The following is a 48321-nucleotide window of genomic DNA, read 5'->3' as shown; positions in this document are numbered from 1 at the left end:
CGGTGGAGCTGCATGACAAAGTCATCGGGCATTATCTGAACATAAAACACTATCAATAAGTTGGAGTCATTACCAACTGACTCATCGGGCAAATAAACAAACAGTTGCTGAACACCTTGCTGATGCAATGCATTCACTGCGGCATTACGGTCAGCATCGCTGGTGATCGCCTGTCCCCATAAAATTTCCAGCTCCGGTAAAGTGGGTTTCAGGGTGTGAATATGCGCCAGCCAGTGTTTGATTTTGCCCGCTTTGAATTCTGAAACGGTATCGACAAACACCGGGATTTCATCAGCGAGGGTAAAGACCCATTCCAGCGCCTCGGCTGTCAGGTTGCAATCAGCCAGTACCACGCCCGCATGACGAAGTAAATCGCGCGACCCGTTCAGTAGTTGCGGTGTCAACTGTTCCAGCAGATGGGTATCGTTAATCGCCAGCACGGTTTGATCGTCTCGATTGGCAATTGCCAGATACGTCGATGTGCTTTGACCATGCAAACGAACGCAGCCGGAGACATTCACGCCGGCACGGCGCGTTTCTTCCAGGAGCATTTCGCCATAAAAGTCATCGCCAATCACTGAAAGCAAATGGACGTCACGGCCTAACAGCGCCAGATTGTGGGCGATGTTGCGTCCCACGCCGCCCGCCGAGCAATGAATTGTACCGGGATGAGAAGCCGCTTGCGGGTAACGGATATCCGCCATCCCGCGAATATCCATATTGATTGTCCCCACCACTACGCAGTATTCCTGCTCGGTGAGAATGTAACCTTTGCCTTTAATCCGCCCTTTGCGCATTAAATCCATAATATGCGCCGCAACGCGCGAACGACTGATTTGCAGCATGTCCGCAATTTCGTTCTGCTGAATCAGCGGGTTACGCCGTAAAATTGCAAGGATCTCCTTTTCCCGGTTATTCATCTTCAGGCTACCGCTTTTTCAGTTTGTTGCGCTTTCAGCCAGGCGATCTCTTCTGCCCAGATATCCGGGTTGATGGTTTCAAGGATCAGCGGAATGCCGTCGAAACGGTCGTCCTGCATGATCCAGCGGAACGCATCATGACCGATATTGCCTTCACCGAGGCTATGATGGCGGTCAACGCGGCTGCCAAAGGTGCTTTTCGCATCGTTAAGGTGCATCCCGCGCAGATACTTAAAGCCAACAATACGGGCAAAATCCGCGAACGTTTTCTCGCATTCGGCTGGAGTACGCAAATCATACCCGGCAGCGAAAGCATGGCAGGTATCAATGCAGACGCCGACACGGGATTTATCTTCCACGCCGTCGATAATCGCCGCGAGATGTTCGAATTTAAACCCTAAGTTACTGCCCTGACCGGCGGTGTTTTCAATCACCGCTGTTACACCTTGAGTTTTATCCAGCGCAATGTTGATGGATTCGGCAATACGCGCAAGGCAATCCTCTTCTGAAATCTGCATCAGATGGCTGCCAGGGTGGAAGTTGAGCAAAGAAAGCCCCAGTTGTTCGCAACGCTGCATTTCATCTATAAAGGCATCGCGCGATTTTTCCAGAGCTTCAGTGACCGGATGTCCGAGGTTAATCAGATAGCTGTCGTGGGGAAGAATTTGCGCCGATGTGTAGTGATATTTTTCACAGGCCGCTTTGAATTCATCGATGGTTTGCGTCGTGAGCGGTGCGGCACGCCACTGACGTTGGTTTTTGGTGAACAAGGCAAACGCGGTTGCGTCGATTTCGGCGGCGCGAATTGCGGCATTTGCCAGACCGCCAGCAGCACTAACGTGCGCTCCAATGTATTTCATGCGAGGACTCCTGTTAAACCCGCTGGAGGAAAACGGTAATGATAGCGGGTTAACAGGAGCAAGATGTAGTGGTTTATGCGATGACGCTTTGAATCACATAGTTAATCGCACCACCACCAACAATCAGCCAGGCAAACAGTACCAGTGCCATCAGCAGAGGTTTCGCCCCGGCTTTTTTCAGCGCGCTGACGTGAGTGGTCAGACCCAGCGCCGCCATCGCCATTGCCAGCAGGAAGGTATCCAGCGTTACCAGCATGTTCACCACGCTCTGCGGTAACAGGTGGAACGAGTTAAAGATGGCAACGACGATGAACAAGATGGCAAACCACGGAATAGTGATTTTGCTTTTCTCGCCGCTGTTCGCCCCAGACAGCTGTTTAACACGCGCCGCCAGCAGGATGAGGAACGGAGCCAGCATCATCACGCGCAGCATTTTGGAAATAACTGCTGCGTTTTCCGCATCCGGGCTGATAGCATGACCTGCCGCCACCACCTGCGCCACTTCGTGCACAGTAGAACCAATGTAGATACCGAAAGTTTCCGGACTAAACCATTGAGACATCAGCGGATATATCGCCGGGTAGAGGAAAATCGCGACGGTCCCGAAGATAACAACGGTTGCAACAGCCACGGTTACTTTACTGGCTTCCGCTTTCACTACCGGCTCAGTCGCCAGTACCGCGGCAGCACCACAGATACTGCTACCGGCACCGATCAACCAGCTGGTGTGCTTATCCAGACCAAACACTTTCTGCCCCAGGAAGCAAGCCAGCAGGAAGGTACTGGACAGCGTCAACACGTCAATGATGATCCCACTGATACCGACATCGGCAATTTGCGAGAACGTCAGACGGAAGCCATAAAGAATGATACCCAGACGTAATAAATATTGCTTGGCAAACAGCACACCACCGTCACAGCTTTTCCAGATGTGCGGATAGATGGTGTTGCCTAAAACCATCCCCAACAAGATTGCGAGGGTGAGGGCACTAAACCCGGCACCCGCAACCGCGGGAATGGAACCACCCCACAGGGCGACCCCGGTGATAACTGCACTCAGGGCTAACCCCGGAATAAAATGCCACAGTGTACGATGTTGTTTCTGTAAGGTGATATTCGTCATAACCCTCTCCTTTAACCGGGCATAAGGTTACGACTAACTGGTTTAAAAATAAAATTGATTATATATTTATAATTAATCTTTATAAGTGGTAAGCGACTATGCACATCACCCTCCGGCAGTTGGAAGTTTTTGCAGAAGTATTGAAAAGTGGATCAACCACCCAGGCGTCGGTGATGCTGGCGTTGTCGCAATCAGCAGTGAGCGCAGCCTTGACCGACCTGGAAGGGCAGCTTGGCGTGCAACTGTTTGATCGCGTGGGGAAAAGACTGGTTGTTAATGAACACGGGCGGCTGCTCTATCCGCGTGCGTTGGCATTGCTTGAACAGGCGGTTGAAATCGAACAACTGTTTCGCGAAGACAACGGCGCGATTCGTATCTATGCCAGTAGTACCATCGGTAACTACATTCTGCCTGCAGTTATCGCCCGTTATCGCCATGATTATCCGCAGTTGCCGATTGAACTTAGCGTTGGGAATAGCCAGGACGTGATGCAAGCGGTGCTGGATTTCCGCGTTGATATTGGCTTTATTGAAGGACCGTGCCACAGCACTGAAATCATTTCTGAACCGTGGCTGGAAGACGAGCTGGTGGTTTTCGCCGCGCCGACTTCGCCGTTGGCCCGTGGTCCGGTCACCTTAGAACAGCTGGCCGCTGCGCCGTGGATCCTGCGTGAACGCGGTTCCGGCACGCGGGAGATTGTCGATTATCTGTTGCTGTCACATTTACCGAAGTTTGAGATGGCGATGGAATTAGGTAACTCCGAGGCAATCAAACATGCGGTGCGTCATGGGTTGGGAATTAGTTGCCTGTCGCGACGTGTGATTGAAGATCAATTGCAGGCAGGCACATTAAGTGAAGTTGCGGTCCCTCTGCCGCGCCTGATGCGTACGTTGTGGCGTATACATCATCGGCAAAAACACCTTTCCAACGCGCTACGGCGCTTTCTGGACTATTGCGATCCCGCAAATGTGCCGCGTTAAGTTGCTGTACAAGAACATGCTGGTGCTGTGTCGATTTCGTGACGCAGCGCCTTCAGCATGCATTCGCCAGAAAAGAGATTGGCTGCTTTACTTATAATCCCTGGGCGATCATGAAGGTGTCTTATAACCGTGTATTTCTGCCGGAAGGATTGCCAATCGTCTGCTACAATCGCGCCTCATTTTTAAGATGGATAGCATTTTTGTATGGTTTCCGAAACTAAAACCACAGAAGCGCCGGGCTTACGCCGTGAATTAAAGGCGCGTCACCTGACGATGATTGCCATTGGCGGTTCCATCGGTACAGGTCTTTTTGTTGCCTCTGGCGCAACGATTTCTCAGGCAGGTCCGGGCGGGGCATTGCTCTCGTATATGCTGATTGGCCTGATGGTTTACTTCCTGATGACCAGTCTCGGTGAACTGGCTGCATATATGCCGGTTTCCGGTTCGTTTGCCACTTACGGTCAGAACTATGTTGAAGAAGGCTTTGGCTTCGCGCTGGGCTGGAACTACTGGTACAACTGGGCGGTGACTATCGCCGTTGACCTGGTTGCAGCTCAGCTGGTCATGAGCTGGTGGTTCCCGGATACACCGGGCTGGATCTGGAGTGCGTTGTTCCTCGGCGTTATCTTCCTGCTGAACTACATCTCAGTTCGTGGCTTTGGTGAAGCGGAATACTGGTTCTCACTGATCAAAGTCACGACAGTTATTGTCTTTATCATCGTTGGCGTGCTGATGATTATCGGTATCTTCAAAGGCGCGCAGCCTGCGGGCTGGAGCAACTGGACAATCGGCGAAGCGCCGTTTGCTGGTGGTTTTGCGGCGATGATCGGCGTAGCTATGATTGTCGGCTTCTCTTTCCAGGGAACCGAGCTGATCGGTATTGCTGCAGGCGAGTCCGAAGATCCGGCGAAAAACATTCCACGCGCGGTACGTCAGGTGTTCTGGCGAATCCTGTTGTTCTATGTGTTCGCGATCCTGATTATCAGCCTGATTATTCCGTACACCGATCCGAGCCTGCTGCGTAACGATGTTAAAGACATCAGCGTTAGTCCGTTCACCCTGGTGTTCCAGCACGCGGGTCTGCTCTCTGCGGCGGCGGTGATGAACGCAGTTATTCTGACGGCGGTGCTGTCAGCGGGTAACTCCGGTATGTATGCGTCTACTCGTATGCTGTACACCCTGGCGTGTGACGGTAAAGCGCCGCGCATTTTCGCTAAACTGTCGCGTGGTGGCGTGCCGCGTAATGCGCTGTATGCGACGACGGTGATTGCCGGTCTGTGCTTCCTGACCTCCATGTTTGGCAACCAGACGGTATACCTGTGGCTGCTGAACACCTCCGGGATGACGGGTTTTATCGCCTGGCTGGGGATTGCCATTAGCCACTATCGCTTCCGTCGCGGTTACGTATTGCAGGGACACGACATTAACGATCTGCCGTACCGTTCAGGTTTCTTCCCACTGGGGCCGATCTTCGCATTCATTCTGTGTCTGATTATCACTTTGGGCCAGAACTACGAAGCGTTCCTGAAAGATACTATTGACTGGGGCGGCGTAGCGGCAACGTATATTGGTATCCCGCTGTTCCTGATTATTTGGTTCGGCTACAAGCTGATTAAAGGAACTCACTTCGTACGCTACAGCGAAATGAAGTTCCCGCAGAACGATAAGAAATAAGTTTCCTCCCTTCCTTGCTAAGCCCTCTCAACCGAGAGGGCTTTTTCAATTCCATTTCCCTGACAAATCATGCGGATATAAAATTTAACATTTAGATTGATAATTGTTATCGTTTGCATTATCGTTACGCCGCAATCAAAAAAGGCTGACAAATCAGAGGCTGTTCCGGCTTTCTGGGATGATCACCTGCATAAAAAATAAGTCCACCGCGATGCTGCCGTACGCAAGGGGACGTGAAGAAGATGTGAGCGATAACCCATTTTATTTTCGTAGTTACCTCATGGAGATATGGAATGTTTAGGTTGAACCCTTTCGTACGGGTCGGGCTGTGTTTGTCCGCTATTTCTTGTGCATGGCCTGTGTTAGCGGTCGATGATGATGGCGAAACGATGGTTGTCACTGCATCTTCCGTGGAACAAAATCTTAAAGATGCACCTGCCAGTATCAGCGTCATTACCCAGGAAGACCTGCAGCGAAAACCGGTACAGAATCTGAAGGATGTCCTCAAAGAAGTGCCTGGCGTACAACTGACGAACGAAGGGGATAACCGTAAGGGCGTTAGTATTCGTGGTCTGGACAGCAGCTATACCCTGATTCTCGTCGACGGTAAACGCGTGAACTCCCGCAATGCCGTCTTCCGCCACAATGATTTCGATCTGAACTGGATCCCGGTCGATTCCATCGAACGTATTGAAGTGGTCCGTGGCCCGATGTCGTCGCTGTACGGTTCCGATGCGCTCGGCGGTGTAGTGAATATCATCACCAAAAAAATCGGTCAGAAATGGTCGGGTACCGTTACCGTCGATACCACCATTCAGGAACATCGCGATCGCGGTGACACCTATAACGGTCAGTTCTTTACCAGTGGACCATTAATTGATGGTGTGCTGGGAATGAAAGCTTACGGCAGCCTGGCAAAACGTGAAAAGGATGACCCGCAAAACTCAACGACCACCGATACCGGAGAAACGCCGCGTATTGAAGGATTCTCCAGCCGCGACGGCAATGTCGAATTTGCCTGGACACCGAATCAAAATCACGATTTTACTGCCGGATACGGTTTCGACCGTCAGGATCGTGATTCCGACTCGCTGGACAAAAACCGCCTGGAACGCCAGAACTACTCCGTCAGCCATAATGGGCGTTGGGATTACGGCACCAGCGAACTGAAATACTACGGTGAGAAAGTCGAGAACAAAAACCCTGGCAACAGCAGCCCGATAACTTCCGAAAGCAATACGGTCGACGGCAAATACACGTTGCCGCTGACGGCGATTAATCAGTTTCTCACGGTTGGCGGTGAATGGCGTCACGACAAACTTAGCGATGCGGTGAACCTGACCGGGGGAACCAGCTCCAAAACGTCTGCCAGCCAGTACGCGCTGTTTGTGGAAGATGAATGGCGGATCTTCGAGCCGCTGGCGCTGACGACCGGCGTGCGTATGGACGATCACGAAACCTACGGTGAACACTGGAGTCCGCGTGCCTACCTGGTTTATAACGCCACCGACACCGTAACGGTGAAAGGGGGCTGGGCGACGGCATTTAAAGCACCTTCTCTGTTGCAACTTAGCCCTGACTGGACGAGCAATTCCTGCCGTGGCGCATGTAAGATTGTGGGTAGCCCGGATCTGAAACCAGAAACCAGCGAAAGTTGGGAGCTGGGGCTTTACTACATGGGTGAAGAAGGCTGGCTGGAAGGGGTTGAATCCAGCGTTACCGTTTTCCGTAACGATGTGAAAGATCGTATCAGCATCAGCCGTACGTCTGACGTCAACGCTGCACCGGGCTACCAAAACTTTGTTGGTTTTGAGACGGGCGCTAACGGACGGCGCATACCGGTATTTAGCTACTACAACGTTAACAAAGCTCGTATTCAGGGCGTGGAAACCGAACTGAAAATTCCGTTCAACGATGAATGGAAACTGTCGATCAACTACACCTACAACGATGGTCGTGATGTCAGCAACGGCGAAAACAAACCGCTATCCGATCTGCCGTTCCATACTGCTAACGGTACGCTGGACTGGAAACCGCTGGCGCTGGAAGACTGGTCATTCTATGTTTCTGGGCACTATACCGGGCAGAAACGCGCCGACAGCGCGACGGCTAAAACACCGGGCGGTTATACCATCTGGAATACCGGCGCGGCCTGGCAGGTGACTAAAGACGTCAAACTGCGCGCAGGCGTGCTGAACCTTGGCGACAAGGATCTCAGTCGTGACGACTACAGCTATAACGAAGACGGACGTCGTTACTTTATGGCAGTGGATTATCGCTTCTGATGAGAAGATGCCCGGCGAACCGGGCGGACTTTCACTTCAGTAAATACTGCGCATGGAAGCGCAGGTGATCCTCTATAAAAGAGGCGATGAAGTAGTAACTGTGATCATATCCCGGCTGAATACGCAGCGTCATCGGCCACGCTTTCTGGCGCGCGGCTTCTGCCAGTACCGCAGGTTGCAACTGGTCGGCAAGAAACTGATCATTATCGCCCTGATCGATAAGCGTCGGGATCGCATCCTGCGCGTTACTGGCATACATCAGTGCGCAACTGTCCCATTCCAGCCATGCATTTTTGTCCTCACCTAAATAGCTGCTAAACGCTTTGATTCCCCACGGGACGCTGCACGGATTCACAATTGGCGCAAAGGCCGAAACGCTGGTGTATTTACCCGGATTTTTCAGCGCCATAATCAGCGCACCGTGACCACCCATTGAGTGACCGCTAATGGCGCAGCGGTCGCTGACATTAAATTGCGACTGAACCAGCGCCGGTAATTCATCGCGCAGATAATCATACATCCGGTAATGCGTCGCCCACGGCGGTTGCGTGGCATTAAGATAAAAGCCTGCGCCCTGGCCTAAATCGTAGCCATCGTCGTTGGCAACCTTTTCGCCGCGCGGGCTGGTGTCTGGCATCACCAGTACAATCCCCAGTTCCGCCGCTACCCGCTGGGCACCCGCCTTGGTGGTGAAGTTCTCGTCATTGCAGGTTAATCCGGAAAGCCAGTACAGCACTGGTGGCGGAGTGTGATCACGAGGTGGAGGGAGAAAGATACTGAACGTCATCGGGCAGTTTAAGGTACTGGAGTCGTGTCGCCAGCGTTGCTGCCAGCCTTCAAAACAGCGGTGCTCTTCGAGCATTTCCATGCGTGGCTCCTTGTTGTGTTGTTTGCAATTTCTTCATCATACCGTTTATTCAATGTGCTGTGAGTAACTTTCACTTCCGTATTTGCATAACGATGTTTTAACATCTGCTGATGAAAGGCAGCGGCAATTACAATAATTATCGCTGTGAATACTGGATTATGTGCGCCGCCTCACGCACAATAATCAGGCTGTAAATCAGCTTAATAACTTTGCCCCCACGCAGGGCGGAGGCGTCACACCTGCAGGAGAAATCATAAATGCCATCACTCAGTAAAGAAGCGGCCCTGGTTCATGAAGCGTTAGTTGCGCGAGGACTGGAAACACCGCTGCGCCCGCCCGTGCATGAAATGGATAACGAAACGCGCAAAAGCCTTATTGCTGGTCATATGACCGAAATCATGCAGCTGCTGAATCTCGACCTGGCTGATGACAGTTTGATGGAAACGCCGCATCGCATCGCTAAAATGTATGTCGATGAAATTTTCTCCGGTCTGGATTACGCCAACTTCCCGAAAATCACCCTCATTGAAAACAAAATGAAGGTCGATGAAATGGTCACCGTGCGCGATATCACTCTGACCAGTACCTGTGAACACCATTTTGTTACCATCGATGGCAAAGCGACGGTGGCTTATATCCCGAAAGATTCGGTGATCGGTCTGTCAAAAATTAACCGTATCGTGCAGTTCTTTGCCCAGCGTCCGCAGGTGCAGGAACGTCTGACGCAGCAAATTCTTATTGCGCTACAAACGCTGCTGGGCACCAATAACGTGGCTGTCTCGATCGACGCGGTGCATTACTGCGTGAAGGCGCGTGGCATCCGCGATGCAACCAGTGCCACGACAACGACCTCTCTTGGTGGATTGTTCAAATCCAGTCAGAATACGCGCCACGAGTTTCTGCGCGCTGTGCGTCATCACAACTGATTAAAAGGCAGGAACCATGGAGCGCAACGTCACGCTCGATTTTGTTCGCGGCGTCGCCATTCTGGGGATCCTGCTATTAAACATCAGCGCCTTTGGGCTACCAAAGGCGGCTTATCTTAATCCCGCCTGGTACGGCGCTATTACGCCGCAGGATGCATGGACCTGGGCATTTCTTGATCTCGTCGGCCAGGTGAAATTCCTCACGCTTTTTGCGCTGCTGTTTGGTGCGGGCCTGCAAATGTTGCTGCCCCGTGGCAGACGCTGGATCCAGTCGCGGTTAACGCTGTTAGTCTTGTTGGGCTTTATTCACGGTTTACTGTTCTGGGACGGCGATATTCTGCTGGCTTACGGGCTGGTGGGCTTAATCTGCTGGCGGCTGGTGCGCGATGCGCCATCGGTAAAAAGCCTGTTTAATACAGGCGTCATGCTTTATCTGGTGGGGCTTGGCGTTTTGCTGTTATTGGGGTTGATTTCCGATAGCCAGACCAGCCGCGCCTGGACGCCGGATGCATCGGCTATTTTGTATGAAAAATACTGGAAGCTTCACGGCGGCGTTGATGCGATCAGTAATCGTGCCGATGGTGTTGGCAACAGTTTACTGGCACTGGGCGCACAGTATGGCTGGCAACTGGCTGGGATGATGCTCATTGGTGCCGCATTGATGCGCAGTGGCTGGCTGAAAGGGCAGTTCAGCTTACGTCACTATCGTCGTACTGGTTTTGTGCTGGTGGCGATTGGGGTGATCATTAACCTTCCTGCCATCGCCCTGCAATGGCGGCTGGACTGGGCATATCGCTGGTGCGCCTTCTTACTTCAGATGCCGCGGGAACTGAGTGCGCCGTTTCAGGCGATAGGCTATGCGTCGCTGTTTTATGGTTTCTGGCCGCAATTGAGCCGCTTTAAGCTGGTGCTTGCGATCGCCTGCGTCGGACGGATGGCGCTGACCAACTATCTATTGCAAACGCTGATTTGTACCACGCTTTTTTACCACCTCGGTTTGTTTATGCATTTTGACCGCCTGGAGCTGCTGGCGTTTGTTATTCCGGTATGGCTGGCGAATATCCTCTTCTCTGTTATCTGGCTGCGTTTCTTCCGCCAGGGGCCGGTGGAATGGCTCTGGCGTCAGTTAACTTTGCGTGCTGCCGGACCGGCAATATCTAAAACATCAAGATAACGATCTGGATCACATTCGTTAACAAAACGGCTGTAACCGTTTCCATTGCTGTGACTCGATTCACGAAGTCCTGTATTCAGTGCTGACAAAATAGCCGCCAGCAAGCAGTCATTTACTGCAATCTCATAACAGGTAGTGAATATGATCACCATTCGTGATGTAGCGCGTCAGGCTGGCGTCTCTGTGGCAACGGTTTCCCGGGTGCTCAATAACAGCACGCTGGTCAGTGCCGACACGCGTGAAGCAGTAATGAAAGCCGTGAGTGAGCTGGATTATCGGCCAAACGCCAATGCCCAGGCGCTGGCAACTCAGGTTAGCGACACCATTGGCGTGGTGGTGATGGACGTTTCTGATGCGTTTTTCGGCGCGCTGGTAAAAGCGGTGGATCTAGTCGCTCAGCAGCATCAGAAATACGTGCTAATCGGCAATAGCTATCATGAAGCGGAAAAAGAGCGTCACGCCATTGAGGTGTTAATTCGCCAGCGTTGTAATGCGTTGATTGTTCACTCAAAAGCATTGAGTGACGATGAACTGGCGCAATTTATGGATAACATTCCCGGTATGGTGTTAATCAACCGCGTTGTGCCGGGGTACGCCCATCGTTGCGTTTGCTTGGATAATCTCAGCGGTGCCCGAATGGCGACGCGCATGTTGCTGAATAACGGTCATCAACGTATTGGTTATCTTTCTTCCAGTCACGGCATTGAAGATGACGCCATGCGTAAAGCAGGCTGGATGAATGCGTTGAAAGAGCAGGATATTATTCCGCCGGAAAGCTGGATTGGCACTGGTACGCCGGACATGCCGGGCGGTGAGGCGGCGATGGTTGAACTGCTGGGGCGCAATCTACAACTTACCGCTGTATTTGCTTATAACGACAATATGGCCGCTGGCGCACTGACAGCATTAAAAGATAATGGCATTGCGATTCCGTTACATCTCTCAATCATCGGTTTCGATGATATTCCCATCGCCCGTTACACCGACCCGCAATTAACGACCGTGCGTTATCCCATTGCTTCAATGGCTAAATTAGCCACCGAACTGGCCTTGCAGGGGGCAGCAGGCAATATTGATCCTCGTGCCAGCCACTGTTTTATGCCGACGTTAGTGCGTCGCCATTCTGTCGCAACGCGCCAGAATGCGGCGGCGATCACTAACTCAACAAATCAGGCGATGTAACCGCTTTCAATCTGTGAGTGATTTCACAGTATCTTAACAATGTGATGGCTATGATTGCACCGTTTTAACGTTGTAACCCGTATGTAACAGTGAATAATCACTTTCACCGAGGTAATAGCGTCATAACAACAATTAAAGCCGTTTTCTGGAGCGTTACCGGGCATGGAAGAACGAATTTTAAAAAGTGAGCTTCGGCGTTCAGTAACACTTCATTAACTCTACTGCCCCGCCGAGCATTTATCTCAAGCACTACCCTGCATAAGAAAAACCGGAGATACCATGAATAAGAAGGTGTTAACCCTGTCTGCTGTGATGGCCAGCATGTTATTCGGTGCCGCTGCACACGCTGCTGATACTCGCATTGGTGTAACAATCTATAAGTACGACGATAACTTTATGTCTGTAGTGCGCAAGGCTATTGAGCAAGATGCGAAAGCCGCGCCAGATGTTCAGCTGCTGATGAATGATTCTCAGAATGACCAGTCCAAGCAGAACGATCAGATCGACGTATTGCTGGCGAAAGGGGTGAAGGCACTGGCAATCAACCTGGTTGACCCGGCAGCTGCGGGTACGGTGATTGAGAAAGCGCGTGGGCAAAACGTGCCGGTGGTTTTCTTCAACAAAGAACCGTCTCGTAAGGCGCTGGATAGCTACGACAAAGCCTACTACGTTGGCACTGATTCCAAAGAGTCCGGCATTATTCAGGGCGATTTGATTGCTAAACACTGGGCGGCGAATCAGGGTTGGGATCTGAACAAAGACGGTCAGATTCAATTCGTATTGCTGAAAGGTGAACCGGGCCATCCGGATGCAGAAGCACGTACCACTTACGTGATTAAAGAGCTGAACGACAAAGGCATTAAAACTGAACAGTTACAGTTAGATACCGCTATGTGGGATACCGCTCAGGCGAAAGATAAGATGGACGCCTGGCTGTCTGGCCCGAACGCCAACAAAATCGAAGTGGTTATCGCCAACAACGATGCGATGGCAATGGGCGCGGTAGAAGCACTGAAAGCACACAACAAGTCCAGCATTCCGGTGTTTGGCGTCGATGCGCTGCCAGAAGCGCTGGCGCTGGTGAAATCCGGTGCACTGGCGGGCACAGTACTGAACGATGCTAACAACCAGGCGAAAGCGACCTTTGATCTGGCGAAAAACCTGGCCGATGGCAAAGGTGCGGCTGATGGCACCAACTGGAAAATCGACAACAAAGTGGTCCGCGTACCTTATGTTGGCGTAGATAAAGACAACCTGGCTGAATTCAGCAAGAAATAAGACTGATTGGGCGCAGTCGTTTACTGCGCCCTTATTGTATGGCCAACAAGGTAAAATTATATGGTCAGCTCAACGACTCCGTCTTCCGGGGAATACTTGTTGGAAATGAGCGGTATCAACAAGTCTTTTCCTGGTGTTAAGGCACTTGATAACGTTAATTTAAAAGTCCGGCCACATTCTATCCATGCATTAATGGGGGAAAACGGCGCAGGAAAATCAACATTATTAAAATGCCTGTTTGGTATTTATCAAAAAGACTCCGGCACCATTTTATTCCAGGGTAAAGAGATCGATTTCCATTCTGCCAAAGAAGCACTGGAAAATGGTATTTCGATGGTACACCAGGAGTTAAACCTGGTATTACAACGTTCGGTGATGGATAACATGTGGCTGGGGCGATATCCCACCAAAGGCATGTTTGTCGATCAGGACAAAATGTACCGCGAAACCAAAGCGATTTTTGATGAACTGGATATTGATATCGATCCGCGTGCGCGCGTCGGCACATTATCCGTTTCGCAAATGCAGATGATCGAAATCGCCAAAGCGTTTTCCTATAACGCGAAAATTGTGATTATGGATGAACCGACTTCTTCGTTAACCGAAAAAGAGGTCAATCATCTGTTCACTATTATTCGTAAATTAAAAGAGCGCGGCTGCGGTATTGTTTATATCTCGCATAAAATGGAAGAAATCTTCCAGTTATGTGATGAAGTTACCGTATTGCGCGACGGTCAGTGGATCGCCACCGAACCGCTGGCAGGACTGACGATGGACAAGATCATCGCCATGATGGTTGGGCGTTCTCTTAATCAGCGTTTTCCTGACAAAGAAAACAAGCCGGGCGAAGTCATCCTCGAGGTGCGTAACCTGACGTCACTGCGCCAGCCGTCGATTCGCGATGTCTCGTTTGATCTGCATAAAGGGGAGATCCTCGGTATTGCCGGGCTGGTGGGGGCGAAACGTACCGATATTGTTGAGACGTTATTTGGTATTCGCGAGAAATCGGCTGGCACCATAACGTTGCACGGCAAACAGATCAATAACCATAATGCCAACGAAGCCATAAACCACGGATTTGCACTGGTAACTGAGGAGCGCCGCTCAACGGGAATTTATGCCTATCTGGATATTGGTTTTAACTCGTTAATTTCCAATATTCGCAACTACAAAAATAAAGTTGGTTTACTGGATAACTCGCGGATGAAAAGCGATACCCAGTGGGTGATTGATTCGATGCGGGTAAAAACGCCGGGTCATCGGACGCAAATTGGTTCGCTCTCCGGTGGTAATCAGCAAAAGGTGATTATTGGTCGCTGGCTACTAACGCAACCAGAAATATTAATGCTCGATGAACCGACGCGCGGTATTGATGTCGGGGCGAAGTTTGAAATTTATCAGTTAATTGCCGAACTGGCGAAGAAAGGCAAGGGGATTATTATTATCTCCTCTGAAATGCCTGAGTTGTTAGGGATAACAGACCGTATTCTGGTCATGAGCAATGGTCTCGTTTCCGGAATTGTCGACACAAAAACAACAACGCAAAACGAAATTCTGCGTCTTGCGTCTTTGCACCTTTAAGATTAGGGGCTTCCCATGAGTGCGTTAAATAAGAAAAGTTTTCTTACTTACCTGAAAGAGGGCGGTATTTACGTCGTTCTTTTAGTTTTGCTGGCGATTATTATTTTCCAGGACCCAACATTTTTAAGTCTGTTGAACTTAAGTAATATTCTCACCCAGTCATCGGTGCGTATTATTATCGCGCTCGGTGTGGCAGGGTTAATTGTCACCCAGGGGACCGATCTTTCTGCTGGTCGTCAGGTAGGGCTGGCGGCAGTGGTGGCTGCGACATTATTGCAGTCCATGGATAACGCCAACAAAGTGTTCCCGGAAATGGCGACGATGCCGATTGCGCTGGTTATTCTGATTGTCTGTGCCATTGGTGCGGTGATCGGTTTGATCAACGGTCTGATTATCGCTTATCTCAACGTGACGCCGTTCATTACCACGCTCGGCACGATGATCATCGTCTATGGCATCAACTCGCTCTATTACGACTTTGTCGGGGCGTCGCCAATTTCTGGTTTTGACAGTGGCTTCTCTACCTTTGCTCAGGGCTTTGTCGCGCTGGGGAGTTTCCGTCTCTCTTACATCACCTTCTACGCGTTGATTGCGGTGGCGTTCGTCTGGGTGTTGTGGAACAAAACCCGCTTCGGTAAGAACATTTTTGCCATTGGCGGTAACCCGGAAGCGGCAAAAGTATCTGGTGTCAACGTCGGCCTGAACCTGCTGATGATCTACGCGTTGTCTGGTGTGTTCTATGCCTTCGGCGGGATGTTAGAAGCCGGACGTATCGGCTCTGCCACCAACAACCTCGGCTTTATGTATGAGCTGGATGCTATCGCGGCGTGCGTGGTAGGCGGTGTATCGTTCAGCGGCGGTGTGGGGACGGTGATTGGCGTGGTGACCGGGGTAATTATTTTTACCGTCATCAACTATGGCCTGACGTATATCGGCGTAAACCCATACTGGCAGTACATCATCAAAGGGGCGATTATTATCTTCGCCGTAGCGCTGGATTCACTGAAATACGCGCGTAAGAAGTGATGTGATTGTGGATATTGCCGGATGCGCTGCATCCGGCAATCGGTGCCAAATGCCGGATGCGTCTCTGGTTTTACAACGTTACCGGGTGTTCTTTCTCGCCTTTCTTAAACTTCACTTCCCCGAGCTCAATACAACCCACCGGGCAGACGTGACCACAAAGCAGACAACCCACACATTTCTCGGTATTACAATGCGGTGTGCGGGTTTTCTCGCTCCATTCCATCGCCTGGTGACCGCCGTCGTAACAGGAAATATAACAGCGTCCACAGCCAACACATTTATCAAGATTGATACGGGGATAGACAATATAACTGCGGTCTAAATCTTCCGCCGGGACAATATTGTTATTCGCCAGACCTACCATCTCCTGCAACGAATCAAACCCTTGATCGGCGAGATAATGCGACAACCCGCTCGCCATATCTTCCACTATCCGATAGCCGTACTGCATAATGCCGGTGGTGACCTGTAACGTTGCTGCGCCGAGCAATAAAAACTCCGCCGCATCTTCCCAGGTTTCAATGCCGCCGATACCGCTGATCGGGAAATCGCGCAGTTCTGGATGGGTGCGCATTTGCTGAATAAAGCGCAGGGCGATCGGTTTTACCGCTTTACCGGAATATCCGGAAATACTCGATTTACCGTTCACGATCGGCATACCGATTTTCTGATTAAGATCGATATTGGTGATGGATTTAACGGTGTTAATTGCCGCAATGCCATCTGCGCCGCCGCGCTTCGCCGCCAGCGCCACTTCGCACATATCACCGATATTCGGTGTCATCTTCGCCAGCATCGGCAGCGTGGAACCCCGTTTAACTGCCCGACAATATTTTTCTACCAGCTCCGGGCTTTGCCCGACATCGCTACCCATCGCATGAGACGTCATTTGCGGACAGGAGAAGTTACACTCGATCATATCCGCGCCAGCTTCTTGCACCAGGCGCGCCAGCTCCTCCCATTGCTGCTCATTTTCCCCCATGATCGAAGCGATCAATACTTTGTCCGGGTAATCTTCCTTCAGCCGACGCAGGGCGGCCAGATTCTCTTCCAACGGATGCTCGGCAATCTGCTCCATATTTTTGAAGCCGATAAAACCGGTATCTTCTTTCACCAGATGATCAAAACGCGGCGAGACTTCGTTGGCGATAAAAAAGCCGATCGTTTTAAACACCACGCCGCCCCAACCTGTGTCGTAGGCTTTGGCACACATCTCATAGCAGTTGCCTACCGGCGAAGAAGAGAGGCAGAACGGGTTGGGAAACTTCACGCCGCAAAAGGTAATCGAAAGATCTTTCGTTAACATGAGCAAGCTCCCTCTAAATAGTGATGAATCGCCTCGGCGGCTTCTTTCCCGGTTTTCACGGCATAGACCACGGTTTTGTCACCCTCAACAATATCGCCAGCAGCAAAGACTTGCGGATCGCGGGTCTGATAATTTTGTGTTTTGATGGTGTTACGCTGCGGCTCTAACTTCGCAAAGGCATCCAGTCTGGCATGCTGACCGACGGCGAGAATAATTTTATCTGCCACCATCGTCAGTTCGCCCGGTAACCGTACATGCTTAAACGTGACTTTATTGCCTTCCACGGCTACTGGCGTGAATCCATCGATGATCGAAACGCCCAGCTCCCGGGCGCTGGTAAACTCTTTTTCGCTTGCCGGAAACTCATCTAACTCTTCACGCGCTACGCAAGTTACCGCCTGACAGCCGAGAACTTTCAGCGTGCTGGCTACGTCCATCGCGACATCACCGCCGCCGATAATTAATGCGCTTTGTGGAATGCTGATATCGCCTTGCGCCTGTCGTGCACGTTGCAAGAAGTCGACGGCAATCTCAACGTCGCTATGCTCAAACAGCGGTAGCCCGGAACCGCTTGATAACCCCACGGTGACCAGTACCGCGCGGTTTTCCGCTTTCAGTTGCTCCAGGGTGAGTGTGTTACCGACTTCGTTGTTGCACTTAATGGTCACGCCCATTTTTTCAATACGGGCGATCTCTGCATCCAGCACTGATTGCGGTAACCGGAATTGCGGAATACCGTTACGCAACCAGCCACCGGGGTGCGCTTCTTTCTCATAAATCGTGACGTCATAACCCTGGTTTGTCAGTGTCACACTGGCCTGCAATCCGGCAGGACCTGCGCCAATAATCGCGACTTTGCCGAGCGTTTTAGTACCGGGCTGATAAATTTCCATTCCGGTTTGTTGTTCAAAATCAGTAACAAAACGCTGTAAGCGGCCGATATCAATGGGAGCATCAACACCGGCACGGGTACAACCGCTTTGGCATAATTTCTCCGTCGGGCACACTCTGGCACAAACGGCACCGAGGGCATTATTTTCGCGAATTGTCTCGGCAGCGCCTTTAAAATTACGAAAGTAGATTGAGCGAATAAATTTCCCCGGATCGGTCTGTGCCGGGCAAGCCTGACTACAGGGAGCGTCGTGACATAATAAACAGCGAGAGGCTTCTTTAATCGCCAGTAAAGACGTAAAAGCCGGAGTGAGTTCATCCAGATAATTTTGTTGCGGCATGTGATCTTCCTTAATGCTATAGGTAATTAAGGCGAGCGTTTAGTAAATAATAATGTACTGATATTAAGGCTAAGCGTGCGGGGGAATTTAAACTGTGAAAAGATTCACAAATAGCTGCGGTTAGGAATGTGATATCCGCAGCTTATCAGGTGAAGTAATAATTATTCTCAATAATTAACTGGAGAGGGGAATATTAACGATAGAAAATAAGATAAACAATCATGCCGATAGATAAAATTCCGAAGCCGATATATGCCACCATATAAGCGAAAAAGAGTCCGGGATTTTTTGCTCGCCAGACATACACCGGTTCCGGTGCATTTTTAACCCGTTTATCAATCGCGCCTGCGCGCCAGCCTTTCCATGCTTCGCGGAAACAAAATATCGGGATAAGGAAAAAAACGGCAACGACAAAAAACTGCTGTACATCCATAACTACTTTCCTTGTTTCTTTTGTAATTCAAGTAACTGTTCGGGTGTGACGGCGGGATACCCCTGCGCATCTTCCGGTACCTGGTGCATAGCCGGAATAGGGACCAGCGGCCCTAAAAAACGCGGTTCACGTTTAAAAATATAAAGGTCAGCCAGCGCACCGAAACGGGCGGCAAATTCACGAATACGTACTGACAGCATATCTTTCGGTGACGGTACGGCATAACACTGAGCCTGAATCCCCATATGCAGCGCAATAAATAATGCTCGCTCACAGTGGAAACGTTGGGTGATAATAATGAAATCATTAGTATCGAAAACTTTGCGTGTACGCACGATGGAATCCAGCGTACGAAAGCCTGCGTAATCGAGAACAATATCTGATGGGTCGACACCAGCAGCGATTAAATCTTTGCGCATGGTCATCGGCTCATTATAACTTTGCAATGCGTTATCGCCGCTCAGTAATAGATAATTTACCTTACCGCTGTTATAGGCATTAATCGCTCCTTGAATGCGGTAGCGATAATACTGATTAATTACGCCAGTACGATAATATTTTGCTGTTCCGAGCACCACACCGACCTGGCGGTAGGGGAGATCCTGCAATTCGTCGTAGATATAAGGCGCGGTTTTCCAGCTCATCCAGCGATCGAGGCCGAGCACAGTCAACAGCAGCAAGCCGATCAGGACTAACAGGCTGAGGAACACGCGCTTTAACATGCAGGAGACTCGATCTAAGGAAAATTTCCATCAGGCTACTTTACCCGCTGGTTTTGCGCAAGAAACGGCAAACTGTTTGCCGGGATTTTCGACACCAGGAGAGGGCTGGCAAGCCGGACAAGGCGTTCACGCCGCATCCGGCACCAGGCTTAAGCGAGAAGTACGCGGTCGATACTGTGACAGCCGAGAGCTTTCAGCGTTGCGGAGGTGGCATCCCACTGAATCAACGGCGCATCGGCTTTTTCTGCCAGAACCGCGCGCTGGATATCCGGGTAATCATAACCCTTGAGATTCAATAGAATTAACGCTCCCTGCAACGGTGGCAGAGTCGGGTTGAATGCGGCGTTTTCAGCGTAGCTGCCGCTGAAAATTCGACCGTCTTTACATTCCAGCGCAACACCGCTTGGCGACTTACTGTAAGGCATGTGCGAACGGTTTGCCGCCGCAATCGCCGCCTGAGAAAGCGCATCACCAGTCAGCGCATAGCCGTGATCCTGCTCGTCCATCAGCAGCGTTTTAATCTCCAGATCTTTCGGCCCAAAGGCATCCGGCAGATAGTCACGCAGCGCGTGTGCCTCGCGGCCCGGCAGATGAATACGCAGATCCAGACCGCTGTTCAGTTCATTCATAAACTGACGGCAGTGACCACAAGGCGTGTAGTTAACGGTGATGGCTGCAAGCGCTTTTTCACCACTCAACCAGGCGTGGCTGATCGCGCTTTGTTCGGCATGAACGGTTTGCTGCATTGTCGCACCAATAAATTCCATATTGGCACCAAAATACCAGGTTCCGCTCACACCGCGCGCAATTGCGCCAACATTAAAATTCGACAATGGCGTACGCGCACAGGCCGCCGCCAGCGGAAGTAGTGCGAATGCCAGCGCGTCTTCGTCCAGCCCCGTTGCGCTCTTCAGCGATGAGACTTGCTCCCCGGTCAACAAAGCGGGGAAGTACTTGTCTGCCAGAATAGGTTCCAGTGCAGATTGCAAGTTATCCGCAAGTTGGGCAAAAGCGGTTTGAAAACGTGGATGCATGGCGTTGCCTCATAATCATGTAATGGGATAACAGTTTACGAACCCGTTATGGCTTTATATGTGATCTGAATCTCATTAATTATGCAACGCGTGAAACTTACATCAAAAATGCGCGACGCATCGCAAATTTTAGCCCATTACTGCCAGAATAATCGGGAAAAGGAACGGTGCGATCAGCGAAGTAATTATCCCGCATAACACCAGCGCTAGCGAACTAAATGCACCTTCCTGATAATCCAGCTCGGCGCAGCGCGCCGTACCGAGGGCGTGCGAGGCAGTCCCCATTGCCAGACCGCGCGCAGCTTTGGTACGAATACGCATCGCATTAAGCAATGTATGGCCAAATACCGCGCCGAGGATGCCGACGAAAATCACGCAAACTGCGCTGATTGCCGGAATACCGCCAATACTGCCGCCAACCGCCATTGCAATAGGCGTGGTGACTGATTTCGGCAGGATTGACGCGGCGATTTCCGGTGAAGCGCCCATCAACAATGCCACGGAAGTCCCCGTCACCATCGCAACCACGCTGCCGATAAAACAGATGGTGATGATCGATTTCCAGCGCGCGCGGATCTGGTGTAGCTGCTCATATAAAGGATAGGCCAGCGCGACGACCGCCGGTTGCAGCAGATCGTTTAGCACTTCGCTACCTTTAAAGTAGCTGTCGTAAGAGATGCCAGTCAGCATTAAAAAAGGAATGATCACCACCATTGCTACCAGCAACGGGTTAAGCAAGGGAAACTTATACCGTGCCGCCAGTTTGCGGGCGGCAAAAAAGACAATCAATGTCAGCGGTAATGACCACCAGATATTCGCCATCATTCTTCTGATCCTTTCTGACCTACGACTTTACGTTCACCGTGTACCAGTTGCGAACTCCAGCTCACCACCAGAAAAACCACCAGCGTACTGACTGCACAGGAAACCACTACCGGGCCAAACTGTGCGCGGAGCAAATCAAAATATTGCATGACGCCTACGCCAATCGGCACAAACAATAGCGCCATATAGCGAATCAGTACGTAGCACCCCGGATTGACCCATTTTGCCGGAAGAATTTGCAAGGCCAGCAGGACAAACAGGATCAGCATCCCGATGATGCTGCCCGGAATGGTTACCGGTAGCAGGGAAGCAATGAAAATGCCTGCATACAGGCAGGCATAAATCAGGACGAAAGCGCGTAAATATTGCCAGATAATGTTCAGTGTCTTACTCATAATCAACACCCCAGATGAGATGGATTCATCATACAATTAATTCGTAAAACGTGCTACCGATCACATTAAGAAATCAGCGCTTATTTTTTCGCTCCCCGGCATTACGCAATGCGCAGCGAACTCAGGCATACATCAAGCATAGAGAGGGATTGCAGTTTGCAGCAATCCCTCTTTGCAGACCTTTAATCCGCTGACCATAGGCGCTAACATAGCGCCTCATTTTTTTGCGGGTGATGATATGCGTGTGTTACTGGCACCGATGGAGGGAGTGCTTGACTCTCTGGTGCGTGAATTGCTGACCGAAGTTAACGACTACGATCTGTGCATCACCGAGTTTGTCCGCGTGGTGGATCAACTGCTGCCGGTAAAAGTCTTTCATCGCATTTGCCCTGAGCTACAAAACGCCAGCCGGACACCATCTGGTACGCTGGTGCGCGTGCAGTTGTTAGGTCAGTTCCCACAATGGCTGGCAGAGAACGCCGCCCGTGCGGTGGAGTTAGGTTCCTGGGGCGTGGATCTCAATTGCGGCTGCCCGTCGAAAACGGTTAACGGTAGCGGCGGCGGGGCGACGTTACTCAAAGATCCTGAACTCATCTACCAGGGTGCAAAAGCGATGCGTGAAGCTGTACCGGCGCATTTGCCCGTCAGCGTGAAAGTGCGTCTGGGCTGGGACAGCGGTGAGAAGAAATTTGAAATCGCCGATGCGGTTCAACAGGCTGGCGCTACGGAGCTGGTGGTGCATGGGCGGACGAAAGAGCAGGGTTACCGCGCGGAGCATATTGACTGGCAGGCGATTGGCGATATTCGCCAGCGGCTGAATATTCCGGTGATTGCCAACGGTGAAATCTGGGACTGGCAGAGCGCGCAACAATGCATGGCGATCAGCGGCTGCGACGCAGTGATGATTGGTCGCGGGGCGCTCAATATTCCCAACCTGAGCCGGGTGGTAAAATATAACGAACCGCGAATGCCGTGGCCGGAGGTGGTTGCTTTGCTGCAAAAATATACCCGTCTGGAAAAGCAGGGCGATACCGGGTTATATCACGTTGCGCGGATTAAACAGTGGTTGAGTTATTTGCGTAAAGAATACGATGAAGCAACGGAATTATTTCAGCATGTTCGGGTGTTGAATAATTCCCCTGATATTGCAAGGGCTATTCAGGCAATTGATATCGAGAAACTCTAAAAAACCATAGTGATGTTTTTTGACAATGTGTTAGCTCTTTATCAATAGGCCGCACGGTTGTTTGGTGGCGTCAAAATTGCCGAGGCGTTCCCTGAAGGCCGGGGCAGCCCACATGGATGTGGGCTGAGGGCGCGTTTTACAGGGATGTTACCTCGCGCCCAACCCGGTAGCCGTAAGGGATAAGCCGAGGGCACCGCGCAGCGGCGATTTTGTTCGCCAGAGCCCGGGGGTGCAGGGGGCGGCGGCGATTGGCCGCCCCCTGCGCGCTCCTTGCGCCAGTGATTATATGAAGCAATGCACATGACAGGAGCGCAACAGGATGAGAGACTGAAATATTCTCGTTATTTTCGGACCTGATGACATTAATTAATTTTAAAATATCATCTTAAATACGCCAGTCACCACCAGTAGCCCAATCAGGAAAATAATCAATACAGCCCAGAGTATAATTTTCATTGGCGTTCCTTTATTTGTGAGTGCTGAATAAGTATAGGAAAAAACGAAGCCCTTTGCCGTTATCCATAAACGATTAAGATAAATCGGAAGATATCATTCACTTAGTGTATATTTTTCTGGATATGTCGTTTTATTGCCACTGATGTATTGCCACGCGAAACTAAAAAATATATCGCAACACACGGTAATCTCCGCGCACCTTTTCTTACCTGATTATTCCCCCATGAATCGTGATTCCTTTTATCCAGCCATCGCCTGTTTTCCGCTGTTACTGATGCTGGCCGGGTGTGCGCCTATGCATGAAACCCGCCAGGCGTTAAGCCAGCAAACGCCCGCTGCACAAGTTGACACCGCATTACCCACGGCGCTGAAAAATGGTTGGCCAGACAGCCAATGGTGGCTGGAGTATCACGATAATCAACTCACTTCCTTAATTAACAATGCACTACAGAACGCACCGGATATGCAGGTGGCTGAACAGCGCATTCAGCTAGCTGAAGCCCAGGCGAAGGCAGTTGCCACTCAGGATGGTCCGCAGATCGACTTTTCGGCGGATATGGAGCGGCAAAAAATGTCGGCAGAAGGCTTAATGGGGCCGTTTGCTCTGAACGATCCGGCCGCAGGTACGACCGGCCCGTGGTACACCAACGGTACTTTTGGCTTAACGGCGGGCTGGCAGCTCGATATCTGGGGAAAGAATCTGGCGGAGGTTACTGCCCGCCTGGGTACGGTTAAAGCACGGGCGGCGGAACGCGAGCAAACCCGCCAATTGCTGGCTGGCAGCGTAGCCCGCCTGTACTGGGAGTGGCAAACCCAGGCGGCGTTAAACACGGTCTTGCAGCAAATAGAAAAAGAGCAGAACACCATTATCGCGACCGATCGCCAGCTATATCAGAACGGGATTACTTCTTCAGTTGAAGGTGTGGAAACCGATATTAATGCCAGCAAAACCCGGCAGCAGCTCAACGATGTCGCGGGGAAAATGAAAATTATTGAGGCACGGTTAAGCGCACTTACAAATAACCAGACAAAGTCATTGAAGCTTAAACCGGTCGCGTTGCCGAAAGTGGCAAGCCAGCTTCCTGATGAACTGGGGTACTCCTTACTGGCCCGGCGGGCAGATTTGCAGGCGGCGCACTGGTACGTTGAGTCATCGCTAAGCACCATTGATGCGGCAAAAGCGGCATTTTATCCTGACATCAACCTGATGGCCTTCCTGCAACAGGATGCGTTGCACTTAAGCGATCTGTTCCGTCATTCCGCGCAGCAAATGGGCGTTACGGCAGGCCTGACGCTACCCATTTTCGATAGTGGTCGTCTTAACGCCAATCTCGATATCGCAAAAGCCGAAAGCAACTTGTCTATCGCCAGCTACAACAAAGCGGTGGTTGAAGCGGTGAATGACGTGGCGCGGGCAGCCAGTCAGGTTCAGACACTGGCGGAGAAAAACCAGCATCAGGCGCAAATTGAGCGCGATGCCTTGCGTGTGGTAGGTCTTGCGCAGGCGCGCTTTAACGCGGGCATCATTGCTGGTTCCCGCGTCAGCGAAGCTAGAATCCCCGCGCTGCGTGAGCGGGCCAATGGCCTGTTATTGCAAGGGCAGTGGCTGGATGCCTCCATTCAACTCACTGGTGCGTTGGGCGGGGGTTACAAACGCTGATGATATGCGCCTTCTATACTTAACGTTTATTCAGCGTTAAGTGGAGAACTCGATGGCACAGGTTGCGATTATTACCGCCTCCGATTCGGGGATCGGCAAAGAGTGCGCGTTATTACTGGCGCAGCAGGGGTTTGATATTGGTATTACCTGGAACTCAGATGAAGAAGGGGCAAAAGATACCGCGCGTGAGGTAGTTAGCCACGGCGTACGTGCGGAGATCGTGCAGCTGGATCTCGGTAAACTGCCAGAAGGTGCGCAGGCGCTGGAGAAACTCATTCAACGGCTGGGGCGTATTGATGTGCTGGTGAATAATGCGGGCGCAATGACCAAAGCGCCGTTTCTTGATATGGCTTTCGATGAGTGGCGCAAGATTTTTACCGTTGATGTCGATGGTGCATTTTTATGCTCACAAATTGCGGCCCGCCAGATGGTGAAACAAGGGCAGGGCGGTCGCATCATCAACATTACGTCGGTACATGAACATACGCCGCTGCCGGATGCCAGCGCCTACACAGCCGCTAAACATGCGCTCGGTGGGTTAACCAAAGCGATGGCGCTGGAGCTGGTCAGGCATAAGATTTTGGTGAACGCAGTCGCGCCTGGGGCGATCGCCACGCCAATGAATGGCATGGATGACAGCGACGTGAAGCCCGACGCGGAGCCTTCGATTCCTCTGCGGCGTTTTGGCGCAACGCATGAGATTGCCAGCCTGGTAGCGTGGCTGTGCTCAGAGGGCGCAAATTACACCACCGGGCAGTCGTTGATAGTGGATGGCGGCTTTATGTTGGCGAATCCGCAGTTCAACCCAGAATAGCGCAGTGAGGTGCGTGGTTATTTCAATGGGTAAAATTTTGGTAGGCATGATAAGACGCACAAGCGTCGCATCAGGCATGGTGCACCGGATGTCGGATGCGGCGCGAACGCCTTACCCAGGGCAATGGTTTTACGCCTGATGATCCGGCTTTTTCTTCCCGCGCCGTTTCAGCCACCAGCGCACGCCTACCACCAGAACCACGACCAGAATCAACCAGACCCAGTGCTTCAAATGCTGGTCGAGAGTGTGCAACCACGGCGCAATCACCTGACCACCAGCGTAACCGATAGTGGTAAAAATCAACGCCCAGGCAAATGCGCCGAGAATATTAAGCGGCAGAAAGATTTTCGGCGGCAGCTGGCTGGCACCAATCAGCGTCGGGCCAATCACCCGAAAGCCATACATAAAGCGCGTACCAATGACAAACAGATACGGATGGCGTTGGATAAGTTTCTGCGCCCGCTCAATTTTATCCTGATGTTTCGAGAAACGGCGTAACAGCTTGCCGCCAAACCGCCGCCCGCACAGATAAAGCACCTGGTCGCCAATCATGCCGCCAAGCGCCACAGAAAGTACCACCAGCGGGAACTTTAATAGCCCCTGATGTGCCGCAACGCCTCCCAGCAAAGTCACGGTTTCACCTTCCGCCAGGCTACCGATCACCAGCGCGGCATAACCATATTGTGAGATGAGTGTATTGAGATCCATAGGCCAGTCTGTCTCCCTTTGGTTGCCTTTAAGCATACACCCTGGAAATCATTCACGCTGAAAAAGGACGTACATCAGACGGTGCAAATTACATGAGCGAACAAAAAATAATCACAAGCTGACTTATACTTGAACTGTCAGGTTCATGAACTCACAACAAGGGGGCGGTATGAGCCATGTCTGGGGACTGTTTTCCCATCCCGATCGTGAAATGCAGGTGATTAATCGCGAAAACGAAACGATTTCTCACCATTACACCCACCACGTTTTGCTGATGGCGGCGATTCCGGTGATTTGCGCCTTCATTGGCACTACACAGATTGGCTGGAATTTTGGCGATGGCACTATCCTGAAGTTATCCTGGTTTACCGGACTGGCGCTGGCTGTCCTGTTTTATGGCGTTATGCTGGCTGGGGTTGCGGTAATGGGGCGGGTCATCTGGTGGATGGCGCGTAATTATCCGCAGCGTCCGTCACTTGCGCACTGCATGGTCTTCGCGGGCTACGTTGCAACTCCGCTGTTTTTAAGCGGTCTGGTGGCGCTTTATCCACTGGTCTGGTTGTGTGCGCTGGTCGGCACGGTGGCGCTGTTTTACACCGGCTACCTGCTTTACCTTGGTATTCCGAGCTTCCTGAATATCAACAAAGAGGAAGGCCTTAGCTTCTCTAGTTCGACGCTGGCGATTGGCGTGCTGGTACTGGAAGTGCTGCTCGCCCTAACCGTTATACTATGGGGCTACGGTTATCGTTTGTTCTAGAAAGTTCTTTGACGTTGCATTGCTGGCGTAAATGTCAGCAATGCAGCATTTCCTCACGATTCTCCTTTGACGATCGCACTTTTTGCTCGTTATGATGGCGTCGCTAGCCTCAGTAAATCCTTACTCCGGCGGTGCGCAACCCGTGCGCGTGAACCACTATCTGAATGCTCATCATGCCGAAATTTCGAGTTTCTTTATTTAGCCTGGCCCTGATGCTGGCTGTGCCTTTGGCACCGCAGGCCGTTGCGAAAACGGCAGCCGCTACCACCGCTTCACAACCGGAAATTGCCTCCGGTAGCGCGATGATTGTTGATCTGAATACCAACAAAGTGATCTATTCGAACCACCCGGATCTGGTGCGTCCGATTGCGTCTATCAGCAAATTAATGACCGCGATGGTTGTGCTGGATGCACGACTGCCGCTGGATGAAAAACTAAAAGTGGATATCAGCCAGACGCCGGAGATGAAAGGGGTCTATTCGCGCGTACGACTGAATAGCGAAATCAGCCGTAAAGATATGCTGTTGCTGGCGCTGATGTCTTCAGAAAACCGCGCGGCGGCAAGCCTTGCGCACCATTATCCCGGTGGTTACAAAGCCTTTATTAAGGCAATGAATGCGAAAGCGAAATCGCTCGGAATGAACAACACGCGCTTTGTTGAACCTACCGGATTGTCGGTGCATAACGTTTCAACTGCCCGTGACTTAACCAAACTGCTCATTGCCAGCAAACAATATCCGTTGATCGGGCAGTTAAGTACTACCCGGGAAGATATGGCAACCTTCTCTAATCCGACGTATACGCTGCCGTTCCGCAATACTAATCATCTGGTGTATCGCGATAACTGGAATATTCAGTTAACCAAAACCGGCTTTACCAATGCGGCGGGCCATTGTCTGGTGATGCGTACGGTTATCAATAATAAACCGGTGGCGCTGGTAGTGATGGACGCGTTTGGCAAATATACCCATTTTGCCGATGCCAGCCGCCTGCGTACCTGGATTGAAACCGGTAAAGTGATGCCTGTGCCGGCAGCAGCGTTGAGCTATAAAAAACAAAAAGCCGCCCAAATGGCGGCGGCGGGGCAGACGGCACAGAACGATTAAGTGAATTCGGATGGCGATACTCTGCCATCCGTAATTTTTACTCCACTTCCTGCCAGTTTTTCCGTTTACTGGTTTTACCGATCCCCGGATTCATGCTGTTGGTCGGATCGTTCTCGCGATAGAACTTCTGCAACGTCTCCGGTGCTTTATACAAATGACCGACGTTATGCTCGGCAGGGTACTGCGCGCCGCGCTGCTGTAGCAGTTCCAGCATCTGTTCTTTTAACGCATGCACATCCACGCCTTTTTTCACTATGTAATCCTGATGGAAGACATAGCACATAAAATGGCCGTAATAGAGCTTGTGCACCAGCTGGCTGTCGATCTCCGGCGGTAAATGCTCATACCACTCGGTGTCGTTACGCCGCAGAGCGATATCCAACGCCAGAATGTCTTCGACTTCATCGGAATGCACCGCCTGATAACGAATTGCTGCGCCCGCAGCGGCGAAACGGTGTAAAAACGCTTTGCTGCCTTCCTCCGGCGTACAGACAAAGAAATCGCCTTCGGCCTGTTTGAAATAATCCACCAGCCACGATTTGGCTTCGCCCACGCCATCGCCCGCCATTTTTAACAGCAGATGATGCTCGTATTTATCGCGCCAGTTTTTCATGCGCGGCGGTAAATGGCTGGGGAACAGGTGACCGAATTTTTGCATCGCACGGTCAGTAAAATGCGGACGGAAGAATTTCACTTTCTCCAGCATCGCATCGGTGCGTCCCTTGAGATTAAAGAAGAACGGCATCTTGTCGGTGCCTAACTTATCAATCATCAGGAAGGTGTCTTTGCCGTATTTTTCCGCAATATCGTAGATATCCCGGTGCATATATTCCCCGGCAACCGGCAGATTTTCGAAGTTAGCCAGAATATGACGGCGGATTTCGGTCAGCACTTCCGGCTGGTTGGTGCCGATATAAAACACCTGCTGATTTTTTTCCGCTTCGAAGGTATCAAGACGTACTGCAAAGACCGCCAGCTTCCCGGCGCAACCAGAAGATTCAAATAACCGATCAGGATCGGCGTTATAACGTGCGGGCGTGTCGGCTTCAATATCACGAACGCGGTGGACATAGTCATAATCGTGGGCGTGACGACCATCGTGACGCACATCGTCATCTTTGATGCGATCATCATCCAGCTTGCTAAGGATCTGCTCCGGCGTTTCGCCCAGATCAATCCCCAGATGGTTCACCAGCGTCAGTTTGCCGTCTTCATTTATACGCGCGAATAACGACATTTCGGTATACGCCGGGCCACGTTGCACCAGCGAGCCGCCGGAGTTGTTACAAATACCGCCGATGACCGATGCGCCTATACACGATGATCCAATCACTGAGTGCGGTTCGCGTCCCAGCGGTTTGAGGGCTTTTTCCAGCGAATAGAGCGTGGTGCCCGGATAGGCCAGCACCTGTTCGCCCTTGCCAAGAACGTGCAGCTTGTCGAGACGCAGGGTGCTGATGATCACGATATCGCGATCATAGCCGTTACCGTTTGGCGTCGATCCTTCGGTCAGGCCTGTATTGGCAGCCTGCATCAGAATAATTTTGTCGGCGGTGACGCAGGCTTTCAGCACCCGCCACAATTCCAGTAGTGAGCCAGGGAAAACGACAGCCAGCGCGTCGCCCTGACCAGAACGGAAGCCCTTGCGATAGCGGGCCGTTTTTGCGGGATCGGTGAGCAGGTGTGAATGACCGACCAGACGGGCAAGTTCATTCAAAAAGGCTTTATTATCAGTTGTTGTCATGGAAGACATTTTCCACTCCTTGTGGTGGCGAAAAAATATCACAAACTAGAATAGCGCCTTGTATGACAATTCAGCGAGTGAATATTTTGAAAATTCAGACAATAAACTGAGCATTCTTTTTCTCTCTCCATCATGCTTATGGCAAACTACGGTTTTTGCACCATTTTCGCTGCCTCGTCGGGCAACAGAGGAAGAAAAATCCATATGAAATGGCTATGTTCAGTAGGAATCGCGGTGAGTCTGGCCCTGCAGCCAGCACTGGCGGATGATTTATTCGGCAACCATCCATTAACGCCCGAAGCGCGGGATGCGTTCGTCACCGAACTGCTTAAGAAAATGACAGTTGATGAGAAAATTGGTCAGCTGCGCTTAATCAGTGTCGGCCCGGATAACCCGAAAGAGGCGATCCGCGAGATGATCAAAGACGGTCAGGTTGGGGCGATTTTCAACACCGTAACCCGTCAGGATATCCGCGCCATGCAGGATCAGGTGATGGAATTAAGCCGCCTGAAAATTCCTCTTTTCTTTGCTTACGACGTGCTGCACGGTCAGCGCACGGTGTTCCCGATTAGCCTCGGTCTGGCCTCGTCTTTTAACCTCGATGCAGTGAAAACGGTCGGACGTGTCTCTGCTTATGAAGCGGCAGATGATGGCCTGAATATGACCTGGGCACCGATGGTCGATGTCTCGCGCGATCCGCGCTGGGGACGTGCTTCCGAAGGTTTTGGCGAAGATACGTATCTCACCTCAACAATGGGTAAAACCATGGTGGAAGCGATGCAGGGTAAAAGCCCGGCAGATCGCTACTCGGTGATGACCAGCGTCAAACACTTTGCCGCATACGGCGCGGTAGAAGGCGGTAAAGAGTACAACACCGTCGATATGAGTCCGCAGCGCCTGTTTAATGATTATATGCCGCCGTACAAAGCGGGGCTGGACGCAGGCAGCGGCGCGGTGATGGTGGCGCTGAACTCGCTGAACGGCACGCCAGCCACCTCCGATTCCTGGCTGCTGAAAGATGTTCTGCGCGACCAGTGGGGCTTTAAAGGCATCACCGTTTCCGATCACGGTGCAATCAAAGAGCTGATTAAACATGGCACGGCGGCAGACCCGGAAGATGCGGTGCGCGTGGCGCTGAAATCCGGAATCAACATGAGCATGAGCGACGAGTACTACTCGAAGTATCTGCCTGGGTTGATTAAATCCGGCAAAGTGACGATGGCAGAGCTGGACGATGCTGCCCGCCATGTACTGAACGTTAAATATGATATGGGGTTGTTTAACGACCCATACAGCCATTTGGGGCCGAAAGAGTCTGACCCGGTGGATACCAATGCCGAAAGCCGCCTGCACCGTAAAGAAGCGCGTGAAGTGGCGCGCGAAAGCTTGGTGTTGCTGAAAAACCGTCTCGAAACGTTACCGCTGAAAAAATCGGCCACCATTGCGGTGGTTGGGCCACTGGCGGACAGTAAACGTGACGTGATGGGCAGCTGGTCCGCAGCCGGTGTTGCCGATCAATCCGTGACCGTACTGACCGGGATTAAAAATGCCGTCGGTGAAAACGGTAAAGTGCTGTATGCCAAAGGGGCGAACGTTACCAGTGACAAAGGCATTATCGATTTCCTGAATCAGTATGAAGAAGCGGTCAAAGTCGATCCGCGTTCGCCGCAAGAGATGATTGATGAAGCGGTGCAGACGGCGAAACAATCTGATGTGGTGGTGGCTGTAGTCGGTGAAGCACAGGGGATGGCGCACGAAGCCTCCAGCCGGACCGATATCACTATTCCGCAAAGCCAACGTGACTTGATTGCGGCGCTGAAAGCCACCGGTAAACCGCTGGTGCTGGTGCTTATGAACGGGCGTCCGCTAGCGCTGGTGAAAGAAGATCAGCAGGCTGATGCGATTCTGGAAACCTGGTTTGCGGGGACTGAAGGCGGTAATGCAATTGCCGATGTGTTGTTTGGCGATTACAACCCGTCCGGCAAGCTGCCGATGTCCTTCCCGCGTTCTGTCGGGCAGATCCCGGTGTACTACAGCCATCTGAACACCGGTCGTCCGTATAATGCCGACAAGCCGAACAAATACACTTCGCGTTATTTTGATGAAGCTAACGGGGCGCTTTATCCGTTCGGCTATGGTCTGAGCTATACCACTTTCACCGTCTCTGATGTGAAACTTTCTGCGCCGACCATGAAGCGTGACGGCAAAGTGACGGCCAGCGTGCAGGTGACGAACACCGGTAAGCGCGAGGGTGCCACGGTAGTGCAGATGTACTTGCAGGATGTGACGGCTTCCATGAGTCGCCCTGTGAAACAGCTGAAAGGCTTTGAGAAAATCACCCTGAAGCCGGGCGAAACTCAGACCGTCAGCTTCCCGATTGATATTGAGGCGCTGAAGTTCTGGAATCAACAGATGAAATATGACGCCGAGCCTGGCAAGTTCAATGTCTTTATCGGCACTGATTCCGCACGCGTTAAGAAAGGCGAGTTTGAGTTGCTGTAATGCTTTTGTAAGGGCGCGACGTTTGCGCCCTTTGCCTGATGTTCATATCTTAACTTGCTGAATTTTCGCCCTTTGTAGGCCGGATAAGGCGCTCGCGCCGCATCCGGCAGGAAACGCCGGACCGAATATGCCTCTTAAGTATTTATCTGATTCTGCAACTGAATCCTTCCGCTCAAGCTAACCCCGCCATTATCAACTATGCTTTTCTCTTAATTCGCTGAAAACAACAGTAAAAGAATGAGGAAAGCATCATGCCACTCTTAAAGCTCTGGGCAGGTTCACTGGTTATGTTGGCAGCCGTGAGCCTGCCGCTACAGGCGGCTTCCCCCGTTAAAGTCGGTTCAAAAATCGATACCGAAGGTGCGCTACTCGGCAATATCATTTTGCAGGTGCTGGAAAGCCACGGCGTACCGACGGTGAATAAAGTGCAACTCGGAACGACTCCTGTGGTGCGCGGGGCGATTACTTCCGGTGAACTGGATATCTATCCGGAATATACCGGCAATGGCGCTTTCTTCTTTAAAGATGAAAACGATGCAGCGTGGAAAAACGCGCAGCAAGGTTACGAGAAAGTCAAAAAGCTCGATTCGGAGCACAACAAGTTAATCTGGCTGACGCCCGCGCCTGCAAATAACACCTGGACTATCGCCGTGCGTCAGGATGTGGCAGAGAAAAATAAACTCACTTCGCTTGCCGACCTGAGTCGTTATCTGCAAGAGGGCGGCACCTTCAAACTGGCAGCCTCGGCAGAGTTTATCGAACGCGCCGATGCGTTACCCGCGTTTGAAAAAGCCTATGGCTTTAAGCTCGGTCAGGATCAGTTGCTGTCACTGGCTGGTGGCGACACGGCGGTGACGATCAAAGCCGCTGCCCAGCAAACCTCTGGCGTTAATGCTGCAATGGCTTACGGCACTGACGGCCCGGTAGCGGCGCTGGGGCTGCAAACCTTAAGCGATCCGCAAGGTGTGCAACCTATCTACGCGCCTGCACCAGTGGTGCGTGAGTCGGTGTTGAGGGAGTATCCGCAAATGGCACAGTGGCTACAGCCAGTCTTCGCCAGCCTCGATGCAAAAACATTGCAGCAACTGAATGCCAGCATTGCTGTGGAAGGACTGGATGCCAAAAAAGTGGCTGCCGACTACCTGAAACAAAAAGGGTGGACGAAGTAATTTCCCGTGACTTATTTCCGTATTAATCCTGTTCTGGCGCTGCTGCTGTTGCTGACGGCAATCGCAGCGGCGCTGCCGTTTATCAGTTACGCGCCTAATCGTTTAGTTTCGGGTGAGGGGCGTCATCTCTGGCAGCTGTGGCCGCAAACGATCTGGATGCTGGTGGGCGTTGGTTGCGCCTGGCTGACGGCCTGTTTTATTCCCGGTAAAAAAGGCAGCATTTGTGCACTCATTCTGGCGCAATTCGTCTTCGTATTGCTGGTGTGGGGAGCTGGAAAGGCGGCGACCCAACTGGCGCAAAATGGCAGTGCGCTGGCGCGTACCAGCCTCGGCAGTGGTTTCTGGCTGGCTGCGGCGCTGGCATTGCTGGCCTGTAGCGATGCCATCCGCCGAATCTCCACGCATCCGCTGTGGCGCTGGTTGTTGCATATGCAGATTGCCATTATTCCGCTGTGGTTGCTGTACTCCGGCACGCTTAACGATCTCTCACTAATGAAAGAATACGCCAACCGTCAGGATGTGTTTGACGACGCGCTGGCACAACATCTGACGTTGCTGTTTGGTGCGGTGCTGCCTGCGTTAGTGATTGGTGTGCCGTTGGGCATCTGGTGCTACTTTTCCACTGCTCGGCAGGGGGCAATTTTTTCTCTGCTCAATGTCATTCAGACCGTGCCTTCGGTGGCGCTCTTTGGCCTGTTGATTGCGCCGCTTGCCGCGCTGGTGACGGCCTTTCCGTGGCTGGGGAAGCTCGGCATAGCAGGAACCGGAATGACACCCGCACTGATTGCGCTGGTGCTCTATGCCTTGCTGCCGCTGGTGCGCGGCGTGGTAGTCGGCTTGAACCAGATCCCGCGCGATGTGCTGGAGAGCGCCAGAGCGATGGGCATGAGCGGGGCGCGGCGATTCCTGCATGTTCAGTTACCACTGGCGTTACCGGTATTTCTGCGCAGCCTGCGGGTGGTGATGGTGCAAACTGTAGGTATGGCGGTGATTGCGGCGTTAATCGGCGCAGGCGGTTTTGGTGCGCTGGTTTTCCAGGGGCTGCTAAGCAGCGCCATTGATTTAGTGTTGCTGGGGGTGATCCCGGTAATTGTTCTGGCGGTGCTTACCGACGCGCTGTTCGATTTGCTTATCGCACTGCTGAAGGTGAAACGTAATGATTGAATTTAGCCATGTCAGCAAACTGTTCGGCGCACAAAAAGCCGTTAACGATCTCAATCTCAATTTTCAGGAAGGGAGTTTTTCGGTGCTGATTGGCACATCTGGCTCCGGCAAATCCACCACCCTGAAAATGATTAACCGCCTGGTGGAGCATGACAGCGGAGTGATCCGCTTTGCCGGAGAAGAAATTCGCTCGCTGCCAGTACTGGAGTTGCGCCGCCGGATGGGCTATGCCATTCAATCTATTGGCCTGTTCCCCCACTGGAGCGTGGCGCAAAACATCGCTACCGTGCCGCAATTACAAAAATGGTCGCGGGCGCGGATTGACGATCGTATCGACGAATTAATGGCGCTACTGGGGCTGGAGTCAAATTTGCGTGAGCGTTATCCGCATCAGCTTTCCGGTGGTCAGCAGCAACGTGTGGGAGTGGCGCGTGCACTGGCTGCCGATCCGCAAGTCTTACTAATGGATGAACCTTTTGGCGCACTGGACCCGGTAACGCGCGGCGCGTTGCAACAAGAGATGACGCGCATTCACCGTTTGCTGGGGCGTACCATTGTGCTGGTCACTCATGATATTGATGAGGCGCTACGGCTGGCAGAACATCTGGTATTGATGGATCACGGTGAAGTAGTGCAGCAGGGCAATCCGCTGACGATGCTGACTCGTCCGGCGAATGATTTTGTCCGCCAGTTTTTTGGACGTAGTGAACTGGGTGTGCGCCTGCTTTCGTTACGTAGTGTGGCGGATTACGTGCGTCGCGAAGAACGAGCAGATGGTGAGGCACTGGCAGAAGAGATGACGCTACGCGATGCGCTCTCTCTGTTTGTTGCGCGGGGATGCGAGGTGCTGCCGGTGGTGAACATGCAGGGCCAGCCTTGCGGCACGCTGCATTTTCAGGATCTGCTGGTGGAGGCGTAAGCGTATGAAGATGTTGCGCGATCCGCTGTTCTGGCTCATTGCTCTGTTTGTGGCGCTGATTTTCTGGCTGCCTTACAGCCAGCCGCTGTTTGCTGCCTTGTTCCCACAACTGCCACGACCCGTTTATCAGCAAGAAAGTTTTGCAGCTCTGGCACTGGCTCATTTCTGGCTGGTGGGAATTTCGAGTTTGTTTGCGGTGATCATTGGCACTGGTGCCGGAATTGCTGTCACTCGCCCGTGGGGCGCGGAATTTCGCCCACTGGTGGAAACTATTGCCGCCGTTGGACAGACTTTTCCGCCCGTCGCAGTGCTGGCGATCGCCGTTCCGGTGATCGGCTTTGGTCTGCAACCAGCGATTATCGCCTTGATCCTTTACGGTGTGCTGCCCGTCCTGCAGGCGACACTTGCCGGGCTGGGAGCGATTGATGCCAGCGTGACAGAAGTTGCGAAAGGTATGGGAATGAGTCGTGGTCAGCGACTGCGTAAGGTCGAGCTACCGCTGGCGGCTCCGGTGATTCTGGCGGGCGTGCGAACTTCGGTGATTATCAACATTGGTACGGCGACGATCGCCTCAACGGTAGGGGCCAGCACGCTGGGTACGCCCATCATCATCGGGCTTAGCGGATTTAATACCGCGTATGTGATCCAGGGGGCGTTACTGGTGGCACTGGCGGCGATCATCGCAGACCGCCTGTTTGAAAGGCTGGTGCAGGCGCTTAGCCAGCACGCAAAATAAAGGTATAACCTGCGAGCATGACGCCACCAATTCCGCCTAACGCCATAAACAGGAACAGGGCGATGACCCCAATTTTAGCTATGCGCATAATGCACTCCTTATGTTAACGAAAGGATTGTACAGTAAAGCGCATTTGTTAACGAATCATTAAATGCCGAGTGGGAAAATATCATGGCCTTGTTCTTGCCAACTGGTGAGTTGCTGCTGTTGGGCGGAGGTTCGATTTTCACCGCACCACACCAGCAATGTACGGCCTTCGAATAGTTCAGGGCGTAGTTGATTGAGCGAGTGGGCGAGGACATCAATGCGCCATCCTTGTTGACTGGCAATCCAGCCCTCCAGCCACAGACGGGTGGTATCCTGAATATTCCAGCCAACCACCAGCGCATCTTTACCCTGTTTTTTACGTGCCGAAGCCAGACAAATGGCGATGTAGTTGATCAGTACGCCGTCGAGGATCGCCAGCAGCGCCTGGAGAGTCGGTTGTTGGCACTGAAGCCGTCGGCGCAGAGGAATAAACAGATGTGTGGTGAGTGTCTGGGCGGGGTAATCCTGACCGCGCTCTTTGATCCACGTTCGCAGGCTATGTAGATTGCCGCTTTGCAGGTAAGTCAGTAATGTTTCTTGCTGATCGCGCCAGCCGTTCTGCACATCAACATTTTCATTACTGAGCAGCATTTTAACTTTGCTGACCTGCACGCCGTTGTCGATCCAGCGTTTGATCTCGCGGATCCGGTCAATATCGGCATCGTTGAACAGCCGATGACCGCCGTCTGTCCGTTGCGGTTTCAGCAATCCGTAACGCCTCTGCCACGCGCGTAACGTGACAGGATTAATATCACAAAGCAACGCCACTTCACCAATTGTGTAAAGCGCCATCGTCTCACCCTTGCTCGCGAGGTCCCGGTTTAACTTTAGACGCAGTTTTGCGAACCAGGTAGTTTTGCCCGTTTTTTGTGCATCTATAGGGTGATTTTATTTTTGCCAGGCGATTTTGAGTGATCGTACTCACGAATTCTCATTTTTCTGCAAGAGTTCAAAGAAAGTTAAACGCAGGCAATGTATGTTACGCGTTTTAAAGGGAAGTGTGGTTTGCGGGTATGTACGATTTTAATCTGGTGTTGCTGCTGCTTCAGCAGATGTGCGTTTTTTTAGTCATTGCGTGGTTAATGAGTAAAACGCCATTATTCATACCGTTAATGCAGGTCACGGTTCGTCTGCCGCATAAATTTCTCTGCTACATCGTCTTTTCCATCTTCTGCATCATGGGCACCTGGTTTGGGTTGCACATTGACGATTCTATTGCCAATACCCGTGCGATAGGCGCGGTAATGGGCGGCTTACTCGGCGGTCCGGTCGTCGGTGGGCTGGTTGGTCTGACCGGCGGCTTACATCGATATTCGATGGGGGGCATGACCGCGCTAAGTTGCATGATCTCAACCATCGTTGAAGGATTGCTCGGCGGCCTGGTACACAGCATTCTGATCCGTCGCGGGCGCACTGATAAAGTCTTTAACCCCATTACCGCCGGTGCCGTCACGTTCGTCGCTGAAATGGTGCAAATGTTGATCATCCTGGCGATCGCCCGACCTTATGAAGATGCGGTACGTCTGGTGAGTAATATTGCTGCGCCAATGATGGTCACCAATACCGTCGGCGCGGCGCTGTTTATGCGTATATTGCTCGATAAACGCGCGATGTTTGAAAAATACACTTCAGCTTTTTCTGCCACTGCGCTGAAAGTGGCGGCCTCGACGGAAGGCATTTTGCGCCAGGGGTTTAACGAAGTGAACAGCATGAAAGTGGCACAGGTGCTGTATCAGGAGCTGGATATTGGTGCAGTCGCGATTACCGATCGAGAGAAATTGCTAGCCTTTACCGGAATTGGTGACGACCACCATTTACCCGGCAAACCGATTTCTTCGACTTATACCTTAAAAGCGATTGAAACCGGTGAAGTGGTCTACGCTGATGGCAACGAAGTACCTTACCGTTGCTCTTTGCATCCGCAATGCAAACTGGGGTCGACGCTGGTAATTCCGTTGCGTGGTGAAAATCAGCGGGTGATGGGCACCATCAAATTGTATGAAGCCAAAAACCGTTTATTCAGTTCAATCAACCGCACGTTGGGTGAGGGGATTGCGCAACTGCTTTCGGCGCAGATCCTTGCCGGGCAATATGAGCGGCAAAAAGCGATGCTCACCCAGTCAGAGATCAAACTGCTTCACGCCCAGGTGAATCCCCATTTTTTGTTTAATGCGCTTAACACCATTAAAGCGGTGATCCGTCGCGACAGCGAACAGGCCAGCCAGCTGGTGCAGTATCTTTCCACTTTTTTCCGCAAAAACTTAAAGCGGCCTTCGGAGTTTGTTACTCTCGCCGACGAAATTGAACATGTGAATGCTTATCTGCAAATTGAAAAGGCGCGCTTCCAGTCGCGGTTGCAGGTCAACATTGCTATTCCGCAAGAATTATCCCAGCAGCAATTGCCCGCGTTTACCCTGCAACCGATAGTGGAAAACGCCATTAAACATGGGACATCACAACTGCTGGATACAGGGCGAGTGGCAATCAGCGCCCGACGTGAGGGGCAACATTTAATGCTGGAGATCGAAGACAATGCCGGTTTGTATCAACCGGTAACCAATGCCAGTGGGCTGGGGATGAATCTGGTGGATAAGCGTTTACGTGAACGGTTTGGCGATGACTATGGGATAAGCGTCGCCTGTGAGCCTGATAGTTACACCCGAATAACGTTACGACTACCATGGAGGGACGAGGCATGATTAAAGTCTTAATTGTCGATGATGAACCGTTAGCACGGGAGAACCTGCGCGTATTTTTGCAGGAGCAGAGCGATATTGAAATCGTTGGTGAGTGTTCAAACGCCGTGGAAGGGATCGGCGCGGTGCATAAACTGCGCCCGGATGTGCTGTTTCTCGATATCCAGATGCCGCGCATCAGTGGTCTGGAAATGGTGGGGATGCTCGACCCGGAACATCGTCCGTATATTGTTTTTCTCACCGCGTTTGACGAATACGCCATTAAAGCCTTTGAAGAACACGCCTTTGATTATCTGCTGAAGCCAATTGATGAAGCGCGACTGGAGAAAACGCTGGCGCGTTTGCGGCAGGAACGCAGCAAGCAGGATGTTTCGCTGTTACCAGAAAATCAACAGGCGCTGAAATTTATCCCTTGTACTGGGCATAGTCGGATTTATTTGCTGCAAATGAAAGATGTGGCATTTGTCAGCAGTCGGATGAGCGGTGTCTACGTTACCAGCCACGAAGGGAAAGAGGGCTTTACCGAATTGACATTACGTACCCTGGAAAGTCGTACACCACTACTGCGCTGCCATCGTCAGTATCTGGTTAACCTCGCGCATTTACAGGAGATTCGTCTGGAAGATAACGGCCAGGCCGAGTTGATTTTGCGTAATGGCTTAACCGTGCCGGTCAGCCGCCGTTATCTGAAAAGCTTAAAAGAGGCGATTGGCCTGTAAAAGACTGCTAAAATGGCTTTTTGCCTCATCAACACCTGAAGGCCTCATGCTAAGTAACGATATTCTGCGCAGCGTGCGCTACATTTTGAAAGCCAATAATAATGACCTGGTGCGTATTCTGGCGCTGGGTAATGTCGAAGCCACCGCGGAACAGATCGCCGTCTGGCTACGTAAAGAAGACGAAGAGGGTTTTCAGCGTTGTCCGGACATTGTTTTGTCGTCATTCCTCAATGGCCTGATTTATGAAAAACGCGGCAAGGATGAGTCTGCTCCGGCACTGGAGCCGGAACGTCGCATTAATAACAACATCGTGCTGAAAAAATTACGCATCGCGTTTTCGCTGAAAACCGATGACATTCTGGCGATCCTCACCGAACAGCAGTTCCGCGTTTCGATGCCGGAAATTACGGCGATGATGCGTGCACCGGATCATAAAAACTTCCGCGAATGCGGCGATCAATTTTTACGTTATTTTCTGCGTGGACTGGCAGCGCGCCAGCATGTGAAGAAAAGCTAAGACGGGTATGGCGGCCATGCGAAACATGGCCGCCGACAGATTATTTCACTTCTTTAAAACCAGCGGCTTTCATCACCAGTTCCATTTGCGCCATAGTGATACCTTTTTTGGCATCTTCAGCAGAAACGTTGATTCCTGAAATACCCTGCAGGGCTTTAAAATCCACTTTTTCCATATCGATAGTCACGTTTTCCTGCGCGTAGGTATCGGTATAGGTTAATTTTTCTTCAACACCCGCGATGTTTTTGTATTTGGCGCTTAACGGCTCAAGTGTCTTGGCAGCATCTTCTTTGGTGGTAGCACCTATGGAGGCAAATTGAATTTTGGTTTCAGAAGATTGCTTAAGCACCTTGTCACCTTTGTAGACATAGGTAATGGCAATTTCAGTGCCGTTCAGATTGGCGCTGAATTTCTTCGATTCTTCTTTGTCACCGCAGCCAGCAAGAGAGAAAACCAGAACAGATGCAACAACAAGGGAAAACAGCTTATTGAAAGCCTTCATGTAAAACTCCATTTTATTTAATCAAGGAACTGGTGACTCTCACCAGGGGCTATATAGGATATGCCTAATACCGTGGCGTGAGCAGTCCGGAACTGGAGTAGAACTCTTAGTAAAAAGCACTATTTCATCCTTGTTGCTGAAGCATGGGGAATAATTGTTCGCAAAGCAAAACAACGTTATTCATTGCTTCTACCCGTGCCTCGCTTTCTGTATTACGAAATTGTCCCAACACATGTGCCAGCCGATAAAAACCCACGGCGGTGAGGTCATTCGCCAGCAACTCTGCCTGACCAATAGCACTTTGTTCCTGATAGCGCCAGCCGTTATGGAGCAGTTGAATAAGTAACGCCTGGCAGCGTATCAGCAACTGATGAGCAGTAGACGGCACAGGCAAAACGCTGGCAGAAGGTAGCGGTGCCACAGGCGCAGTTTCAGCGTCCAGCGCCCAGGCACGAGTCTTTGTCATCATTACCTGTGGTTCCAGTGTCAATTGCCCCTCTACAAAACTGACAAAGCCAGAAACCAGACACACGGGGTCCTCTGTTTGTTGCAAAAGCGCCGCCATGCGTTCAACGGCATAAGGCGCGCTGGCTGAGGCTGGCAGTGATAACGTCAGCAGATTATCTTCACCTTCGCCGCTAATGACCTGCGCATCCAGCGTCTGGCGGCTGCTATCCCAACCGAGCGAAATACACTCAGCGACCGGCAGAATAAATAAGTTATCGACCTGATTAAGAGGCCGTATGCAGGCGGGGGGACGCTGGCGTAAATATTCCCGCAAAGCCACAATGCCCGGCTGGCGTAACGGCGCGCTCAACATTTGCCAGGCATCAGGCGACAGCGGCACAACGCTGCTTAAGCGGTTGCGGGTAGCTAACAGCAGCTCGCCATCGGCACTGCGTTTTGCTGCTTGTGAAACAATTTGCCCACCCGCCAGTGCGCCAGCCTGAAAACTAAACAGCCGACGCGTAGCTGCCGGTGAGTTTTCCTGTTCGCTTCGCGGCCAACTGCGCGAAAGGTGCAAAATACTGCCGGTGTCGGGATCGGTAAACCAGATGCGTAAACCATAATGCTCAATATCCTGCCAGCAACGCATACCTAAAGACACCAGCCGCAGATGATCAAGCTTTGCTTCTCCGGCAATGCCTGCGCCAACGACCGTGCGCCACGGCATGGGAGGAATTTCACCAACACTGTCGCGCTGCGCCATTTCGTGTGCGCAATTTAATCGACTGTTTAATGCCGCAAGCTGACACAAGCATTCTCCGGCATGATAATGGCTTGCGCGGGCGTGGAAGGCATCAACGCTGGCGCGCAGTTGCCGTAGCGATTCACTCACCCATCGCCAGTTGCAGCGTTCCGCCGCTTGCTGCGCGCGGCTGAAAGCGGCCTCGTAGTGAATAAGCGGCTGGCTGATGCCGCTCAGCCATAATGCCTGGCTTAATTGCTGAACATATTGACGACACGTTTTGCCTTCTTCGCTGGCAAACGGATCGTCAGATGATGTGACGTGTTCGCTGCGCATCTGCCAGATCAAATGGTTAAATTCCGCTTGCTGAGTTTTGGCCTCGACGAAGGCCTGCACAGCCAGTACGACATGTTCGCAAAGTGTGCCTTCAATACAATCACAACGGGCGAAACGAATACTGCTGCGGGAATAAAAACGCACATCGCTCATCGGTAAGCGGGCAGAGGGAATTTCACCCGGCGCACAGAACAACTCAATGGTGATGCCTTTAGCGACCAGCGCCTGTGCGCGTTTGCGGGTGGCATCGGGAAGGGTAGCCAGTTCTTCCAGCCAGATTGCCGGATCCCATTCCTCTTCTTTTCCCGTAGGCTGGGCGGTAGCACAAAGTCGTTGATAACTTAACACCAGCATCACGTGATGACGGCACATACCGCTGGCCCCGCAGCTGCACTGAGCCTCTTTCAGTGCCTGGCCGTTCGCCAGCTGGGTACGGACACCGTCACTGAAGGTGGCGATTAAAGCGCCGTTCTCATGGCTGATTTCCGGGACGTTGCCATTTTCCAGTTCCTTAAGACTGCGCTTAACAAAACCGGCATTGCTTAACGCCGTCAGGGCCTGCGGTGTCAGTTCTAATAATTCCGGACGTAGTGAATTCATGACTGAAGATTCTCCGCAAGCCATGATGCCAGCTCGCCCGGTGTCATGGCGGCTATTTGTGCGCCGACATTTACCAGCGCCTGGGCCGTATCGTGGTCATAGCAAGGTGTTGCTGTGCTATCGAGCGCTGCCAGTCCCAGCACTTTGATGCCGCTCTGGACACACTTTTTCACCTGATGCGTCAGTAATGATGATGAACCCCCTTCGTAAAAATCGCTCACGAGGATAATGACGCTTTTCGCTGGTTGTTCAATAAGTTGCCGACCATACTCCACGGCACTGGCGATATTGGTTCCGCCGCCTAATTGCACTTTCATTAATAACTCTACCGGATCGGCAACGTCTGCCGTGAGATCAACCACACTGGTGTCAAAAGCGACCAGATGGGTACGAATGCCGGGTAACTGCCATAAACAGGCCGCCATCACCGCAGAGTGGATCACCGAATCGACCATCGAGCCGCTTTGATCAACCAGTAAGACCAGTTGCCATTGTTCGCTTTGGCGTTTAATGCGGCTGTTAAAGCGGGGGGATTCGATATACAACTTGCCGTGTTGTGGGTGCCAGTGTTGCAGGTTGGCGCGTAGAGTACTTTTGAAATCAAAGTTTCGCGCCAGTGGAATAGATGAGCGGCGACGGCGATCGCGGACACCAGAAAAAGCCTGACGAACTTCCTTTGCCAGTCGAGCCATAATTTCTTCAACAACCTGGCGCACTATCCGGCGGGCGGTAGCCAGTACTTCGGGGTTCATCAGATGTTTGGTATGCAAAACGGCGCGTAGCAGGCTTTCAGAAGGCTGCATACGTTCCAGCACGTCGAGATTCGTCACCACATCTTCAATGCCATAGCGCAGTACGGCATCGCTTTCCAGCCGCTCAATCACCTGTTGCGGAAACAGCGTGTGAATACTGTTGATCCACTCAGGGGTGGTGAGATTTGAGCCACCTAATCCACCGGAGCGTTCACCACGCTGGAGCCGTTCAGGATCGCGCCCATACAGCCATTCCAGCGCGTGGTCTATCTGCCGGGCGTTGTCATCCAGCCCACAAAGCGTCGTTTCTGCCGCTTCGCCAAGAATTAATCGCCAGCGTTGTAGCTCACGGGTGGTCAGAAGATCGTTCAGTTCAGACATGGAAAACTCCCCAGTGTTGCAGCGATGCCAGTGCCTGCTGTTCGAGTTGTTGATGATGTGCAATGGCCTGTGGTGGACAATGCAACGGCATTTGCAGCGCTGAAACAGGAAGCTGCGCAAGCTGGTAATGCTCAAGCACCTGATGCGCCAGCGTCCCGCGTTCTCGTGGCGGTAGCCAGGCCATTGCCGCGCGTAAATCGGGCAGGGCGTTAATAAAATCGTCGTCACTTAGTTGATTTAAATGACTGCTGAAACCGGCGATAAATGCAGGTTGACAGGCCAGTTGATGACGGGCTAATGCCAGCAAACCGTGCAGCGCCTCACCGGATTGTGCCGGGGATAACTGCGCCAGCATCGTCAGCGCCGCTTCGGCACTGGCGTTGGGATGTTCCAGACGCATTAGTGCGCCAAGAGCCGCGCCGCGATCCAGCGCCGGGGCATGAATCGCCTGACTGCGTCGCTCCAGTAAGGCTACCGCCGCAGAAAGAGAAACGCCGGGTAAATTAACGCCGCTATGTAGATCGCGCAGGATATGGCAAAGCGCTTGCCAGCTATGCAGGTGAGCGTGAAACTCCTTTTCATCCGGTCTGCCGTTAGATTCACACAGCCACAGCGTGCGATCGATAGCCGCGCATAACGTCGTTTGTAATATCTGCGCGCCTTGCATACCGCTAATTTCATCCAGCCGCCATAAGGCATATAGCACTTCCAGCGCCTGGCCCATTTCGGCAAATTGATTTTCCTGGGCGATTAATAGTGTGAGTTGCTCCAGTAATTGTTGACTGAAGGACGCCAGACCCGCTAACGCCGCCTGGCTAAGACATGTGGTGATACTGCCGATTCCGCCCGCGTCCAGCATATCGGCTTCTAATTTATTGCGTGCGGCTTCCTGGAGTGTGGCACCAAAACAGGCGGCCTCAATCAATGCCGCATGCTGGCTAAGCGGGCGGGTTAATTTCCAGCGTTCTTCACCGTTGCCTGCAAGTGTCAGTGTACTTCCCTGCTGGCGTACAATCCCAGGGATCTCCAGTATTGCCAGCCGATGTAACACCTGACTTTGCGCCAGCCCATCGGGGGTAAAGCGATTTAAGGTAAGCTCCGCCGGAAGGGAGATTGCGGTACGTTCCAGTTCGCAGGTGACATCTTTTGGCAGAGGCGGTTGTGGCGTAGAAGGGGCAAGTTTACCGAATCCGTCACCCGCTAATGTGTCTATCAACGTTAGCAGAATCGGATCGGTATCGGGATGAATAACGCCGCGATAGCTCCACGGCAACGGCGCGTTCAGGGCTTCTTTAATCAGCGAGCCTGCTATGGCATCCAGCCAGTCAGTGCGTAACGGTAGTGTATGACCGCGCAACTGTGCCAGCGCCATCGCATGCAGATGAGCGGCAGCCATATCCGCGGTAGAAGCGGGCAATTTGTGCTGGCGCAAACGGGTAAGGATAGTTTTTAGCAGTTGTTCACCGGCCTTCTGCAAGCCCCACGGCCAGCACCAGTTTTGCCATACCGGGGCAGGCATTCCTGAAAGGTATCCTGCCAGCACATCAAGGCGCTTTTCACTGTAGGGTGTGAGATAACAACCTGTAACGGCATCTGCCAGCGAGGGCAATTCTGGCTTGTTAATTTTCTGAGGGCATTCGCGCCACATCTTTGCCAGTGCCGGAGCGTGCCAGCCACCGCAGACAACTAACACGTCGCCATTATTTTGCTGCATCGCCCATCCAATCCAGCGGGCCATAAAGGCTTCGCGCTGACGATTGAGCGCATCGCCGGAGGCGTCGCCCCGCAGTTGGGCAAAATAGTGCGCCAGCGCAGAGGGTAATGCAGTTTGCTGGCTTTCATCTTCGAACAAGTGATCCCACAGGGTATCGCTGTTATCCATGCGGGTGGCACGCAGCAGTAAGGCCTGGCTTTCATCTTGCGTATCAGGCGAATCGTCCTCTTCTTCACTCTGCGCCCAGCAAGGCAAATCGATGAAGTAAGTTTGTGCCTGAATGCGACGTGCGGCTTGTAGCGCCTGCCACTCCGGCGAAAATTCAGCAAATGGCGTCCAGGCACCACGCCCGGGGGCTGCACCGTCCTGATACTGGCAATAACTGTAAATAGCTACCGGAAGCTGGTGGGCTAAAAACAGTTCGTCTACCCGGTCATTAAAATCAGCCGGGCCTTCAATCAACACGTATCGTGGCCGCTGGCTTTCGATTAACGATTTCACCAGCCGGGCGCAGGCCGGACTATGATGCCGGATGCCGACAATTAACGGCTCGCTCATGCATCTTTCCTCACGGCAGGCGGTGGCGGGCTTGATAATAAGCCTGCCAGTGAGCTTCTTTATGTGTGGCGACACGCTGTTCGAAGTAACGGCGCAGACGCGCGCGATCTTCTTCGTTATCTTTGACGATGGTTCCGGCAATACATTCCACCAGGTCGGCAGGCTCCCCCGCGCGATTCGCTAAAAACCAGGCGCGGACGCCCACAGCATGGGCCACGTTCACGGCTTCAGCGGTGGACATAATCGCTGTCAGTGTATCCATTGACGTTTTCTTTTCGCCGTTGGCACGCAGATCGCGGAAGGTGCGGACCAGTAATTCCAGTACCGCGTCAGGCACTTTATGCGGAATACCGCTATGGGCCAGCAAACGCGCCGAAGCACTGGCGACCAGTTCCAACTCCTGGGCGAAATCCATAATCGGAAAAACCGTTTCAAAATCGAAGCGACGCTTTAGCGCAGCACTCATTTCATTGACGCCGCGATCGCGGGTATTGGCAGTGGCAATAATATTAAAGCCTTCTCGCGCATAGAGCTGACTGGCTTCACCAGTGAGTTCCGGCACCGTCATCACCCTGTCAGAAAGCATACCTAACAGACAGTCCTGCACTTCCAGCGGTGTACGCGTTATCTCTTCGAAACGGACGATTTTGCCGTCGCGCATTCCCTGATAAAGCGGGGCAGGGACCAGCGCTTCCGTTGACGGACCATGATTGATAAGCAGGGCGTAGTTCCAGCCATACTTGATTTGATCTTCGGTGGTAGATGCCCCGCCCTGGATGGTTAACCCGGCATCGCCGCTAATAGCGGTTGCCAGTAATTCAGAAAGAAGAGATTTTGCGGTACCCGGTTCCCCCACCAACATCAAACCGCGGCCGGTAGCAAGAGTGACTAACATACGTTCGACAGCGGAGGGGCTAATCACCACTTTACGGCTGATATTTTGCGCTTCGTCGCCAAGGATAAAAGCACGGGCCGCAGGCAAACTTAACTGCCAACCGGGCGGGCAAGGTGCGTTATCATTTTGTTTTAATTTTGCCAGTTCATCGGCGTATAACACAGCAGCAGGCGGACGCTGCAGATGATTATTCTGCGGTGACATATATTCATCCCTGAAATGTATTAATGAAATAAACGATATTTTACGCGCAATAAATGTTTGGCGCATTAGTTGTTTGAGCGAAAAATATCTGGAAAGCAGATCACAGTAAATAAAAAAACCTGCTGGTGAGGCAGGTTCTTTTATTTACTATTTTCAGGCCTAACACCACAGCCTGTGCAACATCGTGTTCCAACGAACGAATTATAACCACGGCTGGACCCCGTTGCAATTAAGATAATGAGATTTATAATCCAGGCCATTGGGACGTTGCGCCGGATCGGACCAATTTGAATTATTTAGAGTATATTATTCTATTTCTTGGTTGAATATATTCTGTAGTTCACGATTAAGGTAATGACTCCAACTTATTGATAGTGTTTTATGTTCAGATAATGCCCGATGACTTTGTCATGCAGCTCCACCGAT

Annotated in this window: 44 protein-coding genes and 1 pseudogene; 23 read left to right on the top strand and 22 right to left on the bottom strand. The window is 51.9% G+C overall.

Annotation, left to right across the window (positions count from 1 at the left end):
* Window positions 1-2 precede the first annotated feature (2 nt).
* The gene (locus RTW80_RS31355) at window positions 3-59 is read left to right on the top strand and encodes an IS1 family transposase (protein ID WP_003032489.1); all 57 of its coding nucleotides are present in this window, start codon (window positions 3-5) and stop codon (window positions 57-59) included.
* Window positions 60-74: 15 nt separating this feature from the next.
* Here the strand turns inward: RTW80_RS31355 and RTW80_RS12265 are convergent.
* From RTW80_RS12265 to RTW80_RS12255, 3 genes and pseudogenes are all read right to left on the bottom strand, one after another.
* Window positions 75-920, bottom strand: a pseudogene (locus RTW80_RS12265) (sugar kinase); the annotation flags it as partial.
* A gap of 2 nt (window positions 921-922) precedes the next feature.
* The gene (gene nfo / locus RTW80_RS12260) at window positions 923-1780 is read right to left on the bottom strand and encodes a deoxyribonuclease IV (protein WP_000873890.1); all 858 of its coding nucleotides are present in this window, start codon (window positions 1778-1780) and stop codon (window positions 923-925) included.
* 73 nt (window positions 1781-1853) lie between these two features.
* The gene (locus tag RTW80_RS12255; RefSeq protein ID WP_000182053.1) at window positions 1854-2903 is read right to left on the bottom strand and encodes a YeiH family protein; all 1050 of its coding nucleotides are present in this window, start codon (window positions 2901-2903) and stop codon (window positions 1854-1856) included.
* Between the two features lie 98 nt (window positions 2904-3001).
* On the opposite strand from RTW80_RS12255, the gene yieE reads away from it, so the two are divergent.
* The 3 genes from yieE to cirA all read left to right on the top strand — a co-directional run bounded on the left by yieE (window position 3002) and on the right by cirA (window position 7842).
* Window positions 3002-3883 carry a DNA-binding transcriptional regulator YeiE gene (yieE, locus tag RTW80_RS12250; protein WP_000548294.1) on the top strand — a complete coding sequence of 294 codons (882 nt, stop codon included), beginning with the start codon at window positions 3002-3004 and terminating at the stop codon, window positions 3881-3883.
* A gap of 204 nt (window positions 3884-4087) precedes the next feature.
* Complete coding sequence (gene lysP / locus RTW80_RS12245) at window positions 4088-5557, top strand: lysine-specific permease (protein ID WP_000253273.1); 1470 nt, start codon at window positions 4088-4090, stop codon at window positions 5555-5557.
* Between the two features lie 293 nt (window positions 5558-5850).
* Window positions 5851-7842, top strand: a complete 1992-nt coding sequence (gene cirA, locus RTW80_RS12240; protein WP_000489247.1) for a catecholate siderophore receptor CirA — start codon at window positions 5851-5853, stop codon at window positions 7840-7842.
* Window positions 7843-7873: 31 nt separating this feature from the next.
* Here the strand turns inward: cirA and yeiG are convergent, their stop codons facing one another.
* Complete coding sequence (gene yeiG / locus RTW80_RS12235) at window positions 7874-8710, bottom strand: S-formylglutathione hydrolase (RefSeq protein WP_000425438.1); 837 nt, start codon at window positions 8708-8710, stop codon at window positions 7874-7876.
* A 257-nt stretch (window positions 8711-8967) separates the two neighbouring features.
* Between yeiG and folE the strand changes: the two genes are divergently transcribed.
* From folE to mglC, 6 genes are all read left to right on the top strand, one after another.
* Window positions 8968-9636, top strand: a complete 669-nt coding sequence (gene folE, locus RTW80_RS12230) for a GTP cyclohydrolase I FolE (RefSeq protein WP_001139613.1) — start codon at window positions 8968-8970, stop codon at window positions 9634-9636.
* Between the two features lie 16 nt (window positions 9637-9652).
* Window positions 9653-10810, top strand: a complete 1158-nt coding sequence (yeiB, locus tag RTW80_RS12225; protein ID WP_000440919.1) for a DUF418 domain-containing protein YeiB — start codon at window positions 9653-9655, stop codon at window positions 10808-10810.
* A 141-nt stretch (window positions 10811-10951) separates the two neighbouring features.
* Window positions 10952-11992, top strand: a complete 1041-nt coding sequence (gene galS / locus RTW80_RS12220; RefSeq protein ID WP_032247683.1) for an HTH-type transcriptional regulator GalS — start codon at window positions 10952-10954, stop codon at window positions 11990-11992.
* A 279-nt stretch (window positions 11993-12271) separates the two neighbouring features.
* Entirely contained in the window at window positions 12272-13270 is a 999-nt protein-coding gene (gene mglB / locus RTW80_RS12215) for a galactose/glucose ABC transporter substrate-binding protein MglB (protein WP_001036964.1), read from the top strand.
* A 60-nt stretch (window positions 13271-13330) separates the two neighbouring features.
* The gene (gene mglA / locus RTW80_RS12210) at window positions 13331-14851 is read left to right on the top strand and encodes a galactose/methyl galactoside ABC transporter ATP-binding protein MglA (protein WP_000255039.1); all 1521 of its coding nucleotides are present in this window, start codon (window positions 13331-13333) and stop codon (window positions 14849-14851) included.
* A 15-nt stretch (window positions 14852-14866) separates the two neighbouring features.
* Window positions 14867-15877 (top strand): galactose/methyl galactoside ABC transporter permease MglC, encoded by a 1011-nt coding sequence (gene mglC, locus RTW80_RS12205; RefSeq protein WP_001275118.1) that lies wholly within the window; start codon window positions 14867-14869, stop codon window positions 15875-15877.
* 70 nt (window positions 15878-15947) lie between these two features.
* Here mglC and preA read toward each other — a convergent pair whose 3' ends face one another.
* The 7 genes from preA to RTW80_RS12170 form a co-directional block, all read right to left on the bottom strand.
* Window positions 15948-17183 (bottom strand): NAD-dependent dihydropyrimidine dehydrogenase subunit PreA, encoded by a 1236-nt coding sequence (preA, locus tag RTW80_RS12200; protein WP_000956071.1) that lies wholly within the window; start codon window positions 17181-17183, stop codon window positions 15948-15950.
* Window positions 17177-18415, bottom strand: coding sequence for an NAD-dependent dihydropyrimidine dehydrogenase subunit PreT (gene preT, locus RTW80_RS12195; protein ID WP_001136388.1), 1239 nt, complete (start codon window positions 18413-18415; stop codon window positions 17177-17179). The genes preA and preT overlap by 7 nt, the downstream gene beginning before the upstream one ends.
* 193 nt (window positions 18416-18608) lie before the next feature.
* Window positions 18609-18848, bottom strand: coding sequence for a DUF2542 family protein (locus RTW80_RS12190; protein WP_000383096.1), 240 nt, complete (start codon window positions 18846-18848; stop codon window positions 18609-18611).
* Between the two features lie 2 nt (window positions 18849-18850).
* Entirely contained in the window at window positions 18851-19570 is a 720-nt protein-coding gene (gene sanA / locus RTW80_RS12185; protein ID WP_000920064.1) for an outer membrane permeability protein SanA, read from the bottom strand.
* A 149-nt stretch (window positions 19571-19719) separates the two neighbouring features.
* Complete coding sequence (gene cdd, locus RTW80_RS12180; RefSeq protein ID WP_000553555.1) at window positions 19720-20604, bottom strand: cytidine deaminase; 885 nt, start codon at window positions 20602-20604, stop codon at window positions 19720-19722.
* Window positions 20605-20733: 129 nt separating this feature from the next.
* The gene (locus tag RTW80_RS12175; protein ID WP_000968208.1) at window positions 20734-21429 is read right to left on the bottom strand and encodes a CidB/LrgB family autolysis modulator; all 696 of its coding nucleotides are present in this window, start codon (window positions 21427-21429) and stop codon (window positions 20734-20736) included.
* The gene (locus RTW80_RS12170; RefSeq protein WP_001295452.1) at window positions 21426-21824 is read right to left on the bottom strand and encodes a CidA/LrgA family protein; all 399 of its coding nucleotides are present in this window, start codon (window positions 21822-21824) and stop codon (window positions 21426-21428) included. Before RTW80_RS12170 ends, RTW80_RS12175 begins: the two co-directional genes overlap by 4 nt.
* 238 nt (window positions 21825-22062) lie before the next feature.
* Between RTW80_RS12170 and dusC the strand changes: the two genes are divergently transcribed.
* Entirely contained in the window at window positions 22063-23010 is a 948-nt protein-coding gene (gene dusC / locus RTW80_RS12165; protein WP_001264861.1) for a tRNA dihydrouridine(16) synthase DusC, read from the top strand.
* A gap of 372 nt (window positions 23011-23382) precedes the next feature.
* Here the strand turns inward: dusC and yohP are convergent, their stop codons facing one another.
* Entirely contained in the window at window positions 23383-23466 is an 84-nt protein-coding gene (yohP, locus tag RTW80_RS12160; protein ID WP_000691708.1) for a small membrane protein YohP, read from the bottom strand.
* 223 nt (window positions 23467-23689) lie between these two features.
* On the opposite strand from yohP, the gene mdtQ reads away from it, so the two are divergent.
* Both mdtQ and RTW80_RS12150 read left to right on the top strand, forming a co-directional pair.
* Complete coding sequence (gene mdtQ, locus RTW80_RS12155) at window positions 23690-25126, top strand: multidrug resistance outer membrane protein MdtQ (protein WP_063119379.1); 1437 nt, start codon at window positions 23690-23692, stop codon at window positions 25124-25126.
* Window positions 25127-25178: 52 nt separating this feature from the next.
* The gene (locus tag RTW80_RS12150) at window positions 25179-25940 is read left to right on the top strand and encodes an SDR family oxidoreductase (RefSeq protein ID WP_000079564.1); all 762 of its coding nucleotides are present in this window, start codon (window positions 25179-25181) and stop codon (window positions 25938-25940) included.
* 129 nt (window positions 25941-26069) lie between these two features.
* Here the strand turns inward: RTW80_RS12150 and RTW80_RS12145 are convergent, their stop codons facing one another.
* Window positions 26070-26648: a DedA family protein gene (locus RTW80_RS12145; RefSeq protein ID WP_001300768.1), complete on the bottom strand. Its 579-nt coding sequence runs from the start codon at window positions 26646-26648 to the stop codon at window positions 26070-26072.
* Window positions 26649-26817: 169 nt separating this feature from the next.
* On the opposite strand from RTW80_RS12145, the gene RTW80_RS12140 reads away from it, so the two are divergent.
* Window positions 26818-27405: a Yip1 family protein gene (locus RTW80_RS12140; RefSeq protein ID WP_001295454.1), complete on the top strand. Its 588-nt coding sequence runs from the start codon at window positions 26818-26820 to the stop codon at window positions 27403-27405.
* A 173-nt stretch (window positions 27406-27578) separates the two neighbouring features.
* The gene (gene pbpG, locus RTW80_RS12135) at window positions 27579-28511 is read left to right on the top strand and encodes a D-alanyl-D-alanine endopeptidase (RefSeq protein WP_001295432.1); all 933 of its coding nucleotides are present in this window, start codon (window positions 27579-27581) and stop codon (window positions 28509-28511) included.
* Window positions 28512-28548: 37 nt separating this feature from the next.
* Here pbpG and dld read toward each other — a convergent pair whose 3' ends face one another.
* A complete protein-coding gene (gene dld, locus RTW80_RS12130) occupies window positions 28549-30264 on the bottom strand; it encodes a D-lactate dehydrogenase (protein WP_000097392.1) in 1716 nt (571 codons plus the stop codon).
* 195 nt (window positions 30265-30459) lie between these two features.
* Between dld and bglX the strand changes: the two genes are divergently transcribed.
* The 5 genes from bglX (at window position 30460) to yehW (ending at window position 36745) form a co-directional block, all read left to right on the top strand.
* The gene (gene bglX, locus RTW80_RS12125; protein WP_000871504.1) at window positions 30460-32757 is read left to right on the top strand and encodes a beta-glucosidase BglX; all 2298 of its coding nucleotides are present in this window, start codon (window positions 30460-30462) and stop codon (window positions 32755-32757) included.
* A 251-nt stretch (window positions 32758-33008) separates the two neighbouring features.
* Window positions 33009-33926 carry a glycine betaine ABC transporter substrate-binding protein OsmF gene (gene osmF / locus RTW80_RS12120; RefSeq protein ID WP_001130308.1) on the top strand — a complete coding sequence of 306 codons (918 nt, stop codon included), beginning with the start codon at window positions 33009-33011 and terminating at the stop codon, window positions 33924-33926.
* A gap of 6 nt (window positions 33927-33932) precedes the next feature.
* Complete coding sequence (gene yehY / locus RTW80_RS12115) at window positions 33933-35090, top strand: glycine betaine ABC transporter permease YehY (RefSeq protein WP_000220833.1); 1158 nt, start codon at window positions 33933-33935, stop codon at window positions 35088-35090.
* Complete coding sequence (gene yehX, locus RTW80_RS12110) at window positions 35083-36009, top strand: glycine betaine ABC transporter ATP binding protein YehX (RefSeq protein WP_000569357.1); 927 nt, start codon at window positions 35083-35085, stop codon at window positions 36007-36009. Before yehY ends, yehX begins: the two co-directional genes overlap by 8 nt.
* 4 nt (window positions 36010-36013) lie before the next feature.
* A complete protein-coding gene (gene yehW, locus RTW80_RS12105; protein WP_000783120.1) occupies window positions 36014-36745 on the top strand; it encodes a glycine betaine ABC transporter permease YehW in 732 nt (243 codons plus the stop codon).
* Here yehW and RTW80_RS12100 read toward each other — a convergent pair.
* Both RTW80_RS12100 and mlrA read right to left on the bottom strand, forming a co-directional pair.
* Window positions 36726-36833 (bottom strand): protein YohO, encoded by a 108-nt coding sequence (locus RTW80_RS12100; protein WP_001216963.1) that lies wholly within the window; start codon window positions 36831-36833, stop codon window positions 36726-36728. The genes yehW and RTW80_RS12100 overlap by 20 nt on opposite strands.
* 59 nt (window positions 36834-36892) lie before the next feature.
* Window positions 36893-37624, bottom strand: a complete 732-nt coding sequence (gene mlrA, locus RTW80_RS12095; protein WP_001240401.1) for an HTH-type transcriptional regulator MlrA — start codon at window positions 37622-37624, stop codon at window positions 36893-36895.
* 221 nt (window positions 37625-37845) lie between these two features.
* Between mlrA and btsS the strand changes: the two genes are divergently transcribed.
* From btsS to RTW80_RS12080, 3 genes are read left to right on the top strand one after another with little or no spacing between them, the layout of a single operon-like run.
* Window positions 37846-39531, top strand: a complete 1686-nt coding sequence (btsS, locus tag RTW80_RS12090; RefSeq protein WP_001295431.1) for a two-component regulatory system sensor histidine kinase BtsS — start codon at window positions 37846-37848, stop codon at window positions 39529-39531.
* Window positions 39528-40247, top strand: coding sequence for a two-component system response regulator BtsR (gene btsR, locus RTW80_RS12085; RefSeq protein WP_000598641.1), 720 nt, complete (start codon window positions 39528-39530; stop codon window positions 40245-40247). Before btsS ends, btsR begins: the two co-directional genes overlap by 4 nt.
* Window positions 40248-40293: 46 nt before the next feature.
* Window positions 40294-40764, top strand: coding sequence for a DUF1456 family protein (locus RTW80_RS12080; RefSeq protein WP_001295430.1), 471 nt, complete (start codon window positions 40294-40296; stop codon window positions 40762-40764).
* Window positions 40765-40804: 40 nt separating this feature from the next.
* Here the strand turns inward: RTW80_RS12080 and RTW80_RS12075 are convergent, their stop codons facing one another.
* The 6 genes from RTW80_RS12075 to RTW80_RS31350 form a co-directional block, all read right to left on the bottom strand.
* The gene (locus RTW80_RS12075; RefSeq protein WP_001295429.1) at window positions 40805-41266 is read right to left on the bottom strand and encodes a YehR family lipoprotein; all 462 of its coding nucleotides are present in this window, start codon (window positions 41264-41266) and stop codon (window positions 40805-40807) included.
* A 124-nt stretch (window positions 41267-41390) separates the two neighbouring features.
* Window positions 41391-43391, bottom strand: a complete 2001-nt coding sequence (locus RTW80_RS12070) for an SWIM zinc finger family protein (protein WP_012135922.1) — start codon at window positions 43389-43391, stop codon at window positions 41391-41393.
* Window positions 43388-44524: a vWA domain-containing protein gene (locus tag RTW80_RS12065; protein ID WP_001351788.1), complete on the bottom strand. Its 1137-nt coding sequence runs from the start codon at window positions 44522-44524 to the stop codon at window positions 43388-43390. Before RTW80_RS12065 ends, RTW80_RS12070 begins: the two co-directional genes overlap by 4 nt.
* Window positions 44517-46796, bottom strand: coding sequence for a DUF5682 family protein (locus tag RTW80_RS12060; protein ID WP_032247677.1), 2280 nt, complete (start codon window positions 46794-46796; stop codon window positions 44517-44519). Before RTW80_RS12060 ends, RTW80_RS12065 begins: the two co-directional genes overlap by 8 nt.
* A gap of 10 nt (window positions 46797-46806) precedes the next feature.
* A complete protein-coding gene (locus RTW80_RS12055) occupies window positions 46807-47895 on the bottom strand; it encodes an ATP-binding protein (protein ID WP_001300974.1) in 1089 nt (362 codons plus the stop codon).
* 365 nt (window positions 47896-48260) lie between these two features.
* Window positions 48261-48321 (bottom strand): IS1 family transposase (locus RTW80_RS31350; RefSeq protein WP_071528444.1); only part of this gene is annotated, 61 nt, incomplete at its 5' end.

The organism is Escherichia sp. AM3 (assembly GCF_032029835.1).
Classification (GTDB): Bacteria; Pseudomonadota; Gammaproteobacteria; order Enterobacterales; family Enterobacteriaceae; genus Escherichia; species Escherichia coli.
The sequence above is the reverse complement of the archived record's forward strand: the minus strand, read 5'-3'. Positions and strand labels throughout refer to the sequence as shown.

Coding starts and splice junctions, on each gene's coding strand:
- nfo (WP_000873890.1), bottom strand. CDS start 1,780: ATGAAATACATTGGAGCGCACGTTAGTGCTGCTGGCGGTCTGGCAAAT.
- RTW80_RS12255 (WP_000182053.1), bottom strand. CDS start 2,903: ATGACGAATATCACCTTACAGAAACAACATCGTACACTGTGGCATTTT.
- yieE (WP_000548294.1), top strand. CDS start 3,002: ATGCACATCACCCTCCGGCAGTTGGAAGTTTTTGCAGAAGTATTGAAA.
- lysP (WP_000253273.1), top strand. CDS start 4,088: ATGGTTTCCGAAACTAAAACCACAGAAGCGCCGGGCTTACGCCGTGAA.
- cirA (WP_000489247.1), top strand. CDS start 5,851: ATGTTTAGGTTGAACCCTTTCGTACGGGTCGGGCTGTGTTTGTCCGCT.
- yeiG (WP_000425438.1), bottom strand. CDS start 8,710: ATGGAAATGCTCGAAGAGCACCGCTGTTTTGAAGGCTGGCAGCAACGC.
- folE (WP_001139613.1), top strand. CDS start 8,968: ATGCCATCACTCAGTAAAGAAGCGGCCCTGGTTCATGAAGCGTTAGTT.
- yeiB (WP_000440919.1), top strand. CDS start 9,653: ATGGAGCGCAACGTCACGCTCGATTTTGTTCGCGGCGTCGCCATTCTG.
- galS (WP_032247683.1), top strand. CDS start 10,952: ATGATCACCATTCGTGATGTAGCGCGTCAGGCTGGCGTCTCTGTGGCA.
- mglB (WP_001036964.1), top strand. CDS start 12,272: ATGAATAAGAAGGTGTTAACCCTGTCTGCTGTGATGGCCAGCATGTTA.
- mglA (WP_000255039.1), top strand. CDS start 13,331: ATGGTCAGCTCAACGACTCCGTCTTCCGGGGAATACTTGTTGGAAATG.
- mglC (WP_001275118.1), top strand. CDS start 14,867: ATGAGTGCGTTAAATAAGAAAAGTTTTCTTACTTACCTGAAAGAGGGC.
- preA (WP_000956071.1), bottom strand. CDS start 17,183: ATGTTAACGAAAGATCTTTCGATTACCTTTTGCGGCGTGAAGTTTCCC.
- preT (WP_001136388.1), bottom strand. CDS start 18,415: ATGCCGCAACAAAATTATCTGGATGAACTCACTCCGGCTTTTACGTCT.
- RTW80_RS12190 (WP_000383096.1), bottom strand. CDS start 18,848: ATGGATGTACAGCAGTTTTTTGTCGTTGCCGTTTTTTTCCTTATCCCG.
- sanA (WP_000920064.1), bottom strand. CDS start 19,570: ATGTTAAAGCGCGTGTTCCTCAGCCTGTTAGTCCTGATCGGCTTGCTG.
- cdd (WP_000553555.1), bottom strand. CDS start 20,604: ATGCATCCACGTTTTCAAACCGCTTTTGCCCAACTTGCGGATAACTTG.
- RTW80_RS12175 (WP_000968208.1), bottom strand. CDS start 21,429: ATGATGGCGAATATCTGGTGGTCATTACCGCTGACATTGATTGTCTTT.
- RTW80_RS12170 (WP_001295452.1), bottom strand. CDS start 21,824: ATGAGTAAGACACTGAACATTATCTGGCAATATTTACGCGCTTTCGTC.
- dusC (WP_001264861.1), top strand. CDS start 22,063: ATGCGTGTGTTACTGGCACCGATGGAGGGAGTGCTTGACTCTCTGGTG.
- yohP (WP_000691708.1), bottom strand. CDS start 23,466: ATGAAAATTATACTCTGGGCTGTATTGATTATTTTCCTGATTGGGCTA.
- mdtQ (WP_063119379.1), top strand. CDS start 23,690: ATGAATCGTGATTCCTTTTATCCAGCCATCGCCTGTTTTCCGCTGTTA.
- RTW80_RS12150 (WP_000079564.1), top strand. CDS start 25,179: ATGGCACAGGTTGCGATTATTACCGCCTCCGATTCGGGGATCGGCAAA.
- RTW80_RS12145 (WP_001300768.1), bottom strand. CDS start 26,648: ATGGATCTCAATACACTCATCTCACAATATGGTTATGCCGCGCTGGTG.
- RTW80_RS12140 (WP_001295454.1), top strand. CDS start 26,818: ATGAGCCATGTCTGGGGACTGTTTTCCCATCCCGATCGTGAAATGCAG.
- pbpG (WP_001295432.1), top strand. CDS start 27,579: ATGCCGAAATTTCGAGTTTCTTTATTTAGCCTGGCCCTGATGCTGGCT.
- dld (WP_000097392.1), bottom strand. CDS start 30,264: ATGTCTTCCATGACAACAACTGATAATAAAGCCTTTTTGAATGAACTT.
- bglX (WP_000871504.1), top strand. CDS start 30,460: ATGAAATGGCTATGTTCAGTAGGAATCGCGGTGAGTCTGGCCCTGCAG.
- osmF (WP_001130308.1), top strand. CDS start 33,009: ATGCCACTCTTAAAGCTCTGGGCAGGTTCACTGGTTATGTTGGCAGCC.
- yehX (WP_000569357.1), top strand. CDS start 35,083: ATGATTGAATTTAGCCATGTCAGCAAACTGTTCGGCGCACAAAAAGCC.
- yehW (WP_000783120.1), top strand. CDS start 36,014: ATGAAGATGTTGCGCGATCCGCTGTTCTGGCTCATTGCTCTGTTTGTG.
- RTW80_RS12100 (WP_001216963.1), bottom strand. CDS start 36,833: ATGCGCATAGCTAAAATTGGGGTCATCGCCCTGTTCCTGTTTATGGCG.
- mlrA (WP_001240401.1), bottom strand. CDS start 37,624: ATGGCGCTTTACACAATTGGTGAAGTGGCGTTGCTTTGTGATATTAAT.
- btsS (WP_001295431.1), top strand. CDS start 37,846: ATGTACGATTTTAATCTGGTGTTGCTGCTGCTTCAGCAGATGTGCGTT.
- btsR (WP_000598641.1), top strand. CDS start 39,528: ATGATTAAAGTCTTAATTGTCGATGATGAACCGTTAGCACGGGAGAAC.
- RTW80_RS12080 (WP_001295430.1), top strand. CDS start 40,294: ATGCTAAGTAACGATATTCTGCGCAGCGTGCGCTACATTTTGAAAGCC.
- RTW80_RS12075 (WP_001295429.1), bottom strand. CDS start 41,266: ATGAAGGCTTTCAATAAGCTGTTTTCCCTTGTTGTTGCATCTGTTCTG.
- RTW80_RS12070 (WP_012135922.1), bottom strand. CDS start 43,391: ATGAATTCACTACGTCCGGAATTATTAGAACTGACACCGCAGGCCCTG.
- RTW80_RS12065 (WP_001351788.1), bottom strand. CDS start 44,524: ATGTCTGAACTGAACGATCTTCTGACCACCCGTGAGCTACAACGCTGG.
- RTW80_RS12060 (WP_032247677.1), bottom strand. CDS start 46,796: ATGAGCGAGCCGTTAATTGTCGGCATCCGGCATCATAGTCCGGCCTGC.
- RTW80_RS12055 (WP_001300974.1), bottom strand. CDS start 47,895: ATGTCACCGCAGAATAATCATCTGCAGCGTCCGCCTGCTGCTGTGTTA.